General features: G+C 72.1%; 48 protein-coding genes (1 of these 48 cut by a window edge). 15 read left to right on the top strand and 33 right to left on the bottom strand.

The features are described 5' to 3' along the window. Together HW837_RS42715 and HW837_RS42720 are read left to right on the top strand one after the other, a co-directional pair. A protein-coding gene (locus HW837_RS42715) for a glycosyltransferase family 39 protein (RefSeq protein WP_093791867.1) crosses the window boundary here: on the top strand, positions 1-340 show its end. Its footprint begins 878 nt before the window's first position; 340 of the gene's 1,218 nt are visible here — the last part of the coding sequence; its start codon lies off the left edge, out of view; its stop codon occupies positions 338-340. A gap of 239 nt (positions 341-579) precedes the next feature. Beyond that, positions 580-1,605, top strand: a complete 1,026-nt coding sequence (locus HW837_RS42720; RefSeq protein ID WP_045556972.1) for a phosphatase PAP2 family protein — start codon at positions 580-582, stop codon at positions 1,603-1,605. 129 nt (positions 1,606-1,734) lie between these two features. On the opposite strand, the gene HW837_RS42725 is transcribed toward HW837_RS42720, so the two are convergent. After that, a complete protein-coding gene (locus tag HW837_RS42725; RefSeq protein ID WP_045556971.1) occupies positions 1,735-1,950 on the bottom strand; it encodes an I78 family peptidase inhibitor in 216 nt (71 codons plus the stop codon). Between the two features lie 385 nt (positions 1,951-2,335). Between HW837_RS42725 and ctaD the strand changes: the two genes are divergently transcribed. Continuing rightward, positions 2,336-4,066 carry an aa3-type cytochrome oxidase subunit I gene (gene ctaD / locus HW837_RS42730; RefSeq protein WP_193381915.1) on the top strand — a complete coding sequence of 577 codons (1,731 nt, stop codon included), beginning with the start codon at positions 2,336-2,338 and terminating at the stop codon, positions 4,064-4,066. Positions 4,067-4,105: 39 nt separating this feature from the next. On the opposite strand, the gene HW837_RS42735 is transcribed toward ctaD, so the two are convergent. From HW837_RS42735 to HW837_RS42750, 4 genes are all read right to left on the bottom strand, one after another. Next, complete coding sequence (locus HW837_RS42735; RefSeq protein WP_107073701.1) at positions 4,106-4,942, bottom strand: hypothetical protein; 837 nt, start codon at positions 4,940-4,942, stop codon at positions 4,106-4,108. After that, a complete protein-coding gene (locus tag HW837_RS42740) occupies positions 4,942-6,204 on the bottom strand; it encodes a glycosyltransferase family 4 protein (RefSeq protein ID WP_045556969.1) in 1,263 nt (420 codons plus the stop codon). The genes HW837_RS42735 and HW837_RS42740 overlap by 1 nt, the downstream gene beginning before the upstream one ends. Positions 6,205-6,391: 187 nt before the next feature. Continuing rightward, positions 6,392-7,684, bottom strand: coding sequence for an ABC transporter substrate-binding protein (locus tag HW837_RS42745; protein WP_045556968.1), 1,293 nt, complete (start codon positions 7,682-7,684; stop codon positions 6,392-6,394). Next, positions 7,659-8,237 carry an MTB12 C-terminal domain-containing protein gene (locus tag HW837_RS42750; RefSeq protein WP_193381916.1) on the bottom strand — a complete coding sequence of 193 codons (579 nt, stop codon included), beginning with the start codon at positions 8,235-8,237 and terminating at the stop codon, positions 7,659-7,661. The genes HW837_RS42745 and HW837_RS42750 overlap by 26 nt, the downstream gene beginning before the upstream one ends. Before the next feature lie 133 nt (positions 8,238-8,370). Between HW837_RS42750 and HW837_RS42755 the strand changes: the two genes are divergently transcribed. The 3 genes from HW837_RS42755 to HW837_RS42765 are packed head-to-tail and all read left to right on the top strand — an operon-like array spanning position 8,371 to position 12,463. Further along, positions 8,371-8,865 carry a hypothetical protein gene (locus tag HW837_RS42755; RefSeq protein ID WP_093791907.1) on the top strand — a complete coding sequence of 165 codons (495 nt, stop codon included), beginning with the start codon at positions 8,371-8,373 and terminating at the stop codon, positions 8,863-8,865. Next, positions 8,865-11,804 carry an ABC transporter permease subunit gene (locus tag HW837_RS42760; RefSeq protein WP_193381917.1) on the top strand — a complete coding sequence of 980 codons (2,940 nt, stop codon included), beginning with the start codon at positions 8,865-8,867 and terminating at the stop codon, positions 11,802-11,804. The genes HW837_RS42755 and HW837_RS42760 overlap by 1 nt, the downstream gene beginning before the upstream one ends. After that, the gene (locus HW837_RS42765; protein ID WP_045556966.1) at positions 11,801-12,463 is read left to right on the top strand and encodes an ATP-binding cassette domain-containing protein; all 663 of its coding nucleotides are present in this window, start codon (positions 11,801-11,803) and stop codon (positions 12,461-12,463) included. Before HW837_RS42760 ends, HW837_RS42765 begins: the two co-directional genes overlap by 4 nt. A 19-nt stretch (positions 12,464-12,482) precedes the next feature. Here the strand turns inward: HW837_RS42765 and HW837_RS42770 are convergent, their stop codons facing one another. Further along, a complete protein-coding gene (locus tag HW837_RS42770; RefSeq protein WP_193381918.1) occupies positions 12,483-13,154 on the bottom strand; it encodes a LysM peptidoglycan-binding domain-containing protein in 672 nt (223 codons plus the stop codon). Positions 13,155-13,689: 535 nt separating this feature from the next. Here HW837_RS42770 and HW837_RS42775 point away from each other — a divergent pair. Both HW837_RS42775 and HW837_RS42780 read left to right on the top strand, forming a co-directional pair. After that, positions 13,690-14,460: a hypothetical protein gene (locus HW837_RS42775; protein WP_060885271.1), complete on the top strand. Its 771-nt coding sequence runs from the start codon at positions 13,690-13,692 to the stop codon at positions 14,458-14,460. 226 nt (positions 14,461-14,686) lie between these two features. Continuing rightward, complete coding sequence (locus HW837_RS42780; protein WP_193381919.1) at positions 14,687-15,055, top strand: hypothetical protein; 369 nt, start codon at positions 14,687-14,689, stop codon at positions 15,053-15,055. 86 nt (positions 15,056-15,141) lie between these two features. Here HW837_RS42780 and der read toward each other — a convergent pair whose 3' ends face one another. The 5 genes from der to aroH form a co-directional block, all read right to left on the bottom strand. Beyond that, positions 15,142-16,602 (bottom strand): ribosome biogenesis GTPase Der, encoded by a 1,461-nt coding sequence (gene der, locus HW837_RS42785; protein WP_045556962.1) that lies wholly within the window; start codon positions 16,600-16,602, stop codon positions 15,142-15,144. A gap of 108 nt (positions 16,603-16,710) precedes the next feature. After that, on the bottom strand, positions 16,711-17,460 hold the full coding sequence (locus HW837_RS42790) for a lysophospholipid acyltransferase family protein (RefSeq protein WP_086784648.1): 750 nt from the start codon (positions 17,458-17,460) through the stop codon (positions 16,711-16,713). After that, positions 17,418-18,095, bottom strand: a complete 678-nt coding sequence (gene cmk, locus HW837_RS42795) for a (d)CMP kinase (RefSeq protein WP_193381920.1) — start codon at positions 18,093-18,095, stop codon at positions 17,418-17,420. The genes HW837_RS42790 and cmk overlap by 43 nt, the downstream gene beginning before the upstream one ends. Positions 18,096-18,231: 136 nt before the next feature. Next, on the bottom strand, positions 18,232-19,317 hold the full coding sequence (locus HW837_RS42800; RefSeq protein ID WP_045556959.1) for a prephenate dehydrogenase: 1,086 nt from the start codon (positions 19,315-19,317) through the stop codon (positions 18,232-18,234). Next, on the bottom strand, positions 19,314-19,676 hold the full coding sequence (gene aroH / locus HW837_RS42805) for a chorismate mutase (RefSeq protein ID WP_045556958.1): 363 nt from the start codon (positions 19,674-19,676) through the stop codon (positions 19,314-19,316). The genes HW837_RS42800 and aroH overlap by 4 nt, the downstream gene beginning before the upstream one ends. A 170-nt stretch (positions 19,677-19,846) precedes the next feature. On the opposite strand from aroH, the gene HW837_RS42810 reads away from it, so the two are divergent. Continuing rightward, on the top strand, positions 19,847-20,284 hold the full coding sequence (locus HW837_RS42810; protein ID WP_193381921.1) for a Rieske (2Fe-2S) protein: 438 nt from the start codon (positions 19,847-19,849) through the stop codon (positions 20,282-20,284). Positions 20,285-20,306: 22 nt separating this feature from the next. Beyond that, positions 20,307-21,125, top strand: a complete 819-nt coding sequence (locus HW837_RS42815) for a nucleotidyltransferase domain-containing protein (protein WP_045556956.1) — start codon at positions 20,307-20,309, stop codon at positions 21,123-21,125. Here the strand turns inward: HW837_RS42815 and HW837_RS42820 are convergent. The 12 genes from HW837_RS42820 to HW837_RS42875 all read right to left on the bottom strand — a co-directional run bounded on the left by HW837_RS42820 (position 21,042) and on the right by HW837_RS42875 (position 35,262). After that, positions 21,042-21,803 (bottom strand): nucleotidyltransferase domain-containing protein, encoded by a 762-nt coding sequence (locus HW837_RS42820; RefSeq protein ID WP_045557334.1) that lies wholly within the window; start codon positions 21,801-21,803, stop codon positions 21,042-21,044. The genes HW837_RS42815 and HW837_RS42820 overlap by 84 nt on opposite strands. A gap of 15 nt (positions 21,804-21,818) precedes the next feature. Beyond that, entirely contained in the window at positions 21,819-22,841 is a 1,023-nt protein-coding gene (locus HW837_RS42825; RefSeq protein ID WP_193381922.1) for an ADP-ribosylglycohydrolase family protein, read from the bottom strand. After that, on the bottom strand, positions 22,841-23,566 hold the full coding sequence (locus HW837_RS42830) for an NUDIX hydrolase (RefSeq protein WP_045557333.1): 726 nt from the start codon (positions 23,564-23,566) through the stop codon (positions 22,841-22,843). The genes HW837_RS42825 and HW837_RS42830 overlap by 1 nt, the downstream gene beginning before the upstream one ends. A 316-nt stretch (positions 23,567-23,882) precedes the next feature. Beyond that, the gene (locus HW837_RS42835; RefSeq protein ID WP_045556954.1) at positions 23,883-25,058 is read right to left on the bottom strand and encodes a pseudouridine synthase; all 1,176 of its coding nucleotides are present in this window, start codon (positions 25,056-25,058) and stop codon (positions 23,883-23,885) included. Then, positions 25,058-25,747 carry an SMC-Scp complex subunit ScpB gene (scpB, locus tag HW837_RS42840; RefSeq protein WP_045556953.1) on the bottom strand — a complete coding sequence of 230 codons (690 nt, stop codon included), beginning with the start codon at positions 25,745-25,747 and terminating at the stop codon, positions 25,058-25,060. Before scpB ends, HW837_RS42835 begins: the two co-directional genes overlap by 1 nt. Continuing rightward, positions 25,744-26,712 (bottom strand): segregation and condensation protein A, encoded by a 969-nt coding sequence (locus tag HW837_RS42845; RefSeq protein ID WP_045556952.1) that lies wholly within the window; start codon positions 26,710-26,712, stop codon positions 25,744-25,746. Before HW837_RS42845 ends, scpB begins: the two co-directional genes overlap by 4 nt. Positions 26,713-27,084: 372 nt before the next feature. Then, positions 27,085-27,663, bottom strand: coding sequence for a hypothetical protein (locus tag HW837_RS42850; protein ID WP_078853381.1), 579 nt, complete (start codon positions 27,661-27,663; stop codon positions 27,085-27,087). After that, positions 27,648-28,775 (bottom strand): ParA family protein, encoded by a 1,128-nt coding sequence (locus HW837_RS42855; RefSeq protein WP_078853380.1) that lies wholly within the window; start codon positions 28,773-28,775, stop codon positions 27,648-27,650. Before HW837_RS42855 ends, HW837_RS42850 begins: the two co-directional genes overlap by 16 nt. A 448-nt stretch (positions 28,776-29,223) precedes the next feature. Next, the gene (gene ald / locus HW837_RS42860) at positions 29,224-30,348 is read right to left on the bottom strand and encodes an alanine dehydrogenase (protein ID WP_045556949.1); all 1,125 of its coding nucleotides are present in this window, start codon (positions 30,346-30,348) and stop codon (positions 29,224-29,226) included. Positions 30,349-30,513: 165 nt separating this feature from the next. Next, positions 30,514-32,604, bottom strand: a complete 2,091-nt coding sequence (locus HW837_RS42865; protein WP_045556948.1) for a tetratricopeptide repeat protein — start codon at positions 32,602-32,604, stop codon at positions 30,514-30,516. Between the two features lie 276 nt (positions 32,605-32,880). After that, entirely contained in the window at positions 32,881-33,507 is a 627-nt protein-coding gene (locus tag HW837_RS42870) for an NUDIX domain-containing protein (protein ID WP_045556947.1), read from the bottom strand. A 96-nt stretch (positions 33,508-33,603) separates the two neighbouring features. Next, entirely contained in the window at positions 33,604-35,262 is a 1,659-nt protein-coding gene (locus HW837_RS42875) for a CTP synthase (protein ID WP_045556946.1), read from the bottom strand. 566 nt (positions 35,263-35,828) lie between these two features. Here HW837_RS42875 and HW837_RS42880 point away from each other — a divergent pair. From HW837_RS42880 to HW837_RS42890, 3 genes are all read left to right on the top strand, one after another. After that, the gene (locus HW837_RS42880; protein ID WP_045556945.1) at positions 35,829-37,631 is read left to right on the top strand and encodes a glycoside hydrolase family 15 protein; all 1,803 of its coding nucleotides are present in this window, start codon (positions 35,829-35,831) and stop codon (positions 37,629-37,631) included. A gap of 189 nt (positions 37,632-37,820) precedes the next feature. Next, positions 37,821-39,203, top strand: coding sequence for an FAD-binding oxidoreductase (locus HW837_RS42885; RefSeq protein WP_193381923.1), 1,383 nt, complete (start codon positions 37,821-37,823; stop codon positions 39,201-39,203). A 21-nt stretch (positions 39,204-39,224) separates the two neighbouring features. Further along, positions 39,225-40,874, top strand: a complete 1,650-nt coding sequence (locus HW837_RS42890) for a PucR family transcriptional regulator (protein WP_193382479.1) — start codon at positions 39,225-39,227, stop codon at positions 40,872-40,874. A gap of 26 nt (positions 40,875-40,900) precedes the next feature. Here HW837_RS42890 and HW837_RS42895 read toward each other — a convergent pair whose 3' ends face one another. From HW837_RS42895 to HW837_RS42915, 5 genes are all read right to left on the bottom strand, one after another. Next, positions 40,901-42,037: a glycosyltransferase family 4 protein gene (locus HW837_RS42895; RefSeq protein ID WP_193382222.1), complete on the bottom strand. Its 1,137-nt coding sequence runs from the start codon at positions 42,035-42,037 to the stop codon at positions 40,901-40,903. 201 nt (positions 42,038-42,238) lie between these two features. Continuing rightward, positions 42,239-43,957 carry a DNA repair protein RecN gene (gene recN / locus HW837_RS42900; protein ID WP_045556941.1) on the bottom strand — a complete coding sequence of 573 codons (1,719 nt, stop codon included), beginning with the start codon at positions 43,955-43,957 and terminating at the stop codon, positions 42,239-42,241. 99 nt (positions 43,958-44,056) lie between these two features. Next, complete coding sequence (locus tag HW837_RS42905; protein WP_045556940.1) at positions 44,057-44,962, bottom strand: NAD kinase; 906 nt, start codon at positions 44,960-44,962, stop codon at positions 44,057-44,059. Then, a complete protein-coding gene (locus HW837_RS42910; RefSeq protein ID WP_045556939.1) occupies positions 44,959-45,774 on the bottom strand; it encodes a TlyA family RNA methyltransferase in 816 nt (271 codons plus the stop codon). Before HW837_RS42910 ends, HW837_RS42905 begins: the two co-directional genes overlap by 4 nt. Positions 45,775-45,781: 7 nt before the next feature. After that, entirely contained in the window at positions 45,782-46,141 is a 360-nt protein-coding gene (locus tag HW837_RS42915; protein WP_193382221.1) for a hypothetical protein, read from the bottom strand. A gap of 42 nt (positions 46,142-46,183) precedes the next feature. Here HW837_RS42915 and HW837_RS42920 point away from each other — a divergent pair, with 42 nt between their 5' ends. Continuing rightward, positions 46,184-46,531: an SCP2 sterol-binding domain-containing protein gene (locus tag HW837_RS42920; protein WP_045556938.1), complete on the top strand. Its 348-nt coding sequence runs from the start codon at positions 46,184-46,186 to the stop codon at positions 46,529-46,531. On the opposite strand, the gene HW837_RS42925 is transcribed toward HW837_RS42920, so the two are convergent. From HW837_RS42925 to HW837_RS42940, 4 genes are all read right to left on the bottom strand, one after another. Then, positions 46,515-47,468, bottom strand: coding sequence for an ABC transporter ATP-binding protein (locus HW837_RS42925; protein ID WP_193382220.1), 954 nt, complete (start codon positions 47,466-47,468; stop codon positions 46,515-46,517). The genes HW837_RS42920 and HW837_RS42925 overlap by 17 nt on opposite strands. Then, the gene (locus HW837_RS42930; protein ID WP_045556936.1) at positions 47,465-48,547 is read right to left on the bottom strand and encodes a FecCD family ABC transporter permease; all 1,083 of its coding nucleotides are present in this window, start codon (positions 48,545-48,547) and stop codon (positions 47,465-47,467) included. The genes HW837_RS42925 and HW837_RS42930 overlap by 4 nt, the downstream gene beginning before the upstream one ends. Continuing rightward, positions 48,544-49,587 (bottom strand): FecCD family ABC transporter permease, encoded by a 1,044-nt coding sequence (locus tag HW837_RS42935; RefSeq protein WP_045556935.1) that lies wholly within the window; start codon positions 49,585-49,587, stop codon positions 48,544-48,546. The genes HW837_RS42930 and HW837_RS42935 overlap by 4 nt, the downstream gene beginning before the upstream one ends. Positions 49,588-49,676: 89 nt before the next feature. Continuing rightward, a complete protein-coding gene (locus HW837_RS42940; protein WP_193382219.1) occupies positions 49,677-50,705 on the bottom strand; it encodes an HAD hydrolase-like protein in 1,029 nt (342 codons plus the stop codon). Between the two features lie 127 nt (positions 50,706-50,832). Between HW837_RS42940 and HW837_RS42945 the strand changes: the two genes are divergently transcribed. Next, on the top strand, positions 50,833-52,125 hold the full coding sequence (locus tag HW837_RS42945) for a DUF1015 family protein (protein WP_093791858.1): 1,293 nt from the start codon (positions 50,833-50,835) through the stop codon (positions 52,123-52,125). 104 nt (positions 52,126-52,229) lie between these two features. Here HW837_RS42945 and HW837_RS42950 read toward each other — a convergent pair whose 3' ends face one another. Beyond that, a complete protein-coding gene (locus tag HW837_RS42950) occupies positions 52,230-53,138 on the bottom strand; it encodes a tetratricopeptide repeat protein (protein WP_196790159.1) in 909 nt (302 codons plus the stop codon). Between the last annotated feature and the right edge of the window lie 610 nt (positions 53,139-53,748).

The following is a 53,748-nucleotide window of genomic DNA, read 5'->3' on the forward strand; positions in this document are numbered from 1 at the left end:
CGTCGCCGACAAGTTCACGTCGTTCCCCTCGGCCCTGGCGGGTGTCGGGCTGATCATCGGAGTGGCGTTGATCATTTGGCTGTACGCGGTCTGTGTACGCCAGGGACAGCCACTCCCGCTGCTGGTCTATGCGGGGGTCGTCACCGCGCTGGCGCTGTGCGCGTCGAGCTACTTCGGCTCCAAGCCCCGGCTGCTGATGCCGGCCTTCCCGCTGCTGCTGCCGCTCGCGCGCGCTCTCGCCGGCGCGCGTACGTCCAGGTCAGCGGCGATTCTCGGCGGTGTCGCGGCGGTGTCGGCCCTCTACGGGGCGTTCTGGCTGAATGGTTCCGGTCCGCCGTGACCGGGCCGCGACGGACAGCGAGCAGTCGGGTAATTCCGCACGTGCAATCGGTGAACGAATTCAAAAGGGCCGCAAAACGACCGCTCGACATTAGGCCATGGAATTGAAGGCCGAGTGGCGCAACGATTCGTCATTCAGCAGAAATAAACATCATTCTGAGAGGAATCCCACATCACGGCGTCATCACAAAGCCGGTGATTCACGCCGCGTACGAGCTCACTCGCTGTAACGTCGATTGAGTGCGTACCGAACTAAAGCCGACCCGTCTGGACCGGGTCTTCTCCAGGCTGGACCGTGAGCCGGAACGGCCGGCCCACATCGATGTACCGGTGATGACCCGCCACCGGGTGGTGCTGTTCGCCTCCACCCTGGCCTTCTACGTCGCCATCGTGTGGGCCGTCGTCATCACGTCCTGGCTGGTCCGGCTCGACTGGCAGATCATGTTCTTCCGGCCGTACCAGCAGTGGCAGCAGATCCACGCCTTCCTGGACTACTACGTCGTCCTCGGCCAGCGCGGCCCCACCGCCGTGATGGTCGCCGCCTGGCTGGGCTGGCGCTCCTGGAGACAGCACACGCTGCGGCCGATGCTCGCGCTCGGCGTCTCGCTGCTGCTGCTGAACATCACCGTCGGCGCCGCGAAGCTCGGCATGGGCCGGCTCGGTCCGCACTACGCCACCGAGATCGGCTCCAACGAGATGTGGCTGGGCGGCGACATATTTCCTTCGGGACACACCGCCAACGCCGTGGTGACCTGGGGGATCCTGGCCTATCTGGCGTCGACGCCGAGGGCCAGGCGCTGGCTGTCCGCGCTGTCCGCCGTGATCTCGCTCGGCGTCGGCCTCACCACGGTCTATCTGGGCACGCACTGGTTGAGCGACGTCCTGCTGGGCTGGGCCGCCGGTCTGCTGATCATGCTGGCGCTGCCCTGGTTCGAGCCGATGATCGCCCGCGCGGAGGTCTGGCTCTTCTCCGTACGGGACGCCTGGCGCGACCGTCGTACGGCGCCCGTCCCGGTGTCCGCGCCGGCGCCCGCCGTGGGCACGGCCCCGCTGCGGACACCCGCCGAGGAGCCCGCGAGCGCCCGGGAGACCGGCATCGCGGCCCGCGCCACCCACCCCCCGATCGTGCCGCTGCATCTGTCCCCCGGCCCGCATCTGACCAGGTCGGAGCGGACCCCGGTGACGCCGCTCGGCACCCGTAGGCCGCCCCACGCCGACCGGGTGGCCCGTAACGCGCCCTCCGCACGACCGGTCGCGGGCGGCTGACATCCGACCGGCCGGCGGCTGACACGAGACAGCGGGGCCCGGTACGCACAGCCCATGCCCCGCACGGCGAAGGCCCGGCTCCCGAGGGAGCCGGGCCTTCGCCCGTCATGGACCGACGGCGTTCGGTTCTCAGCCCTTCCAGGCGCGCCTCACCCGGCCGTCCTCGACCTCCAGATTCAGCCGGCCGAAGCGGTACTCCATGGTGATGATCGCGCCCGGCGGCAGCTTTCTGACAGTGGACCAGCCGCGTTCGGCGGCGCGACGCTCGGCCTGCGGCGCCTCCAGACCGACGTAGGCGTCGGGGTCGTCCCGGGGCTCTTCGGAAGGGGTGGGAAAGGGTGCCATGACCGCCACGGTAGGCGGCCGGGGGCCCCGCTGTCGCCCCGCAGTCACGCTTCTGTCACAGAACCACGACACCCGTTTCGGCCCAACGCAGTCACACGTACGAGCGGTTCCTTACGCCTTCCGCGTGCTGCCGAACGTAATTCCCGACCGCTTCGACACCATCACGAATAGCCCGTCGGAAAGCATGTCCGGGGCCGTGTGTGTCCGGTGCATGTCCAGCCTTTTCCCACCGATTCCCGGACGGTTCCCGGAAGTCCCCAGCTCATGGGAAATACACGGTTCCCCCACACTTCCCCCGTACGCCCCCTGTCGGAGCGGACCGGGGCACGCGCATCATGGCGTGCGTGCATCACGGGCCCAGGACGCGGCAGCGAAGGGGCGAGCGATGGGGACCGAGACCGTACAGGCGCCGACCCGGCCCGCGGGGGCGAGGACACCCGGGCGGCTGGTGGTCGACTGGCTGACCACGACCGACCACAAGAAGATCGGCCATCTGTATCTGGTCACGTCCTTCCTGTTCTTCCTGGCCGCCGGCCTGATGGCGCTGGTGATGCGCGCCGAGCTGGCCCGGCCGGGCACCCAGATCGTGGACCACGAGCAGTTCAACCAGTTGTTCACCCTGCACGGCACGATCATGCTGCTGCTCTTCGCGACACCGACCTTCGCCGGGTTCGCCAACGAGATCATGCCGCTGCAGATCGGCGCGCCCGATGTCGCCTTCCCCCGGCTGAACATGCTGTCGTACTGGCTGTTCCTGTTCGGCGGGCTGATCGTGCTGGGCTCGCTGCTGGTGCCCTCGGGGCCCGCCGACTTCGGGTGGTTCGCCTACGCGCCGCTGAACAACGCGGAACGGTCGCCGGGGATCGGGGCCGACATGTGGATCATGGGGCTGGCGCTGTCCGGGTTCGGCACGATCCTCGGCGCGGTGAACTTCCTGACCACGATCATCGGGATGCGCGGCCCCGGTATGACGATGTTCCGGATGCCGATCTTCACCTGGAACACGCTGTTCACGTCGATCCTGATCCTGATGGCGTTCCCGGTGCTCGCCGCGGCGCTGCTGGTCCTGGAGGCGGACCGGCGCTTCGGCTCACAGGTCTTCGACGCGGCCAACGGCGGCGCGCTGCTGTGGCAGCACCTGTTCTGGTTCTTCGGGCACCCGGAGGTCTACATCATCGCCCTGCCCTTCTTCGGGATCATCACGGAGATCATCCCCGTCTTCAGCCGCAAGCCGATCTTCGGCTATCTGACGCTGGTCGGGGCCACGATGGCGATCACCGGGCTGTCGATCGTGGTGTGGGCGCACCACATGTTCGCGACGGGCGCGGTGCTGCTGCCGTTCTTCTCGTTCATGAGCTTCCTGATCGCCGTGCCGACCGGGGTGAAGTTCTTCAACTGGACGGGGACGATGCTGAAGGGCTCGCTGTCGTTCGAGACACCGATGCTGTGGGCGACCGGCTTCCTGGTGTCGTTCCTCTTCGGCGGGCTCACCGGGGTCATCCTGGCCTCGCCGCCGATGGACTTCCACGTCACCGACTCCTACTTCGTGGTCGCCCACTTCCACTACGTCGTCTTCGGCACGGTCGTCTTCGCCACCTTCGCGGGGTTCTTCTTCTGGTGGCCCAAGTTCACCGGGAAGATGCTCGACGAACGGCTCGGCAAGATCCAGTTCTGGACGCTCTTCGTCGGCTTCCACACCACGTTCCTGGTGCAGCACTGGCTGGGCGCCGAGGGCATGCCCCGGCGGTACGCGGACTATCTGGCCGCCGACGGTTTCACGGCCCTCAACACGGTCTCGACGATCGGCTCCTTCCTGCTGGGCCTGTCCACGCTGCCGTTCCTCTACAACGTCTGGAAGACCTCCCGGTACGGCGTGCGGGTCGACGTCGACGACCCGTGGGGCTTCGGCCGGTCGCTGGAGTGGGCGACCTCGTGTCCGCCGCCACGCCACAACTTCGTGACGCTGCCCCGGGTGCACTCGGAGGCCCCCGCCTTCGACCTGCACCATCCGAGGTTCGCGGCGATCACCCCGCCGCAGACGCGCAGGGGCCAGGAGCGGACACCGCACCCCCGGTTCGGTCAGGAACGGCCGACAGGCGGCCCCGAAGGATCCTGATGGTCCCGGACTCCGGGGCGCCCGCCGAGGGTGTCCGGTTCAGTCGACGGCGACGACCGTGACGGAGAGGTCGTTGTGGGCCGTGTAGTACGGCTCGCCCTCCACCGGGCCGTGCGCCGACTCGGCGCGGGACCTGGGGTAGACGAAGACCGGGTGCTTGTCGACGACGTCGTCGAGCAGCCGGGCGACCCGCACCTTCGGTCCGTCCTCGCCCCCGGGCCGCAGCCACAGGTCCCAGTGGCCGGGCCGCAGTGCGCCGTAGGCCACGGTGAAGCGGACCTCGCCCGTGTCGCCGTGCGCCGTGAGGTCGGTCCGTACGGCGGTCAGCACCCCGTTCTGGTCGGTGAGTTCGGCGTACGCCCCGGTCGTGGGCTCGGCGCCGTACAGCCGGGCGGTCACCTCCAGCCGGCCCTCGCCGATGTGCAGTTCACCGGCCTCGGCGTGCGGGGAGCGCTCCCAGCTGCGGATGGTGAGGTTGCCGTGCTTGGTGCCGTACGGGATGCGGACGGCGATCCGCTCGGACGAGGCGGCGGGGGCGCGGTCGACGAGGGAGCGCAGGTCGTTGACGCCCGGGGACAGGCGGCGCGGCTCGTCCTCGGCCGTCTGGAGGTAGACGTCCCAGAAGCCCTCGGGGACGTCCGCGCTGCTCGGCAGCGCGGCCCTCAGCACACCGTCACCGGCCGGGGTGAGCGGCAGGCGCACCTCCCCCTCGCCGTCGCGGAGGACGAGCAGCAGATGGGCCGGGCCGGTCTCGCCGCGGTCGGGGACCTGGAAGGTCAGGCCGCCCGCGAAGTCGGCGACGCAGTCGGCGCGGGGGGTCGTGGCCCTGTCCTCCTGGTCGTCGCGGTGCGTGGACTGCTGGGGAGCCAGCGTCATCATGCGGTGCGCCCCTTCTTGAGAACGGAACGTCCGGCATCCCGAACGGCGTACGCGCTGCCGAGCAGCGCGCCCCGGGTACGGTGCAGCGAACCGCGCATCCGGCCCACCGAGGAGGTGCCGCCGCGGGCGACGAGGTCGCCGAAGAGCGTCTCGTAACGCTCGGCGATGCGGGACGGGTCGAAGCGCTCGGAGTCCTTGAGCGCGGCCTGCGCCATCTGTCGGCGCCGGTCGTCGTCGTTGATGAGTTCCAGCAGACCGTCGGCGATGGCTTTGACGCTGCCGACCTTGACCAGGCGGCCGTCGACGCCGTCGTCGATGATCTCGCCGGGACCGTGCGGGCAGTTGGTGGAGACCACGGGGAGGCCACAGCGCATGGCCTCGACGATCGTCATGCCGAACGACTCCAGGCTGGAGGTGACGGCGGCGAGGGACCCCTTGGCCCACTCGGGCTCGATGGGGTTGGCGGGACCCATCAGATAGACGTGGTTGTAGAGGCCCAACCTGTCGACGAGGGCGCGGAGTTTGTCCTTCTGCTTGCCGCCGCCGTAGATCCTGAGGCGCCAGTCGGGCCGCTCCTCGCGCACCTTGTCGAAGGCCTTGATGAGCAGGTCGTACCGCTTGACGGGCGCGAGGCGCCCGGCGGCGACGACCCACTTGCCGGTGCCGTCCGCCGGGTCGACGGTGGGTGCGGGCACCGGGTTGGGCACGGCCTGGAGGCGGACGCCGGGCAACCGCATCTTCGAGCCGTACGCGCGCGCGTCGGCCTCGGTGGTCGTGGTGAGGGCGTCGAGCCTCGGGTAGACGCCGCGCAGCGTGGCGCGCAGGGCGGCGGAGTGGCTGTCGAGCGTGAGGTGTTCCTGGCCGACGCGGATCGGGCCGCGGCGGGTCTGGCGGGCCATGTGCACGTTGAGTCCGGGCCGGGTGCCGACCAGGACGTCGGCGTCGACCGAGGCGAGGTGCTCGGCGATGCGCCGGTCGGTCATGACGCTGTACTGCCCGTAGCGGCCCTCCGCGCGCGGGAAGACCTTGGCGGGCCGCTCCAGATCGGCGTGGCCCTTGTCGGCGCCGCCCTCCCGGATGTCGACGAGGCCGCGCAGCCGGACCCTCGGGTCGACGTCGAAGACCGGCTCGTCACGGTGGCGGAAGACGGAGACGATCTCCACGTCGTGCTGTTCGGCCAGGGTGTTCGCCAGGTTGTACGTCGTGCGGATCGTTCCCCCGATCCCGTACGCGTTGTGTATGAGGAAAGAAATGTGCATGCGTCCCCCGAGCCCCCTGTTTTCACTGATCACCGTCAATGTGATCAACCGTCAATGGCGCTGCTGGTCCAGCGCCATACGGTTAGACCGGGTGCCCCCGGGAATGGTTGGACATCATCATCAACTTGTTTGCGAACGGTTGCGTGATCGATAGCCGGACGAGGCAACCTGTTCGCCTCGAAACGCATCAGGGGCTGTAGGACAGTTGCGGAACGTCGAAGCAGGTGGCGTTCATGTCGCCCTGGCTGACCCACCCCTTCCCGTCCCGCCAACGGGCCACGGACACGCAGGTCCGGCGCGTCGTCGGGGGCTCGGCGAGCCGCTCGAAGCGAACGGGGAGGAGCAGTCCGTCGGCGCTGTAGGGCTCGTCGCGGTTCATGAAACGGTCGACGCAGGCGCGTGTGACGCCCTCCGTGTTTCCGGCGCACGAGCGCGCCGCGTCCGTGAACCACATCGCGGCCGCCCAGCCCTCCAACTGCCACTGGGAGTGCGTCTTCAGGCCCTTCGTCGCGTCCCGGAACTCCCGCACGGCCGGGTCGCCGACGTCCGCGTGATTGCGGCTGGAGCCGGTGGCCCACAGGGCGTTGCGGCAGCGCGGGGCGTCCGCGTACTCCTCGGCGACCGTGGAGGTCCAGTTCTGCACGTTGGTGACCTTGGCGGTGATGTCGGCACCCACGTCGTCCAGCGCCTGGCAGAGCCGGGCGTTGCCGTGGCCGTCGATGGCGTCGAAGACCAGGTCGGCGCCCTGCTCCTTGATGTCGGCGGCGGCCGCGCGGAAGTTGGGCAGCGCGAAGTCGACCTGCTCGGTGACCACTTCGTATCCCTCGGCCCGCAGCCCCCGCACCACCAGGCGGGCGTACGCGGCGGACGCCGACTGGTTGTACGAGACCACGGCGGCGGTGCGGGCGCCGTGCTCGCGCTCGAAATAGCGGTAGACCTCGGTGCCGCCGTACTGCTTGCCGTCCCAACCGGTCGTGCCGTGCCGGGGGGCGAGGCTGCCGTAGACGCTGTACAGATACGGGTACGTGTCGTACGCGGGCCCGATGGGCTGGCCCCCGATGTCGGGCACGCGCGCGCGTGCGACCCGCGCGGCGCCCGCGTAGTCCAGGGCGGTGGTGGCGACCAGCGCCACCACTCCGTCCTCCTCGACCAGCCGGTGCACGCACTCGTTGTTGCCGACACCGCTGCCCCCGTCGTCGCACTCCCGCACCTCGACGCGACGGCCGTCGACGCCGCCGCGCGCGTTGAGCGCGGCGAAGTAGGCCTTCGCGCCGTCGCGCGGTCCGGTGAACGCCGTGCCGCCGACGGGGCTGGTGACGCTGGTGATGATCCCGACGCGCAGCGGCGCCCGGCTCGACGGGGCGGGCGGGGCGCTCCCCCGCTCGAAGTCGCTCTCCGGGAGCCGGCTGCCGCAGGCCGTGGCCAGCAGGAGCAGCAGGCCCGCGGCGGCCGTCTCAGCAGCCCGGGCCCGGTGTCGCATTGCCGCTCAGCGCGACCAGCCCGCACAGGGTCTTGACGGACACCTTCCAGGTGCCGTCCTGCTCGACGGCCGTGCCCGCCGCGTCGGGCAGTGCCGTGGCGCCCTCCAGCAGCAGGGTGTAGGTGACGTCGGCGCCGGTCGCCGAGGTGAACTCGATCTTCCGGACCTCCGCCTCGACCTGCCCGCCGCGCTCGTCACCGCTGAACGCCGCGAGGACGGGGCCCATCTCGTCGCCGTTCTCCAGCACGGCCTGTTTCTCCTTCGTGGAGGTGGCCGGGTCGAAGAACGCCTTCCAGTTCTTCTTGATCTCCTGCTCGGCCGCCGCCGTGTCCGCGGGCGCGCTCGCGGACACGGTCTCCTCGGCGGGTTCGCTCGTCGTCCGCTCCACGGAGGGGGTGGGCGGAGGGCTGTCGCCGCCGCCACCGCTGTCGTCGCTGCACGCCGCGAGGGCCGGGGCGAGGAGCAGGATCAGGGCGGCCGCCAGGGCCGTTCCCCGTCCCGCCGCCCCGGACCCGCGTCCGTTCGCCCGCCTGAGGTCGCTCCCGAGAACCATCTGGCTCACCACCGGGTGTCGGTCCGGGCGGCATGCGCCCGGTTCTTTCAGGGTCAGCTTGCAGAAGGCATAGTGCAAGCCATCGGCTGTGATGGACAGACACACGACGTGTGGGGAGTCCCGGATGCCCCGGATGCGGACAGCCCGACCGCGCACCGCGCACCCCGTCCTCTGGTCCGGCTGGGCGGGCTGGGCCGCGCTCGCCGGCGGCGCGGTGCTGTGCGTCGTCGGCTGGTACGGCGTCTCCGGCGAGCGCTTCGCCGCACGTCAGCTCCCCTATCTGGCCTCCTGCACAGTCCCTGGCGCCGCGCTGATCGTCGCGGGCGCGGTCCTCCTCGCCCACGGCCGGAACGCCCTGGCCGCCTCACGGGTCGAGGAGTTGTACGGCCTCCTGGTCGCCGCGGAACCCGACGACGACGCCTCCCCGCAGGCACCGGCCGGCCCCCTCGCCACCAGCGGCACCCTGCTGATGGTGCCCGGCGGCACCCTCTGGCACCGCGCCGACTGCCCGCTGGTGGCGGGGAAGGCGGAAGCGGTGCCGGCGGACTCCCGCGTGCTGACGAGTGGCGCGCTGCGACCGTGCCCGATCTGCGAGGCACCCTCCCGGGGCGACTCCGCGGAGGGCTGATGGCGTCGCTGACATACGACCTCACGCTGGCCGGGCTGTCGGTCGGCAGCGCGGCGGCCCTCACCGGGATCGGCCTGATCGTGACCTACCGGGCGACCGGCGTGCTCAACTTCGCGCACGGGGCGATCGCCGTGGTGTGCGCGTATCTGCTGCGCCAGTTCACCGTGGAGTGGGGATGGCCCCTCTGGCCGGGCGCGGTGGTGACCCTGCTGATCGTGGCGCCCTCGATCGGCCTGATCCTGGAACGGTTCGTCTTCCGCCCGCTCGCCGTGCTCGGCGGTGACCCGGCGCAGTCCCTCGTCGCCTCCATCGGCGTCTTCGTCCTCCTCGTCGGCGGGACCGCGCTGCTGTGGGGGCAGGGCGCGCGGGACGACGCCCCGACCCTGCTCGCCGCCGATCCGTGGGGCCAGCTCGCGGTGGCCCTCGCCGTCGCGGCGGCCGTCGGCGCGGTCACCCGCTGGACGCGCCTCGGCCGGGAGCTGCGCGCCGTCGTCGACGACCGCTCCCTCGCCGTGCTCGGCGGCATCGACGCGGACCGGGTCGCCGCCGCGGGCTGGGCGTTCGGCTCCTTCACCGCGGGTCTGACGGGGGTCCTGCTGGCCCCGTACGTACGCCTCGACCCGTACGGCATGCCGCTGCTGGTGATGGAGGTGGTGGCCGTGGCGGTCGCCGCCCGGATGCGGAACCTTCCGGTGGCCGTGCTGGTCGCGCTCGGTGTCGCGGTCGCGCAGAGCCAGCTGACCCGGTTCCATCCGGCGGGCTGGGCGGAGCCGCTGCTGCGGGCCGTGGGCGCCAACCTCTTCGTGGTCGCCCTCCTCGTGGCGGCCCTGGTCCTGCCGGGTGTGGGCGACCGCGACGCGCCGCCCCGCACGGCGACCGCGCGGGTCCGCACGCCCGTCGGCGCATGGATCGTGGCCCTGCTGCTGTTCCTGATCCCGCTGGGCTTCGCGGGCCAGGACCTGCACACGGCCGTCCAGGTGCCGGCCCTGGGGGTGGTCCTGCTCTCCCTGGTGGTGGTGACGGGCCGAGGCGGGCAGATCTCCCTGGGCCAGGCTGCCTACGCGGGCCTGGGCGCCCTGTTCACGGCCCTCCTGACAGCCGGGCGGTTCCCGTTCCTCCCCGGCCTTCCCTCACCGGCCGCCCTGCTGGTCGCCGTGCTCCTGGTGGCCCCGCTCGGCCTGCTCACCGGCTGGCCCGCGATCAGCCGCCACGGCCTGGCGCTGGCGCTGGCCACGTTCGCCGTGGGGGTCGGCGTGAGCCGCTTCGTCTTCGCCCAGCCGTACGCGACCTCGGGCCTCGACCTCTCCCGTCCCCCGGGCTTCGAGGGCGACCGCGCGTACTACGTCCTGGAGTTGGCCCTGCTCTGCCTGGCGCTCGTGGCCACCCACGCCCTGCGCCGGGGCCGCACGGGCAGGGCGCTCGCCGCCGTGCGCGACCACGAGCCGGGGGCATCGGCGGCGGGCGTGCGCGTCCCGTCGCTGAAACTCGCGGCGTTCGTCGCGGGCGCGGCCCTCGCCGCACTCGGCGGCGGCATGCTCGCGATGGGTGTGCGCGCCTTCGACCCGGCCGCCTACGACCCCGTCCGCAGCCTCCTGTGGTTCGCCGCGGTCGTCGTCCTCGGCGCGGACAGCTCCCTCGGCGCCCTCGCGGCGGCCGCCCTGCTGGTGGGCCTGGACGCGGGCACCGAGGGCGGCGTGGCCACCGCGGTCGTCGGCGCCCTGGCCGTCCTGATCGGCCGCCTCCCCGGCGGCCCGTACGAGGCGGTGCGGAGGGGATTCGCCCGACTGCGACCGGGGGTTCGTGGGGAGCTGACCCCGGCGGGGGTGCGCGCTCGGCGACGGGTGCGGTCGGGCGCGCCGGCCGAGATGGGGCGGAGGGGGCCGGTGAGGACGGGCGCCGCGGGAGTCGGGACGGGCAGGCACGCGACGTCGGGCAGCGGGGCCGCCGGAGCCGGCACGGGCACGCGCGAGAGGGCGCGGGGACGACAGGGGGCGAGCCCACCCGGTGGGGCACGAGCCGCGTGGCGCGGCGGGGAGCCGTCCAGGGCCCCGCACCAGCCACTCGGGCCCGACGCCGACGCCCAACGGCCCCCCGCGCCTCCCGCCGACACCGATGCCCGCACCACCGCCGACGAAGCCGTGGCCGACGCCTCGGCCGACACCGTCAGCGCCACCGGCACCAGGGACACCCGCACAGACGTCAGCACCAGCCGCCCGCCCGATAGCCGCGCCGGCGCCTCCACTCCTCGCCCCGCCCCCTCCCTCCGGGCCCGCGGCCTCCAGCTCCGCTACGGCGGGTTCGCCGCCCTCGACGGTGTCGACCTCGATGTCCTCCCGGGGCGGGTCAGCGCGGTCGTCGGGCCCAACGGTGCCGGGAAGAGCACCCTCTTCCACTGTCTCGCCGGAACGCTGCGGCCGGACAGCGGAAGCGTGCGGCTCGGCGAGCGGGACATCACCCGACTGCCCGCGCACGCCCGTACCCGGCTCGGCGTCGGGCGGACGTTCCAGCAGCTGGCCGTCTTCCCGTCGTTGAGCGTGGCGGACAACGTACGGGTCGGCGCCGAGCAGGGGCGGATCGCCGATCCCGGGGCCGCGGAGCGGGCGTTGCGGCTGTTCGGGCTGGACGGGGCGGTGAGCACGGCACCGGCGGCCGGGCTGCCGACCGGGACCCTGCGGAGGGTCGAGCTGGCGCGGGCGCTCGCCGGCAGCCCCCGCGTGCTGCTGCTCGACGAGCCGGCCGCCGGCCTCGACTCGCCCGAGGTGGCCGCCCTGGCCCGCGTCCTGCGCGCCCTCGCCGACGACGGCACGGCCCTGCTCGTCGTCGAGCACGACCTCGACCTCGTCGCGGAGCTCGCGGACGTCGTCCATGTCATGGCGGCGGGCCGCATCGTCACCTCCGGCCCGGCCGGCCACGTGCTCGCCCCGGAGGCCGGACGATGACCGTCATCTCCCTCCGCCGCGCCCGCGTCCGCTACGGCCCCCTGGAGGCCCTGCACGGCCTCACCCTCGCCGCCCCGGGCCCCGGTCTCACCGTGCTGCTGGGCCGCAACGGCTCCGGTCGTACGACCGCGCTGCGGGCCCTCGCCGGCACGGTCGCCCTCTTCGGGGGTGCCGTGGTGTGGGACGGGGCCGACATCACGGGGACACCCGCGTACGAGCGCGCGCGGCGGGGCCTGGTCCTCGTACCGGAACGACGGGCCGTCTTCGGCGCGCTCACCGTGCGCGAGAACCTCGAACTCGCCGGGGCCGCACTCTCCCGCGCCCTGGACGCCTATCCGGCGCTCGAACCCCTGCTCCCCCGCCGAGCGGGCACCCTCTCCGGCGGCGAGCAGCGCATGCTCGCCCTCTGCCGGGCCCTGTCGGACCGGGCGCGCGTGGTGCTCGTCGACGAACCCACCCAGGGCATGTCGCCCGCGGTCGCGGCCCGTACGTACGAGCTGCTGAGCGGCCTCGACGCCTGTGTGGTCCTCGCCGAGCAGCGCCTGCCGCCGGCGGTGAGCGAGGTACCGGGCGTCCTCGCGTACGAACTCCGGCGCGGGGCACTGGCGTTCGGCGGGGAGGCGACCGAACTCGCCCGACCGTCCGGCGGACAGGGCTGATCGGGTCGGGGCCCGGAGGTCAGAGGTCGAGCCGCTGCCCCGGGACGATCAGATTCGGGTCGCCGCCGATCACGTCCTTGTTGGCGGCGTAGACCTGCCGCCAGGTGGTGCCGTGCCGGACGGCGATACCGCTCAGGGAGTCGCCCTGCCGCACGGTGTAGTCGCCGCGCGAAGCGCTGCGGTCCGGGTGGCCGGTGGAGCGCGACGGTGCCTTCGGGGGCGCCGACTTGACGGACTTCCCGGCCCCGGTGGAGGTGGCCGAGCCGGTGGTGCCGGTGGAGGGCGCGGCGGGCGCGCCGCCGGACGCCCCGGCACGTCCGGAACAGACGGGCCACGCTCCCCAGCCCTGGGCGCGCTGGACCTTGGTGGCGATCGCGATCTGCTGGGCCTTGGAGGCCTTGTCGGCGGTGGCCGCGTAGGCGGTGCCGCCGTAGGCACGCCAGGTGGAGGCGGCGAACTGCAGGCCGCCGTAGTAGCCGTTGCCGGTGTTGATGTGCCAGTCGCCGCCGCTCTCGCACTTGGCGATGCGGTCCCACACTCCGCTGTCGGCCGCCGAGGCGCTGCCGGTGACGGCCAGGAGCCCGAGCGGGGCGAGCAGCGCCGCCCCGGCGAGAACCGCCGTCGTACGCGTCGTACGCGTCTTCCGGGCGCTGCCGCGCGTGGTATCGGCGTATTCAGCACATTCGGACATGAAGATCCCTCTCCACGGACCCGGGGTCCCCCCGAGCGGGGCGCTTCCCGCGCACGGACGCGGGTGTCGCGCTCCGCCCCGTCCGCCGGAGGTGGTGCTGCGCGCTGTCTGGCTCTGCGCGGCCGGCGGACGTACCCGAGCGGTGCTCGTTGCACACGGCCGGGAATGTAGGGAGGTTGACGGGTTGTCAGCAAGCAAGGGCTCGTCGTGCGAGGCCAGTTCACCGTTACCCGGAGTAGCAACCAATTCCGGCCACCCATTTCATTCCCTGATTTCCTGATATGTCGGCCGGTGACCTCGGCGGCCTGTGACCCACTTCACCGGATCAACTTCGCCGGACGCTCGGGAAGTTGGCGCGGAGTAACCGATTCCGCCCTGGGATTCACCCTGCGCTGCGGTTGGTTCGATTCCGTTCGTCCTCGGGCGTGACTCCGGCCACAGATCGCCCGTTGTCTTCTGCATGAGCCGGAACCTCCGCGCTCATGGGCCGGGCGCCACCCGGCACCGCCACGCACCGCATCCCGAGGAGCCACCCGTGCCGCGCATGCTCGAGGTCAGCGACGAGGTACGCGCCGAGATCGGCGACGAAGAAGCCGACCGGCTGCTCGCCGGAGAGAACGCCCCCGGCGGCTACGACTGCACGTCGTGCCGCACCCCCGGCGACTCCGAGCAGGAGCGCACCAGCACCGTCCTCTTCGTCGGCGACGAGACAGCCGTGCTCGCCTTCGCCCACGCCACCTGTCTGCCCTCCCAGGTCGTCCAGGTCACCGAGGAGCAGTTGCAGGGCGCCGCCCGTTCCATCGCCGGGGACAACCAGGCCCAGGCCGCGCCCGAGCAGGCCGTGCTCGGTGTCACCAGCGGACTGATCCTGCTCAGCGGCGAGTTGCACCCGGCGCTGGTCGTCGAGCCGACCGCCCCCATCGCGCGCCCGGGCACGACCGGCGCGGGCGACGACTTCCTGCCGCTGCTCATCGAGCAGGGCTTCATGCCGCTCCCCCAGATCGACTCCGTGCCCCCCGTGCTGCACGGCTGGTCCGTGCTGCTCGCCATGGGGCAGCTGCACGCCATCCTGCAGCCGGGCACCTCCGGTGGTTCGCCCGTCGCGTGGTGGCAGGCGCATCAGGCGCTCCAGGTCGCCGACGCGTGGCGGGCCGCCGCCAACAAGCACCAGCAGGTGCTGATGTTCGCGGCACCCGTGGGGTCGATCGGGCGGCAGCCGCGGGAGGACCTGCTGCGGGACGCGCTCGACAAGGCGGCGGCGAACGGGAAGTTGGTGGCGGCGACGCTGCCGCTGGCCGGGACCTGATCGCTCCGCTCGGCGAGCCGTGACGACCCGCCGTAGCAATGCGGCTGGTCAGTCGGCCGCGAGTCGTGCGGGGCTTCTCGCGCGGTTCCCCGCGCCCCTTCAGGGCGCTTCCCGGGCCGGAGGCTGAATGGTTGAGGGAGCGCATCCCTTCCGTCGTGAGGTCGTTGGCACAGACGTGCACGCATACGACGTTCCTCGCCGCCAGTCCTATCAGTCGATCCCGTCCATGCGGCCGACTCAGGATCCGTCGGGCGGGTCCTCGGCCACGCCCATCTACGACTCGCTCTACGCGGAGTGGGTCAGGACCTACCGGACCCTGCCGGGCGACCGGCACGGGGAGGAGGAGCTGGGCTTCACGGGTTTCGGAAGCCTGGCGCACGGCTCCGGCGGACAGCGCGCCACCGGGTCGTACACCTCCGGCTCGTACGGCGCCCGGCACGCGGCGGGACATCTCGCCACCCAGCGCGAGACCCAGCCCGGTCACACGACCTCGACGACGGCCGTGTGGCAGCCGGTGGGGCGGATCCCCACCGGGCACACGGGGATGCACCACATCCCGTCCCCGCTGCCCCCGGGTCCGCGCCGAGGTCTTTGAAGCGCGGAGGTCTTGAAGCGGAGCGCAGCACACGAGGAGGCGGCCACCCCGAAGTCCGGGTGGCCGCCTCCTCGTGTCGCTCGTGCCTACTTCTTCCTGCCGCGCTTCTCGCGCACCCGCACCGAGATGTGGATCGGGGTGCCCTCGAAGCCGAACTCCTCGCGCAGCCGGCGCTCGATGAAGCGGCGGTAGCCCGCCTCGATGAAGCCGGAGGCGAAGAGGACGAAGCGCGGGGGCTTGGTGCCGGCCTGGGTGCCGAAGAGGATGCGGGGCTGCTTGCCGCCCCGGATCGGGTGCGGGTGGGCGGCGACCAGTTCGCCGAGGAAGGCGTTCAGCCGGCCCGTCGGGACACGGGTCTCCCAGCCGGCCAGGGCCGTCTCGATCGCGGGGACCAGCTTCTCCATGTGCCGGCCGGTGCGGGCCGAGACATTGACCCGGGGCGCCCAGGCGACCTGACCGAACTCGGTCTCGATCTCCCGCTCCAGGTAGTAGCGGCGCTCCTCGTCGAGGGTGTCCCACTTGTTGTAGGCGATGACCATCGCGCGGCCCGCCTCGACGGCCATCGTCACGATGCGCTGGTCCTGCACGGAGATGGACTCGGAGGCGTCGATGAGGATGACCGCCACCTCCGCCTTCTCCACGGCGGCCGCGGTGCGCAGCGAGGCGTAGTAGTCGGCGCCCTGCTGGAGGTGGACGCGCTTGCGGATGCCGGCCGTGTCGACGAACTTCCAGACGACGCCGCCGAGTTCGATCAGCTCGTCGACCGGGTCACGGGTGGTGCCCGCGATCTCGTTGACGACGACGCGCTCCTCGTTCGCCACCTTGTTCAGGAGGGAGGACTTGCCGACGTTCGGGCGGCCGATCAGGGCGATGCGGCGCGGGCCGCCGACGGCCGTGCCGAAGCTCTGCTCGGGCGCCTCCGGCAGTGCCTCCAGGACGGCGTCCAGCATGTCGCCGGTGCCACGGCCGTGCAGCGAGGAGACCGGGTGCGGCTCGCCGATGCCGAGGGACCACAGCGCGGTCGCGTCGGCCTCGCCGCTGGGGCCGTCGACCTTGTTGGCGCACAGCACCACGGGCTTGTTGGCCTTGCGGAGCAGTCGTACGACGGCCTCGTCGGTGTCGGTGACGCCGACCTTGGCGTCGACGACGAACACGACGGCGTCGGCGGCCTCGATGGCGTACTCGGCCTGGGCGGCGACGGAGGCGTCGATGCCGAGGACGTCCTGCTCCCAGCCACCGGTGTCGACGACCTTGAAGCGGCGGCCCGCCCACTCGGCCTCGTAGGTGACGCGGTCACGGGTGACGCCGGGCTTGTCCTCGACGACCGCCTCGCGGCGGCCGATGATGCGGTTCACCAGAGTCGACTTGCCCACGTTCGGGCGGCCTACGACGGCGAGGACGGGCAGCGGGCCGTGGCCCGCCTCCTCGATCGCGCCCTCGACGTCCTCGACGTCGAAGCCCTCTTCCGCGGCGAGCTCCATGAACTCCGCGTACTCGGCGTCGCCAAGCTCTCCGTGCTCGTGCTCGGAGGGAAACTGGTCGTTCATGAAGTCCGTACCTCGTAGTTCATCGTGGTGATCGGTGGGGCACCCGGCCTGTCGACCGGCTGATCCACTACTCAGTGTCGCCCAGCGCCCGATCGGACGCCCGGCGTTTTACCGGCGGCCGGTGAGCCGCCGGGCGTTCTCCAGGTGGGCGCCGAGCTGCTTCTGGATGCGCACGGTCGCCTCGTCGAGTGCCTTGCGGGTCCGCCGGCCGGTGCCGTCGCCCGCCTCGAACGGGTCGCCGAAGACGACGTCGACGCGCGAGCGCAGCGGGGGCAGCCCCTTGATCAACCGTCCGCGCCGGTCGGTGCTTCCCAGTACGGCGACCGGGACGATCGGTGCTCCGCTGCGCACGGCGAAGTAGGAGAGCCCGGCGCGCAGCGAGGCGAAGTCGCCCTCGCCCCGGGTGCCCTCCGGGAAGATGCCCAGCACTCCGCCGTTGGCCAGGACGGCGAGGGCCTGGGTGATGGCGGTGCGGTCGGCGGTGGAACGGTCCACCTGCACATGGCCGACGGCGCGCATGAAGGGGCCGAGCGGACCGACGAACGCCTCCTTCTTGACCAGGAAGTGCGAGGGCCGGGGCGCCACACCGATGACCATCGGGCCGTCGACGAGGTGGGAGTGGTTGGCGGCGAGGATCACCGGGCCGGTCGTGGGGACCCGCCAGGCGCCCAGCACGCGCGGCTTCCACAGCCCGTACATCAGACCGACGCCGATACGCCGGCCCACCTCGGCGCCGAGCTCCGAAGGGGCCTCGACCGAGGTCGTCCCGGTCGGTGCCGTCCCGGTGGAGGTCGGCCGGTCCGCCGCTGCCTCGCTCACTTCCCCGCCCGCTTCTCCTCGACGAGGGTGACGACGCACTCGATGACCTGCTGGAGGGTGAGGTCGGAGGTGTCCACCTCGACCGCGTCGTCCGCCTTGGCGAGCGGGGAGGTCTTGCGGCTGGAGTCGGCCGCGTCCCGCTTGAGCAGCGCCTCGCGGGTCGCCTGCACGTCGGAGCCCTTCACCTCGCCGCTGCGGCGGGCGGCGCGGGCCTCCGGGGAGGCGGTGAGGAAGATCTTCAGGTCGGCGTCCGGCAGGACGGTCGTGCCGATGTCCCGGCCCTCGACGACGATGCCGTTCTCGGCGCCCGAGGCGATGGAGCGCTGCAGCTCGGTGATCCGGGCCCGCACCTCGGGGACGGCGCTCACGGCGCTGACCTTGGAGGTGACCTCCTGGGTGCGGATCGGGCTGGCGACGTCCGTGCCGTCGACGGTGATGGTCGGCCCGGACGGGTCGGTGCCCGAGACGATCTCCGGCTTGCCCGCCACGGCGGCGATCGCCGAGGGGTCCTCTATGTCGATGCCGTTGTTGACCATCCACCAGGTGATCGCCCGGTACTGGGCGCCGGTGTCCAGGTAGCTCAGCCCGAGCTGCGCGGCCACGGCCTTCGAGGTGCTCGACTTGCCCGTGCCGGAGGGGCCGTCGATGGCAACGATCACTGTGGCGCGTTCCACTGGGGAGCACCTTTCCTGGTCCGAGATGGTGGGGCGGGACGGAAGAGGCCCCGGACAAGGGTACTGGCTGTGCGTACCCCGTCCGGCCCTGCCCGGACGCACGCCCCCGGCCCCGCTCGTGCGGGGCCCCTGCCTCCTACTGCCGGATCGCCCAGCCCCGCTCCCGCAGTGCCCCCGTGAGCACCACCGCGGCCTTCGGCTCCACCATCAGCTGCACCAGGCCCGCCTGCTGCCCGGTCGCGTGTTCGATGCGGACGTCCTCGATGTTGACGCCGGCGGCGCCCGCGTCGGCGAAGATGCGGGCCAGCTGGCCCGGCTGGTCGTCGATCAGCACCGCCACCACCTCGTAGCTCCGCGGCGCGGACCCGTGCTTGCCGGGAACGCGGATCTGGCCGGCGTTGCCGCGGCGCAGGACGTCCTCGATACCGGTGACGCCCTCGCGGCGCTTGGCCTCGTCGGAGGCCTGGAGGGCGCGCAGGGCCTGGACGGTCTCGTCGAGGTCGGCGGAGACGTCGGCGAGGAGGTCGGCGACCGGGCCGGGGTTGGCGGAGAGGATGTCGATCCACATGCCGGGATCGGAGGCCGCGATCCGGGTCACGTCCCGGATGCCCTGCCCGCACAGCCGTACGGCCGACTCCTCGGCGTGCTCCAGCCGCGCGGCGACCAGGCTGGAGACGAGGTGCGGCATGTGCGAGACCAGGGCGACGGCCCGGTCGTGGGCGTCGGCGTCCATGACCACCGGGACGGCCCGGCAGTGAGAGACCAGCTCCAGGGCGAGGTTGAGGACCTCGGTGTCGGTGTCCCGGGTCGGGGTGAGCACCCAGGGGCGGCCCTCGAAGAGGTCGCCCGTGGCGGCCAGCGGCCCCGACTTCTCGCGCCCCGACATGGGGTGGGTGCCGATGTAGGAGGAGAGGTCGAGGCCCAGCGCCTCCAGCTCCCGGCGCGGGCCGCCCTTCACGGACGCCACGTCGAGGTAGCCGCGCGCGAGTCCCCGGCCCATGGCGTCGGCGAGGGTCGCGGCCACATGCGCGGGCGGGGCGGCGACGATCGCGAGGTCCACCGGGCCCTCGGGCGCCTCGTCGGTGCCGGCGCCGAGCGCGGCCGCCGTACGGGCCTGCTCGGGGTCGTGGTCGGTGAGGTGGACGATCACCCCGCGCTGCGCGAGAGCGAGGGCGGCGGAGGTGCCGATCAGCCCGGTGCCGATGACGAGTGCGGTTCTCACTGGGCGATGTCCTTGCGGAGCGCGGCCGCGGCACCCAGGTACACGTGGGCGATCTCGGAGCGCGGCAGGTCGGACTCGATGTGCGCGAGGATCCGTACGACCCGGGGCATGGCGCCCTCGATGTCCAGCTCCTGCGCACAGATCAGGGGGACGTCCACGATGCCGAGCTTGCGGGCCGCGGCGGCCGGGAAGTCGCTGTGCAGGTCGGGGGTGGCCGTGAACCAGATGCTGATCAGGTCGTCCGGACCGAGCCCGTTGCGTTCCAGGACCGCGGTGAGCAGTTCGCCCACCTGCTCGTCCATGTGCCCCGCCTCGTCCCGTTCGAGTTGGACGGCGCCCCGGACCGCTCGTACCGCCACGACTCTGCTCCTCGCTGATTCACCCGCCGACTCGTTGCACGACCAGCCTAGTCAGCCCGCCCCGGGCCGGTACGCGGCGCCCGCCTGCCGAGACGCCCGTGACGTACGGATCGCGCGTTTTGTGGCACTCTCTCCTGAGTTGGGTTCTTCCGCACGTTCGGAGTGACGACATGACGATGGGTTCGACGCGGCGCACGGTGCTCACGACCGGCGCGGCGGGCACGGCGGCGCTGCTGGTGGGGTGCGGCGGGGGCAATGGCGGCGATGGCGGCGACTCCCAGGAACAGACCTCGCCCGGGGACGCCGGCACGGGCGGCGCCGGTGAGGAGCTGGCCTCGACGGCCGACATCCCGGTGGGCGGCGGCAAGATCTTCGAGGAGCGGAAGGTCGTCGTGACGCAGCCGCAGGAGGGCGACTTCAAGGCCTTCTCGGCGGTCTGCACCCACCAGGGCTGCATCGTCAGCAGCGTCTCGGACGAGACGATCGACTGTGCCTGCCACGGCAGCCGGTTCACGATCACCGACGGCGCGGTGGTGCGCGGCCCGGCCACCCAGCCACTGCCCGCGGAGAAGATCGAGGTCGCGGGAAATTCGATTCGGCTGGCCTGAGGCACCACGTACGCTCCCGGGCATGCAGCCCCCGCACCCCCATCACACGCTGGTCCGCGACCACACGATCTACTCCTGTGTGATGGGGTCGCGGGCCTTCGGTCTGGCGACGGACGACAGCGACACGGACCGGCGCGGCGTCTTCCTGGCCCCCACCGAGCTGTTCTGGCGCTTCGAGAAGCCGCCGACCCATGTGGAGGGCCCGGCGGAGGAACAGTTCAGCTGGGAGCTGGAGCGCTTCTGCAATCTGGCCCTGCGCGCCAACCCGAACATCCTGGAGTGCCTGCACTCCCCCTCGGTGGAGCACGTCGACGCCACCGGCCGGGAACTGCTCGCGCTGCGCGGGGCGTTCCTCTCCCGGCAGGCCCACGAGACGTTCGCGCGCTACGCCCTCGGCCAGCGCAAGAAGCTCGACGCGGACGTCCGTACGCACGGCGCCCCGCGCTGGAAGCACGCCATGCATCTCCTGCGCCTCCTGATGAGCTGCCGCGATCTGCTGCGCACGGGCGCGCTCACCGTCGACGTGGGCGACCAGCGCGAGCCCCTGCTGGCGGTGAAGCGCGGCGAGGTGGCGTGGGCCCGGGTCGAGTCGTGGATGGCCCGGCTGGCGACGGAGGCCGAGGAGGCGGCGCACCGCAGCCCGCTGCCGCCGGAGCCGGACCGGGCCCGGGTCGAGGACTTCCTCGTCCGCACCCGGCACACGTCGGCCCTGCGCGCCCACCAGGACCTCGCGGCACCGTCGGATCGCGGGGCCGGCTCAGACCTTCGCGCCGTCGAGGCGGACCCGGACGACGAAGTCGTGCAGGGCGTCGTACGCGGAGGGGTTCTCCGGGAGCGCTGACAGCGCCTGCTCCCGCTCCAGCACCTCCTGGAGCCGCTCCACGTCCCGCGCGACGCGCTCCTGGTCGACCTCGGCCTTGCCGTGCTCCAGGGCCGCCTTCGCCGCGACGAGGTCCGGCAGATACCCGGGCGCCTCGTCCACCTGCGGCACCAGCGTGGGCAGATGGGCCTGCACCTCGCCGCTGCGCATGAGGTGGATACCGGTGAGCAGCACGCGGAACGTGTAGAGCAGCGGCTTGAGTTCACCGGTCTTCTCGAAGAGCCGCCACTGGGTGACACCGAACCCCCGGTAGTGGTGGGCGTGGTGGCGCGTGAGGACCCCGGGAGCGAGCGCGACCAGTTCGCGGTGCGCCTCACCGGTGTGCACGACGAGCGGCGAGAGCAGCTGCTCCAGCACATAGCCGTTGCGGCGCAGCATCAGCCGGGCGAACTTGCGCAGGTCGTGCGTGACGAGGTCCATCTCGACGCCGTCCCGGTCCCACATCCTCGACCGGGTCTCCTCCGGCTCGCGCAGCCCGACCAGTTCGGCCGCGGGCAGCACGTGCACTCCGCGCAGGTCCACGTCGGAGTCGCGCGACGGGAAGCCGTACAGGTGGGCGCCGGAGACGGTCGCGAACAGCAGGGGGTCGGGCTGTTCGGCGACCACCGGTGCCAGGTCGATGTCGAGGGCGTCGGTCAGGGCGTCGGTCATCCCTCAAGCGTCCCAGAGGGCTCCCAGCGAGACGAGGTCGCCCTGGTACTCGATCCGGTCGGCCCACTCGGCGGGCCAGGCGTCCGGCCCGTGGTAGGCGCCCGCGAAGGCACCCGTGAGGCAGGCGATGGAGTCGGAGTCGCCCGAGGTGCAGGCGGCGCGGCGCAGCGCGGTGACGGGCTCGTCGACGAAGAGCAGGAAGCACAGCAGCCCGGTGGCGAGGGCCTCCTCGGCGATCCAGCCCTCTCCCGTGGCCAGGCAGGGGTCCGTCTCGGGCGAGGGGAGCCGCAGGGCGCTCTGCACCCGGTCCAGGGCCTCCAGGCACTCGTCCCAGCCCCGGGCGATGTAGTGCTCGGGCGAGGGGTCCTGGCTGTAGGTCCACAGATCGCCGAGCCAGCGCGCGTGGTACCGGGAGCGGTTCTCGTACGCGTACGAGCGCAGCAGGCCGACCAGACCCATCGGTTCGGCGCCCTGGGCGAGCAGCCGTATCGCGTGGGCGGTGAGGTCGGATGCGGCGAGGGCGGTGGGGTGGCCGTGGGTGAGGGCGGCCTGCAACTGGGCGGCGCCCGCGCGCTGTTCCTCGCTCAGCGGGCCGATCAGGCCGAGCGGCGCGACCCGCATGTTGGCGCCGCAGCCCTTGGAGTGGATCTGGCTGGCGTACTGCCAGGGGTGGCGCTCGACCGCGAGGAGGTCGCAGGCGACCAGGCAGGTGTGGCCGGGGGCGCGGTTGTTCTCCGGGGAGCGGGACCACTCCACGAACTCCTTGCGGACGGCCCCCACCAGGGCCTCGGGGCTGAGCGACCCCCGGTCCATGGCGGCCCGCAGCCCGTGCCCCAGCGCCAGCGTCATCTGGGTGTCGTCGGTGACGATCGCGGGCTTCGGCAACCCCATCTTCCGCCAGGGGCCGCACTTGGCGAGGATCGAGGCGACGTCGCTGAACTCCGTCGGGAAGCCGAGGGCGTCGCCGAGGGCGAGTCCGATCAGTGAGCCGGTGGCGGAGCGCTTCGTACGGAGCGACATGGTCATCAGGGCCGTCCTTCTGTGGTGGGTCGCAGCAGCGGCGGGTGCAGGGCGGTGGCCCCACCCGCGCGGTACAGCGCGGCGGGCTTGCCGCGGCCGCCGGTCAGGCGGGCGGCACCGGGCACCTGTTCGACGAAGCCCGGCGTGGCCAGCACCTTGCGCCGGAAGTTGGGCCGGTCGAGCGGAGTGCCCCACACGGTCTCGTAGACCTGCTGGAGCTCGCCGAGGGTGAACTCGGGCGGGCAGAAGGAGGTGGCGAGACAGGTGTATTCGAGCTTGGCGCCGACGCGTTCGTGGGCGTCGGCGAGGATGCGGTCGTGGTCGAAGGCGAGCGGCCCGATGGCGTTGAAGCGCAGCCACTGGGCCTGCGCTGCGTCGCCTCCGCCGTGCGGGACGGGCGGGTCCGGCAGCAGCGCGGCGAACGCGACGGTGACGATCCGCATCCGGGGGTCTCTGCCGGGTTCGCTGTAGGTCCGCAGCTGTTCCAGGTGGAGTCCGGAGTCGTCCTTGAGGCCGGTCTCCTCCGCGAGTTCCCGCCAGGCGGCCTCCTCCGCGGACTCGTCCGGCAGCACGAACCCGCCGGGCAACGCCCAACGGCCCGCGTACGGCTCCTGGCCGCGCTCGACGAGCAGCACCTGGAGGGTGCCCGCGCGGACGGTGAAGACGGCCAGGTCGACGGTGACGGCGAAGGGTTCGAACGCGTACTTGTCGTAGCCCTCGGGTGAGGTCATGTCCATCGCCCCCTTAATGGTCACCATGACTAATAGTCATCACGACTATAAAACCGCGAGGGCCAGGGCCACAAGCCCTTTACGAGGAAAGGAACGCCAAGAACGTCGTCAAGCGCGGCGCCGGGAACGGCAAAGAGCCGGCCCCGACGGCAAACGGGACCGGCCCCTGCTCGCTCGCGCCGCACGGAGGCGGCACGGACCTGGCGTCCTGACGGACCCGGGCCCTAGGGGATGTTTCGAAAGTCCCGCACAGCACCCACGGCGCCCGGCACGCACCGGACGCCGCGGGCACCCCACAGGACTTCCGAAACACCCCCTAGAGGTCGACCTCCTGCATCAGCATGCCGACCTCGGTGTTCGACAGGCGGCGCAGCCAGCCCGACTTCTGGTCGCCGAGGGTGATCGGCCCGAAGGCGACGCGCACCAGCTTGTCGACCGGGAACCCGGCCTCGGCCAGCATCCGGCGCACGATGTGCTTGCGCCCCTCGTGCAGGGTCACCTCGACGAGGTAGTTCTTGCCGGTCTGCTCGACGACCCGGAAGTGGTCCGCGCGCGCGTACCCGTCCTCCAGCTGGATGCCGTCCTTGAGCTGCTTGCCCAGGTCACGCGGGATCGGGCCCACGATGTGCGCGAGATAGACCTTCTTCACGCCGTACTTGGGGTGGGTCAGCCGGTGCGCCAGCTCACCGTGGTTGGTGAGCAGGATGACACCCTCGGTCTCGGTGTCGAGCCGCCCGACGTGGAACAGCCGCGTCTCGCGGTTGGTCACATAGTCACCGAGGCACTGCCGGCCCTCGTTGTCCTCCATCGTGGAGACGACGCCGGCCGGCTTGTTCAGCGCGAAGAACTGGTACGACTGCGTCGCGACCGTCAGGCCGTCGACCCTGACCTCGTCCTTCTCCGGGTCGACCCGCTTGCCCTGCTCCAGCACGATCTCGCCGTTGACCTCGACCCGCGCCTGCTCGATCAGCTCCTCGCAGGCCCGCCGGGAGCCGTAGCCCGCGCGCGCGAGGATCTTCTGCAGCCGCTCGCCCTCCTGCTCGGCGCCCGGGAAGGTCTTGGGCAGCTTGACGTCCTTCTTGCCCGCGTAGCGCTCGCGGTTGCGCTCCTCGGCCCGCGCGTCGTACTCGCGCGAGGTCGCCGGGGCCCACCGCCCGCGCTGCTGCTGGGACTGCTTCGGACCGCCCTTGGACCCGCCGCGCGCCGAGGCGCCGCGCCCGGACTTGGGACCGTCCGGGGAGCCGCCGGGGCCAACGTCGTAACGGCGCTCCTCGGGGCGGGGCTTCTTCGGCCGGCCGCCCTGCTTGTCGTCGCGGTCGTTGCCCGCACCGCGGTAGTTGCCCCGGCCGCCGCCGCTCCCACCGCTCGCGCCACGGCCGCCGCCGCTCCCGCTCCCGCCGCGTCCACCACCGCTCCCGCCGCGGCCGCCGCTGTTGCCACCACGGCTCCCGCCGTTGTTTCCGCTGCTGTTCCTGCCGCTGCTGCTTCGCATCAAAGTTCCGTCTTGTCGTCTGTGTCCTCGGAATCCGGAGCGTCCGGATCGAACGACGGTACGGCTTCCTGGGTCTCGGCCTCGATCGCCTCCGCCTCCGGGAGGAAGGGCGCGAGTTCCGGGAGTTCGTCCAGACCGCGCAGGCCCATCCGCTCCAGGAAGTAGTTCGTCGTCCTGTACAGGATCGCACCTGTTTCGGGTTCCGCGCCCGCCTCCTCGACCAGACCCCGCTGGAGCAGGGTGCGCATCACTCCGTCGCAGTTGACCCCTCGTACGGCCGAGACCCTGCTGCGGCTCACCGGCTGCCGGTACGCGACCACCGCCAGCGTCTCCAGCGCGGCCTGGGTCAGCCGGGCCTGCTGCCCGTCGAGCACGAACCGTTCGACGGCGGCGGCGTACTCGGGCCGGGTGTAGAACCGCCAGCCCCCGGCGATCAGCCGCAGCTCGAAGCCGCGCCCCTGTGCCGCGTACTCGTCGGCCAGCTCCCGCAGCGCCTTGGAGATCTGCCGCTTCGGCCGCTCCAGGATCTTGCTCAGATGGTCCGCCGTCGCGGGTTCGTCCACGACCATGAGGACGGCCTCCAGGGCGGGCTTGAGGTCGAGACCGGCGACGCCGCTCGACCCCGCGGGCGCCCCGGTCGGATCCTCGGCCGTCCCCGCCCTCGCCCCCTCCCTCGTCTTCTCGCTCATGCCTTCGTCTCCTCCTTCGGCGGTTCGGGCGGCCGGTCGAACTCGTCCGTGACCACGGGCTCGGCGTCCCCGTCCCCGCCGGTCCAGCGCACGAGGAGCTCCCCGAGGGCGGTCTCCTGGTCCAGCGCCACGGCCTTCTCCCGGTAGAGCTCCAGCAGCGCGAGGAAGCGGGCGACGACGGTGAGGGTGTCGTCGGTGTCCTCGACGAGCACGCGGAAGGACGCCTCCCCCAGCTCCCGCAGCCGCGCGACCACGATCCCGGCCTGCTCCTGCACACTCACCAGGGGCGCGTGGATGTGGTCGACGTACACCTGCGGCTTCGGCTTCGGCTGCATCGCCTTCACGGCGAGCCTGGCGAATCCTTCCGCCCCGATGCTGATGACCACCTCGGGCAGCAGCTCGGCGTGGTGCGGCTCCAGCCCGACGGTCCGGGGGTAGCGGCGGGCCTCCTCGTCCAGGCGCCGGTTGAAGATGTCCGCGATCTGTTTGTACGCGCGGTACTGGAGCAACCGGGCGAACAGCAGGTCCCGGGCTTCGAGGAGCGCGAGGTCGGCCTCGTCCTCGACCTCGGCGGCGGGCAGCAGCCGCGCGGCCTTCAGATCCAGCAGCGTCGCGGCAACCACGAGGAACTCGGTCGTCTCGTCGAGGTCCCAGTCCGGTCCCATGGCCCGGATGTGCGCCATGAACTCGTCGGTGACCCTGGACAGCGCCACCTCGGTGACGTCCATCTTGTGCTTCGAGATCAGCTGGAGCAGCAGATCGAAGGGCCCCTCGAAGTTGGAGAGCCGGACCTTGAAGACACCGTCGGGGGTATCCTCCGGCTTTGATACAGGAGGTACGCGTCCCTCAGGGGGGAGTTCGGCCCCCTCGGTAACAGATGCGGCCACGCCCGGCCCCCGCCCCAGCGCACGCCGACGAACGGCGGCTGCGCTGGAGGGGGCGGCGGGAACATCAGACGAGGCCATAGCCCCCGCAGGCTACCGTTCCTGTGGACTGAGGAGGAGTGAGCTCACTCAGCCGCGCGCCCCGAACGGTCTTGGGCGAACTGGTCCCCGGCGTACTCGACCCTGGAGCAGCGACACGCATCCCGTGCGTGGTCCGATCCCAGGAGGCTGGTTCCCTGTGCGCTCCGGCAGTGGGCACGTGGCCGAAAGAGCAACGGGGAGGCCCCGAACCATCACTCCGGTGGAGGAGGGGCCCCGCACGCCCGCACCACGCTCAGCGGCCCAGATCGCCTGATCACCGTAGCCCGAACGGGCCAGGCCACCGCAAGCCTGGAAGCGGACTATCACACGATCGAGTCACACCACGCTCGTTCTGGCAAGCGCTCAGCTATCCTACCGCCCCCGCAGCCGTCGTACGAGGATGCTCGCGTCCCCACGGGACTCCAGATCCGCCAGCACCACGGCGACGGCCTCGCGCACGATCCGCCCCCGGTCGACGGCCAGCCCGTGCTCCCCGCGCAGCACCAGCCGCGCGTGTTCGAGGTCCATGAGCTCCTCGGCGGAGACGTACACGGTGATCTTCTCGTCGTGCCGCTCCCGCCCGCTGGGCCGGCGCCCGGAGGCCCGCCCCTTCTTGCGGGGCGCGGCGGCGGCTGAACCTTCCTGCGGCTTCGGCAGGCGCCCGGCCGCGGCGGCCCGCTCGGCACCGGCGGCGGCGGAGCGGCTGCGCGGCTGCTCACCGTCGGACTCGGCGTCCGCGGCCACATGCTCGGACCCCTCGCCGTCACCGCCCCGCACGGGCACGGACGGTGGGGCGTCCTCCGCGCCGGCGGCCCCGTCGCTGTCCCCGGCGGGAGCGGGCACACGGACCTCTCCGTTGGCCCCCCGCCGGGGAGTGGACGGCTGCAGCGCCATTCCCCCTGTCGTACGGAAGAGTTCGTCGGCCCCCGGCAGACTCACTCGGCGTGACACCGGGCGAGCACCTCCCTGGCGAGCTGGCGGTAGGCGGCGGCGCCGACGGAGTTGGAGGCGTACGTGGTGATCGGCTCACCGGCGACCGTGGTCTCCGGGAAGCGGACCGTGCGCCCGATGACCGTGTGGTAGACGTGGTCGTCGAACGCCTCGACGACGCGCGCGAGGACCTCACGGCTGTGCACGGTGCGCGAGTCGTACATCGTGGCGAGGATGCCGTCGAGCTCCAGGTCGGGGTTGAGCCGCTCCTGGACCTTCTCGATGGTTTCCGTCAGCAGCGCCACCCCGCGCAGTGCGAAGAACTCGCACTCCAGCGGCACTATCACCTTGTGGGCGGCCGTGAGGGCGTTCACGGTGAGGAGACCGAGCGAGGGCTGACAGTCGATCACGATGTAGTCGTAGTCGGCCAGCAGCGGCTTGAGCGCCCGCTGCAGCGTGGACTCGCGCGCGACCTCGGAGACCAACTGGACCTCGGCCGCCGACAGGTCGATGTTGCTCGGCAGCAGGTCCATGTTGGGGACCGCGGTCTTCAGCAGGACCTCGTCGGCCGACATGCCCCGCTCCATGAGCAGGTTGTAGACCGTGAGGTCGAGCTCCATCGGGTTCACCCCGAGGCCGACCGAGAGGGCGCCCTGCGGGTCGAAGTCGACGAGCAGGACCCGGCGGCCGTACTCCGCGAGCGCGGCACCCAGGTTGATGGTCGACGTCGTCTTGCCGACGCCGCCCTTCTGGTTGCACATCGCGATGATCGTCGCGGGACCGTGGTCGGTCAGCGGGCCCGGGATCGGGAAGTAGGGCAGCGGGCGACCGGTGGGACCGATGCGCTCGCGGCGCTGACGGGCCGCGTCGGGCGCGAGCGTGGCCGCGTACTCCGGATCGGGCTCGTACTCGGCGTCGGGGTCGTAGAAGTGCCCGTCGGGCAGCTCGTCGTAGTCGGCGAAGTGGTTGTGGACCCCGCCACTTCCGTCGCCGGCCATGGCGTTCACGTGTTGGCCATCCATGCTCTGGAGTGCTGTCGGAGTTGCCTGCGGACTCTGGTGGGCTGCGAAGGTGCGGACAGCGACCGAGCCGACAGCCGCGAACCCCGTGGGACCCGAGACCGGCGCAGGCATTCCTGGTTGACCACCCCCGGGAGTAAATGTCGACTCATTCACAAGTCGTCTTACCTCCTTGGTGACCAGGAAACTTCTAGATAGGTCAGCGTGGCACCATGCCGACGGTTGGCGACTCTATGGCGTGTCGGCGGTCCGCAGCAACACAATCCGCCGGACCCGGCCCGATGTGTCGGCAATGAAACATGCGGCTGTCAAGGGCGTAGGGCCGTCGCACGGCAGGTTTCACCGGTGCGCGAAACAACCGAACGGTTACGTTCGTGGCCAGTTGCGCGAGTGTCGCAAAGTGACCATACACACATCCGGCCGGACCTTGTGGGGCAAGATCCGGCCGGGACGACGCTGTTGACGACCTGTGTTGACGTATCGCCTTTTACCGAAAGGTGACTTGAAGCAGCCGGTCAGCGGGCCGTCGACGCACCGCGGACGGGGTCCCCGCGTCGGCGGATCAGCCGAGCAGTGACGCCAGCTCGACGTGCTCCAGGCCGTGCGCCTCGGCCACCTCGCGGTAAACGACCCTGCCGTCATGGGTGTTGAGCCCCCTGGCCAGCGCCGGGTCACGGCGCGCGGCCTCGGCCCAGCCGTGGTCGGCGAGTTCCACGATGTACGGGAGCGTGGCGTTGGTCAGCGCGTAGGTGGAGGTGTTGGGCACCGCGCCGGGCATGTTGGCGACGCAGTAGAAGACCGACTCGTGGACCGGGAAGGTCGGCTCGGCGTGGGTGGTGGGCCGGGAGTCCTCGAAGCAGCCGCCCTGGTCGATCGCGATGTCGACAAGGACACTTCCCGGCTTCATCCGCGACACCAGCTCGTTGGTGACCAGCTTCGGGGCCTTGGCTCCCGGGATGAGGACGGCGCCGATGACGAGGTCGGCCTCCAGGCAGGCCTTCTCCAGCTCGAAGGCGTTGGAGACGACGGTCTGGATCTTGGTGCCGAAGACCTTGTCGGCCTCCTTGAGCTTGTTGATGTCCTTGTCGAGCAGGGTCACGTGGAAGCCCATGCCGATGGCGATCTGCGCGGCGTTCCAGCCCGACACACCACCGCCGATGACGACGGCCCGCCCGGCCAGCACCCCCGGCACACCGCCGGGCAGCACGCCGCGCCCGCCGTTGGCCCGCATCAGGTGGTACGCGCCGACCTGGGGGGCGAGCCGGCCCGCGACCTCGGACATCGGCGCGAGCAGGGGGAGCGCGCGGTTCGGCAGCTCGACGGTCTCGTACGCGATCGCGGTCGTGCCCGACTCGACGAGGGCGTCCGTGCACTCCTTGGAGGCGGCCAGGTGCAGGTAGGTGAAGAGCGTCTGGTCCTTGCGGAGGCGGTGGTACTCCTCGGCGATGGGCTCCTTGACCTTGAGCAGCAGGTCGGCCGCGGCCCACACCTCGTCGGCCGTGGCCAGGATCTCGGCGCCGGCGGCGACGTACTCGACGTCCGGGATCGACGAGCCGACTCCGGCGCCCTGCTCGATGACGACCTGGTGCCCGTGGCGCACGAGCTCGTGCACGCCGGCGGGGGTGATCGCCACCCGGAACTCGTTGTTCTTGACCTCGCGGGGGATGCCGACCTTCACGTCGATCACGGTCCTTGGCTCGGAGGGGTGTGGGGCTCGCACGCACAGGCGGAAGATGCCCACGCAATGCAGGACATACCCGTACGCATCTGAGCGCACCGGGAGACACCGCAGGAGAACCGGCGGCGCAGCCAGTCTAATGAAGGTGTCCCCGCTGTCTAGCCTTTCAATGCATCAATCTTTCGCGGATGCACTACGGATTTCGTAGGCGTTAGCACCCTGTTCCGGCTCGATCTCGCCGGTTTCGGGGTCCTGGGCCTCGTCGCCGAGCAGCCGCTCGGCGGCCGCCCGGTGCAGCCGGGCCGCCGCGGGGTCGCCGAGCCGCTCCAGGGTGTCGGCGATCCGCAGCTGGATCGCGGCCTGCAGCCGGACGTCGTCGGCGCGCCGCGCCCACTCCGCGGCCTCCTGGCAGGTCCGCAGCGCCTCCTCGGGCCGCCCGGCGTACTCCTGGACCCGCGCCATCTCGCTCAACACCCTTGCCTGGCCGCCCACATCGCCGAGCCGGCGGTGGCCGGTGAGCGCCGAGCTCCAGTTGCGCAGCGCCTCGCCGTACCGGCCCGCGTAGGTGTGCGCGGCGGCGATCCGGCCGTACAGCCGGGTGGCGTCCTCGCGCTCGTCCCGGGCCAGCCGCTGGGCCAGCGCCCTGCCGTACCAGTCGGCGGCCCGCTCGTAGTCCTCCAGCTCCTGATGGGCGGCGCCCACGGATTCCATCGCGCGGCCGGTGGCGTACGGGTCGTTCGCCCGCCGTCCGGCGTCGAGCGCGGCCCGGTAGCGGGCCAGCGCCGCCGTCGTACGGCCGGTCCTGGCGTCCAGGTCGCCCAGGTTCAGCAGGGCGGCCGCCTGCTCGCGGGGCAGTTCGCGGCGCTCGGCGACATCGAGGACGAGCCCGTGCAGGTCGTACAGGTCCGGGGCGGCGGCCTGCGTGCCGAAGTGCGCCACCAGGGCTCTGACCAGCTGCGACATCAGGCGGCGGGCGAGGGTGTCCAGCTCGCCGTCGGCGACCGCGAGCCGGGCCGCGGCCAGCAGCGCGGGCCGGCGCACGCGCAGCCACTCCTCGGCGGCCCGGGGGGTCGGGAACCGCAGTTCCTTGGGCATCGCGAGGAGCTTCTCGCGGGCCAGCGGGCTGTCGGTCTCGGTGATGGCCCGGCAGGACTGCAGCAGCCGCACCGTCCGCTCCAGCATGCGCGCCCGGGCCAGCTGCAGTTCCCCCGGCCGCGCCTGGCTCTCCACGAGGGACCGCAGGAGCGGCTGGAGGCAACCGGGGACCTCGTACTGCGGCAGCGGCGAGTCGACCTCGTGCAGGAAGCCCAGGGCCACGAAGTCGTCCAGTGCGTCCCGGGCCGTGCCGACCGAGCAGCCGGCGAGGCCGGAGGCGATGTGCGGGTCGATGAGGCCGGCGGGGGCCAGGGCGAGCAACGGCAGTATCCGGGCGGCGGTGGTCGGCAGCGAGGCGTACGACAGCTTGAAGACCTTGGTGAGCGGCGGGCTGTCGTCCCCGTCGGCGCGCAGCTGTTTGGCAAGGTCGGCGACGGCGACGGAGGGCCGGGCGGCCAGCCAGCCCCCGGCGAGCCGCAGCGCGGCGGGCTGGGCCCCGCACACCTCGGCGAGCCCCTCGGCGGAGCGCGGGTCCACGGTGATGCGCACCGAGCCGCTGAAGCGTTCCAGCAGCTCCACGGCGGACTTGGTGTCCAGCCCGCCCAGGGTGCAGGGGCGGACGTCGGAGATACCCGTCAGCGGCCCGCCGGAGACCGCGACGACCAGGGAGTCCGGAGTGTCCGGCAGCAGCGCGTCGACCTGCTCGGCGTCGGCCGCGTCGTCCAGCAGGAGCACCACCCGGCGGTCGGCCAGCGCAGCGCGCAGCGCCTCGCTGAGGTCGTCCTCGTCGGCACCGGCCGGCGCCGGGAGTCCGAGCCCCCCGAGCAGATCCCGCGCCGCGCGCTCGATCGGGATCCGGGTGCCGTCGGGTTCGGTGAGCCGGGTCCGCAGCAGCCCATCGGGGTAACCGTCGGTAACTTGCCGGACGAGTTCCTCGGCGAGCGCGGTGCGGCCGAAGCCGGGCCGGCCGGCGATGAGCAGCACGCGCGCGTGGGGCGCCTTGCGGCCCGCCAGGGTGTTGAGCCCGGCACGGTCGATGTCGGCCCGCAGTTCCTTCAACTCTCGCGTACGGCCCAGGAACTGACTCTCCGTGAGGGCGGCCTCGACAGCCGGGGGCCGCCCCGTTCCGGACACCCGGGCATCCCCGAGATCCACCGCCTGATCCGCCACGGGCCACACTCCCGTCCCACCGCACGCGCAAGCCCGCCGGGACTCCGGTTCGGGCGTTTCCCGAGCCTAGTTCACGCTCTGCGACGATCAGGGCGGAGCGGGGCGGTGAGATCGCTCGATCGGATCAGCAGATCGTACGACTGGTGCGGTGAGGGTGACGAGAAGAAGAGCCGCGCCCCAGATGCTTTCAGGGGCGCGGGGAACTGCGCGACAAGCCACGACGGACCCGCAGCTCACCCACGACCCGCGGCCCAGACGTGATCCGAACGACAGGCCCTAGCTCTCGAACGGCCGCGCGGGCCAAGCCGCCTCAGCGGGGCGCAACCCCTCGACGCCGCCGTTCGCGCGCGCGGCCACCAGCGAAAGCACCCCCACCACAAGGCAGTTGTTGTGCAGTTCCCCGGCGAGCACCCCCCGCACCAGCTCGTCCAGCGGCACCCGGGCCAACTCCATGTCGGCCTCCTCGTCCTCCACGTCGAACCGCCGGCCCTCGGCCTCGGAGAGGTCCCGGGCCAGGAAGATCCGCACGGCCTCGTCGCAGCCGCCGGGCGTGGTGTAGACGTCGGTGAGGACCCGCCACTCCTCCGCCTTGACGTGCGCCTCCTCGTACAGCTCGCGCTGGGCCGCGTGCAGCGGGTTCTCGCCGGGCACGTCGAGCAGCCCGGCCGGGATCTCCCACAGCTTCTCGCGGACCGGGTGCCGGTACTGCCGGATGACGAGGACGCGGTCCTGGTCGTCGACGGCGAGGACGGCGACGGACCCGGGGTGCACCTGGTAGTCGCGGCGGACGACCGACCCGTCGGGCATCACCACGTCGTCCGTGCGCACGGAGGTCTTCTTGCCGACGAACGGGGTCTCGCTCGCCCGGACCTCCCACTCCTCGGCGGTGTCCTTGATCGTCATGTCGACTCGTCCTCCCACACATGCGAAAAGAAACCGGGGCACACGTCCCGAAAGACGCGCACCCCGGTCACCGTACAGCTCTCGCGCCGCTCGGCTTTACTTGCCGGTCTTCCGCTCCACGGCGGCCTTCACCAGCCCCGCGAACAGCGGGTGCGGGCGGGTCGGACGGGAGCGCAGCTCGGGGTGCGCCTGGGTCGCGACCAGGTAGGGGTGGACCTCGCGCGGGTACTCGACGTACTCGACGAGCTTGCCGTCGGGCGAGGTCCCGGTGAACTGCAGACCGGCCTTCTTCTCCAGTTCCGCGCGGTAGGCGTTGTTCACCTCGTAGCGGTGGCGGTGGCGCTCCTCGACGTACTCCTTGCCGTCGTACACCTCGCGCACGATCGACCCCTCGGCGAGCTTGGCCGGGTACATGCCCAGCCGCATCGTGCCGCCCATGTCGCCCTCACCGGCGACGATGTCCAGCTGCTCGGCCATGGTGGAGATGACCGGGTGCGCGGTGCCGGAGTCGAACTCGGTGGAGTTGGCGTCCGGGATGTCGGCCAGGTTGCGCGCGGCCTCGATCACGATGCACTGCAGCCCCAGGCAGAGGCCGAGCAGCGGGATCCGGTTCTCGCGGGCGTAGCGGATGGCGCCGACCTTGCCGGAGACGCCCCGGTCGCCGAAGCCGCCGGGGATGCAGATGGCGTCGACGTCGGCGAGCTGGGCCGCGGCGCCGGCCGGGGTCTTGCAGTCGTCCGAGGTGACCCACTTGATCTTCACCCGGGCCTTGTTGGCGAAGCCGCCCGCGCGCAGTGCCTCGGTGACCGAGAGGTAGGCGTCGGGCAGGTCGATGTACTTGCCGACCAGCGCCAGGTTGATCTCGTGGAGCGGGTTGTGGACGCGGTCGAGCAGGTCGTCCCAGGTCGTCCAGTCCACGTCGCGGAACGGCAGGTCCAGCTTGCGGACGACATAGGCGTCCAGGCCCTCGCCGTGCACGGTCTTCGGGATGTCGTAGATCGAGCGGGCGTCGGGACACGCGACCACGGCGGCCTCGTCGACGTCGCACATCAGGGAGATCTTGCGCTTGATCGCGGCGGGAACTTCACGATCACAGCGCAGAACGATCGCATCTGGCTGAATACCGATGTTGCGCAGGGCCGCAACCGAGTGCTGCGTCGGCTTCGTCTTCAGCTCCCCCGAGGGACCGATGTACGGCAGGAGCGAGATGTGGACGACGAAGACGTTGTCACGGCCGACCTCGTGACGGACCTGGCGGACGGTCTCCAGGAACGGCAGCGACTCGATGTCGCCGACGGTGCCGCCGACCTCGGTGATGACGACGTCGACCTCGTCGGAGGCCATGCGGCGGATGCGGTGCTTGATCTCGTTGGTGATGTGCGGGATGACCTGGACGGTGTCGCCCAGGTACTCGCCGCGCCGCTCCTTGGCGATGACCGTGTTGTAGACCTGGCCTGTAGTGACATTGGCGGAGCCGTCCAAGTCACGGTCGAGGAAGCGCTCGTAGTGTCCGATGTCCAGGTCGGTCTCGGCTCCGTCGTTGGTGACGAACACCTCGCCGTGCTGGAAGGGGTTCATCGTGCCGGGGTCGACATTCAAGTAGGGGTCGAGCTTCTGCATCACGACGCGCAGGCCGCGGGCCTTGAGCAGCATGCCGAGGCTGGAGGCGGTCAGACCCTTGCCGAGAGAGGAGGCGACACCCCCGGTGACGAAGATGTGCTTGGTCGTCGAGTTTCGAAAAGCAGCGGGCGGCATGGCCAAGAGGGGGCTCCCGTGGTCGCGGTTCGGTGTGCGGGTCGGCCGCCGCCCGAGCTCATCCGTCGGGGGTGCCTTCGCTGCGGTTCGGGGGTCCCTCTTGCGTCGGGGCGCCCACCGGTCCACGGGCTACCAGGGTATCAGCGACGGGACACGATCGCTTCCGGCCACGCTCCGCGCACGGGCCGACACGGACCTCGTACGATCGTCGGGGCATCCCGGTCGGTCTTCACCATTAGCTCACCCGTTCGGCTCACCCGTGTTGCCTGGAGCGGCACGCGGAGCCCTCCGGTGCGTCGTATCCTCTTCGGACACTCGCTGCCGAGCGCGGCCGGCGCGACGGCACCACCCCCGCCCGTCTCCGGTAATCATGAGAGCTCGTCAGTGCGTTGAGCAACGATCGCCTCATTTGCGTTGAGGATCGTTGAGCGACATCGCATGACACCGTCCCTTGGATCACTCTGGAAACATGGTTCCTTTGTCGATCCCTTGGGTCCCCTGACCGCACACCGCACAGCGACCGCCCCTCGGGGGGCGACGACGTGGCCGTTCGACTGGAGTTGCACGTGGCCGGGCGCATCGAAGACTACGCACTCATCGGAGACATGCAGACCGCCGCGCTGGTCTGCCGGGACGGCACGGTCGATTGGCTGTGCCTGCCCCGCTTCGACTCCCACGCCGTCTTCGCCGGACTGCTCGGCACCGAGGAGCACGGGTTCTGGAGACTGGGTCCCGCGCACGCGGCCGACGCCGAGCCGCCCACGGCCTCCCGCCGCCGGTACCGCGGCGACTCGCTGATCCTGGAATCCGAGTGGGACACCCCGCGCGGCACGGTCCGTGTGACGGACTTCATGCCGCCGCGTGACGGCGCCCCGCAGCTGATCCGGATCGTGGAGGGCGTCAGCGGCCGGGTGCCGATGCGCTCGGCGCTGCGCATGCGGTTCTCGTACGGCCGGGTGGTGCCCTGGGTGCACAAGCACGAGGGACGCACGGTGGCCGTCGCCGGGCCGGACTCGGTGTGGTTCGACACCGAGTGCGAGACCTACGGCAAGGCGCTGACCACCTACGCCGACTTCACCGTGACGCCGGGCGACCGGATCGCGTTCACGATCTCCTGGGAGCCCTCGCACAAGCAGCCCCCGCCGCTGCCGGAGCCCGAGCCCTCGCTCGTCGCCACGGAGGAGTTCTGGCGTGACTGGGTGGACCAGTGCACGTACCACGGCCCGTACCGCGAGGCCGTGGTCCGCTCGCTGATCACGCTGAAGGCCCTGACGTACGCCCCGACCGGCGGCATCGTCGCCGCGCCGACCACCTCCCTGCCGGAGCACGTCGGCGGCGTCCGCAACTGGGACTACCGCTACACCTGGCTGCGCGACGCGGCCATCACCCTCTCCTCGCTGCTGCGCACCGGCTACCGCGACGAGGCCCGCGCCTGGCGCGAGTGGCTGCTGCGCGCCGTGGCCGGCGACCCGGAGAACCTGCAGATCATGTACGGCATCGCCGGTGAGCGGGAGCTGGGCGAGGCCGAGCTGGAGTGGCTGCCCGGGTACGAGAACTCCGCGCCGGTCCGGGTCGGCAACGGCGCCGCCCACCAGCTCCAGCTGGACGTGTACGGCGAGGTCACCGAGGCCCTGCACCTGGCCCACATGACGGGCCTGGCCCGCAACGACTACGCCTCCCTCCTCCAGCTGAAGCTGATCCGCTACCTGGAGGACCACTGGGACGAGCCGGACGAGGGCATCTGGGAGGTGCGCGGTCCGCGCCGCCACTTCGTGCACTCCAAGGTCATGGCCTGGGTCGCGGTGGACCGCACGATCAAGCTCATCGAGTCCGGTGACGCGGACGGCCCGCTGGAGAAGTGGCGCGAGCTGCGCGACGACATCCACCGGGACGTGTGCGAGAAGGGCTACGACAAGGAGCGCAACACCTTCACCCAGTCGTACGGCTCCAAGGAGCTGGACGCCTCGCTGCTCCTCATCCCCCAGATGGGCTTCCTGCCGCCGGACGACAAGCGGGTCATCGGCACCATCGAGGCGATCCAGCGCGAGCTGTCGACCCCGGACGGCTTCATCCTGCGCTACCCGACCTCCGGCGAGGAGGAGGGCGTGGACGGGCTGCCGGGCGACGAGGGCGCGTTCCTCGCCTGCTCGTTCTGGATGGCGGACGACCTGGCGATGATCGGCCGGGTCGACGAGGCCCGCAAGCTCTTCGAGAAGCTGCTCTCCCTGCGCAACGACCTCGGCCTCCTCGCCGAGGAATGGGACCCGGTGCTCAAGCGCCAGGTCGGCAACTTCCCGCAGGCGTTCAGCCACGTCCCCCTCATCGACACGGCCCTGCGGCTGACCGCCTCGGGGGCGTACGGCGGCTGACCGCGCGCCCTCCGGTCCGGCGCGCACGGCGGCGGACCGGGGCGCGCACAGGCGCACACGGCAAGCGCTTGCGCTCGCTGGTACGGGTGGGCGCGGGCGGCACCTCGTCACCGCCGAGCAGGCCCGATCCGCCTTGCCCGCCTAGCCTGGAAGGAGCCCTGTCCCCTGACCGAAAGGGGGCGGCTCACCATGGCACCCTTTTCGAAGGCGCGGGCGGCGCTCGCCGCACTGCGCGCTGATCTGGTGGGCGACGTGTTCGCGCCGGACGACCCGGGGTACGACGACGCCCGCACGGTGTTCAACGCCATGATCGACCGGCGCCCGGCCGTGATCGCGCAGTGCGCCGACGAGACCGATGTCGTCCGCTCGGTCTGCTTCGCCCGCGACCTCGACCTGAAGATCGCGGTGCGCGGCGGCGGCCACAGCGTGGCCGGAATGGCGCTGAACGACAACGGGCTCGTCATCGACCTCCGCCGTATGCACGAGGTCACGGTCGACCCCGCGTCCAGAACCGCACGGGTAGGCGGCGGCGCCACCATGAGCCACCTCGACCGCGCCACCGAGCCCCACCGCCTGGCCACCACCGGAGGCCGCGCGTCGACCACTGGGGTCGGCGGCTTCGTCCTCGGCGGCGGCAGCGGCTGGCTGGACCGCACCTTCGGGCTCGCCGTCGACAACCTGCTCGGCGTCGAACTGGTGACCGCCGACGGACACGCCGTCCACGCGGACACCGAGGAGCACCCGGACCTGTTCTGGGCCCTGCACGGCGGCGGCGGGAACTTCGGCGTGGCCACCGCGCTCACCCTCCGGCTGCACGAACTGCCCGCCTTCGCCGTCGCCCTGCTGCTCTACCGCCCGGAACACGGCCCGGAGGTGATCCGCGTGTACCGCGAGGTCGTCGAGACCGGACCGCGCGAGGCGAGCGGCGGCGTCCTCTATCTCACCGCCCCGCCCGAGGAGTTCGTCCCCGAGCACCAGGTGGGCAGGCTCACCTGCGCCGTCCTGCTGACGTACGCGGGCACCGAGGACGACATGCGCAAGGTCGCCCAGCCGCTCCTGGCGATGCCGCACGAGGCCGAGCTCGTCGGCGCGATGCCGTACGCGGACGTGCAGTGCATGATCGACGACCCGCCGGGCATGCGGAACTACTGGTCGGCGGAGTATCTGACCGGCCTGCCGGACGAGTTGGTGGACGTGCTCGCCACCCGCGCCTGGTCGATGCCCGTGCCGACCGGCACCCAGCACGTGCTCTTCCCGCTCGGCGGCGCGATACCGGAGGGCCCCGCCCACTACCCGGTCCCCTACCGGGACTCACCCTGGGTCGTCCACCCCTTCGGCGTCTGGGAGGACCCCGAGGACGACGACCGGTGCAAGCGCTGGGTACGGGACGTGCGCGCCGACGTACGGCCGTGGAGCACCGGCGACGTCTACCTCAACTTCGTCGGCGACGAGGGCGCCGACCGGGTCGTCGCCGGTCTCGGCGTCGACAACTACCGGCGGCTGACGGCGGTGAAGACCGCGTACGACCCCGACAACGTCTTCCGCTTCAACCACAACATCCCGCCGGCCTGACGAGCGGGTACCGTCCGCTGCATGGACACCCGTCAAGGCCGCGAACCAGGTGAGGGCCGCGAGGCACAGGGCGGCATCACCGTGCGGCGGGCGCTGGAGCTGCCCGGACTGCGCGGCGGGCTGCCGGAGGTCCTCGCGGGCGCCGACCGGCTGCACCGCACCGTGCGCTGGGTGCACGCGGGCGAGGTCCCCAACATCGCCTCGCTCCTCAAGGGCGGCGAGCTGCTGCTGACCACCGGGTACGGGCTCGGCACCCGCCCCGCCGACCAGCGCGCGTTCGTCCGGACCCTCGCCGAGCGCGGTATCTCGGCCCTGGTCGTCGAACTGGGCCCGCGGTTCACCCGGCTCCCCCCGGCCCTCGTCGAGACGGCGCGCTCGGCGGGGCTCCCGCTCGTCCAACTGCACCGCGAGGTGGCCTTCGTGACGGTCACCGAGGAGATCCACACCGAGATCGTCAACGGCCACTACGCGCTCCTGCAGCAGGCCGAGGAGGTCCACCGCCGCTGCACCGAGGCCCTGCTCGGCGGCGGCGGAGTGCCGCAGGTCCTCGGCATCCTGGCCGACTTCAGCGGCAACCCGGTCTTCCTGGAGACCCCCGACGGACAGCTGCTGTACGCCGCCGGGACCGGTCCGGCGGACACCGATCCGCTCCAGGTGTGGGAGGGGCTGCGCGACCGGCACCAGGACGAGCCGCCCGCCGGGACGACCCTCGTCGACGTACCCGGCGGCGGTCCCGGCACCGGCTCGGTACGGGCCCGTCTGGTCCTCCTGCCCGTCGTGGCCCCCTCGGCGCCCGTCCACCGGATGGCGGCCGAGCGCGCGGCCGGCATCCTCGCCGTCGTCCTGATGCAGGCCCGGCAGGAGGAGGAGCTGGCCGCACGGGGACGCGGCGACTTCCTCACCGACCTCGCCGAGGGCCGGGTCCGGGCCGAGGACGCGCCCGCGCAGGCCCGCGTCCTCGGCTTCAAGCCGGGCGCCGGCCCGCTGCTGCCGGTCGTGATGCGGCTCGCCGACGGCCTCTCCCCCGGCGGGGGCTGGGCCGTCCTGGCCCGCGCGGTGGCCGAGGAGCTGGCCTCCGTGGGCGTACCCGTGCTGCTCGGCGTACGCCCCGTGGAGGGCCGCGTACCGCTGCTGCTGGGCCTGCGCGCGGAGTCGGAGCGGCCGGCGGTGGCCGACAGGGTCTCGGCGGCGCTCCGGGCCGGCGCGGAGCGCGCCGGGACGCAGCGGCCGGGCGGCCGGCCGCCCGTGGTGGTCGTCGGCGTGCCCGGCGGCTGGGCAGCCGCCTCGGCGGGCCTCAGGCACGCGGCGGAGACGGCGACGGCCGCGCAGGGACTGGCCGACCGACCCTGGTACGACGCCCGGCGCCTCGACATCGACCTGCTGCTGTGGCGACTGCGCGACCACCCCGACCTGGCCGCCTTCGTGGACCGCGCGATCGGCCCTCTGCGCGACCACGACGAGCGGTCCAGGCCGCCGCTGCTGCCGACTCTGGAGACCTATCTCGCGCACGCCGGCCGCAAGGCGGAGACCGCCCGCGAACTGCACCTCAACCGCCAGACCCTCTACAACCGTCTCGCCCGCATCGGCGAACTGCTCGGCACCGATCTGGACGACCCCCAGGCGGTGCTGGCCCTGAGCCTGGCCCTGCGGGCACGCCGACACGTCGGCTGAGGCCGGACGCCGGCCCGGCCGTCAGGTCAGGTCAGGGGCCTGAGCTGCGTCAACTCGTCGTAGACACTGAGCACCTGGGCCACCGTCTCGTCCTCGGTCGGCCAGGTGGCCGCCTGCCGGGCACCCCGCTCCCGCAGCACCTCGCGGTGGGCGGGGTCCCCGAGGAGGCGCAGGACGGCTCCGGCGAGCGCCCCGGCGTCGCCGTACGGGACGAGTTCGGCGCCGTCGCCGACCAGGTCGGGCAGCGATCCGACGGCGGCGGCGACGAGCGGCACGCGCGCGTGCAGCGCCTCCTGCGCGAGGACCGAGCGGGCCTCGGGACCGCCGGGCAGCAGCGCGAGGTCGGCGGCCGCGATCAGTTCGCAGACGTCGTCGCGCCGCCCGACGAGCCGTACGGGCAGCTCCTCGTCCTCGATGCGCCGCTGCAGCACCGCCCTCGACGGCCCCTCACCCGCCACGACCAGCAGCGGGGCAGGGTCGAGGTCGCGCCACTGCCGGGCGGCGTCGAGCAGGGTCTCGTGCCCCCAGTGGCGGTCGAGCGGGCCGACGGCCATGAGCAACGGGCGTTCCGTGGCGCCCAGTTCGGCCCTGACCTTGGACGCGGGCCGCTCCGGGTCCTCGCCGGGGACGGCCCGGCGCGACACGGGCAGCGCGACGGCGGCCAGCCGGGCGTCGCGCGCACCCCGGCTGCGGGCCCGGTCGACGAGGTCGGAGGAGGTGCCGAGGACCACGGCCGCCGCCTTGGCGACCCGCCGCTCCAGCAGCCGCAGCAGATGCGCCCGCGCCCCCTCGGCGTGCGAGCGCGAGTGCAGGGTGACGACGAGCGGGGTGGTGCGCCGGCCGAGCGCGAGGGTGGCGCGGAAGCCGGCGTGCAGGCCGTGCGCGTGCACCAGGTCGGCGTCCGCGCAGGCACTGCGCAGACTGGCCACCGACGCCGGGTCGCTGCTGCGGGGCACATGGACGTGGTGGGCGCCGACACCGGTGAAGTCGTACAGACCGTCCGTCTCACCGGGGGCGCAGACGGTGACCCGCACGCCCCTGGCGACCAGCCCCGAGGCCAGCGATCGCACATGCGCGCTACTCACCGCGCTGCCGCCGCCGAGCACTTGCACGGTCCGCAGCGGCGACTGGCCGTGTGGTGAGTGGCTGCTCACGTGGCTCACGTGGCCGTGGCTCCTGGTTCGGGGTCGGACATACCTGACCAAGGATGCCAGGCCGCAAGGGTGTTCCGGGACAGCCGAACGGGGCAGCGGCCGGAAGGGCGGGCAACCCCGGACCCAGGCTCACCCACACGAGTGAACTCCCGCACGAGGTTGCCCCTCCACGCGACTCACGTCCCGCCGCGTGTCGGCGCGAAACGGCCCCTACGCGTCCGCGCGGGCCGCAGCCAGCAGTTCCTCCGCGTGCGCCCGTGCCGTCTCCGAGTCCTCCTGACCGGCGAGCATGCGCGACAGCTCACGCACCCGGTCCTCGCCCTCCAGGACCTTCACACCGGACCGGGTCACCGTGCCGTCGTTGGTCTTCTCCACCAGCAGCTGCCGGTCGGCGAACGCCGCCACCTGGGGCAGATGCGTGACCACCACGACCTGTGCCGATCTGGCGAGACGGGCGAGCCGCCGACCGATCTCGACCGCGGCCTTCCCGCCGACACCGGCGTCGACCTCGTCGAAGAGATACGTCGGCACCGGGTCCGTCCCCGCGAACACCACCTCGACGGCCAGCATCACCCGCGACAGCTCACCCCCGGACGCGCCCTTGGCGATGGGCCTCGGCGGCGCTCCCGGGTGCGGCGCGAGCAGCAGCTCGACCTCGTCCGCGCCGGAGGGCCCGTACGCGACCGTACGTCCGCCCACCTCGACACCGTCCGGGTCGTCGTTCTGCCGGATCTCGAACGACACGCGCGCGTGCGGCATGGCGAGGGAGGCCAGCTCGGCGGTGACGGCGGCGGCGAACCGCTCGGCGGCCTCCGCGCGGGCGTCCGTCAGGGCCTGCGCCAGGCCGCCCAGCTCGGCCCGCAGCGCGTCCCGCTCGGCGGTCAGCTCGTCGATGCGTTCGTCGTCGCCGTCGAGCTCGGTGAGCCGCTGGGCGCCCTCCTCGGCCCACGACAGCACCGCGGCGATGTCCTGGCCGTACTTCCGCGTCAAGGCCGTCAGCGCGGCCCGCCGCTCCTCCACGGCCGCCAGCCGCAGCGGGTCGGCGTCCAGGTCGTCGGCGTATCCCGCCAGCTCCCCGGCCACGTCGCCCAGCAGGATCCCGACCTCACCGATCCGCTCGGCGAGCACGGCGAGCGCCGGGTCGTGCGACCGCACGGCCTCCAGCGCGCGGTGCGCGCCCGCGACGAGCGTCGAGGCGTCCACGCCCTCCGGGTCCTCCGGATTGCCCGCGAGCGCCGCGTGCGCGGCGCTCGCCGCGGAGGCCAGCGCCTCCGCGTGCCCGAGCCGCTCGGCCTCCTCGGCCAGCTCCACGTCCTCACCGGCCCGCGGCTCGACTCCGGCGATCTCGTCCAGGCCGTACCGCAGCATGTCGGCTTCCTGGGCCCGTTCCCGCGCACGGGTGACGATCTCGTCCAGTTCACCGGCCACGGCCCGCAGCCGCCGGTACGCCTCGCCGTACTTGGTCAGCGGTACGGCCACCGCGTCGCCCGCGTACCGGTCGAGCGCCGCCCGCTGCCGGGACAGCTTCAGCAGCCCCTGCTGGTCGGTCTGCCCGTGCACGGCGACGAGTTCGTCGGCCAGCTCGGCCAGCATCCCCACCGGGACCGAACGCCCGCCGAGGTGGGCCCGGGACCGTCCCTCGGCGGAAACGGTGCGGCTGATCAGCAGCGCCCCGTCGTCGAGTTCGGCCCCGGCCTCCTCGGCCCGGACCACCGCCGACGCGCCCTCGGGCACGGCGATCCGGCCCTCCACGACGGCGTTCTTCGCACCGATCCGCACGAGCGCCGGGTCAGCCCGCCCGCCGAGCAGCAGGCCGAGGCTGGTGACGACCATGGTCTTGCCGGCACCCGTCTCACCCGTCACGGCGGTGAAGCCAGGCGACAACTCGACGACAGCGTCGTCGATGACTCCGAGCGACCGTATCCGCATCTCCTCCAACACGGACACGACCTTACGAGGTCGAGGAGGCGGACCGCGACGCCCCCCGTCCCCAATGTCACCCCGGAGAGCTACAGCGCGCCCAAGCCGCTAGTGCCGAGCCCCCCGCCACCCGGAAACGGGCAACGCGAACTTGGCCACCAGCCGGTCGGTGAACGAAGCGTGGTGCAGCCGAGCCAGTCGCACCGGCACCGCCCCCCGCCGCACCTCCACCCGCGCCCCCGGCGGCAGCTCGACGGTCCGCCGCCCGTCGCACCACAGCACCCCCGGCGGAATGTGCGGCAGCACCTCCACCGCGAGCACCGAATTCGGCGACGTCACCAGCGGCTTGGCGAACAGCGCGTGCGCGGAGATCGGCACCATCAGCAGCGCCTCGACCTCCGGCCACACCACCGGCCCGCCCGCCGAGAACGCGTACGCCGTCGACCCGGTCGGCGTCGACAGTACGATCCCGTCGCACCCGAACCCGGTCACCGGCCGCCCGTCGATCTCCAGGACGACTTCCAACAGCTTCTCGGCGCCGGCCTTCTGCACGGCCGCCTCGTTCAACGCCCAGTCCGTGTGGACGATGTTCCCGTTCTGATGAACGACGACGTCGACGGTCATCCGCTCCTCGACCTCGTAGGACCTGGTCACCACCCGGTCGACGACCTTGTCGAGGTCGTCCCGCTCGGCCTCCGCGAGGAAGCCGACGCTGCCGAGGTTGACGCCGAGCATCGGCACCCCGGACGCGCGGGCGAACTCTGCGCCGCGCAGCAGCGTGCCGTCACCGCCGAGGACGATCAGCAGCTCGCACCCGTCGAGGCACTGCGGGGTGGCCTCCTTGACGAGTTCCACCTCCTCCGGCAGCGGGATGTCCTCGGCCTCGTACTCCAGGACGCGCACGACGATGCCGTGGTGCACCAGCCCCTTGACGACGAGTTCGGCACTGCGGATCGCCGCCGGCCGCCCGGTGTGGGTGAGCAGGAAGACAGTTCGAGATCGGTCCTGAGTCACCGCGGCCCCTCCGCCACTGCTCGGTCGACGTCGGCCGGGTCCAGCGCGGGAGCCCCGGCACGCAGCCACAGAAAGTATTCGACATTCCCCGAGGGACCGGGCAGCGGACTGGCCGTCACACCCTTCACCCCGAGCCCCAGCTCCCCGGCCCGCCGGGCCACCCCGCGCACCGCCTCGGCGCGCAGCTCCGGACTCCTCACGACTCCCCCACTGCCCAGCCGCTCCTTACCCACCTCGAACTGCGGCTTGACCATCATCACCAGATCGGCGTCCGGCTTCACGCACCGCACCAGGGCGGGCAGTACCAGGCCGAGCGGGATGAAGGACAGATCCCCCACGACAAGATCCACAGGCTCCCCATCGATCGCTTCGAGCGTCAACTCGCGTACGTTCGTACGGTCCTTGACGGTGACGCGTTCATCGCTCTGGAGAGTCCAGGCGAGTTGTCCGTATCCGACGTCCACGGCGACGACCTGCGCGGCTCCGGCCCGCAGCAGTACGTCGGTGAACCCGCCGGTGGAGGCTCCGGCGTCCAGCGCGCGGCGGCCCTCGACCACCAGCCCCAGCGGGACGAAGACCTCCAGGGCTCCGGCGAGCTTGTGGCCGCCCCGGGACACGTACTCGGGGTCGCCGTCGTCACTCACGACCACGATCGCGGCCGCGGTCTCCACCTGTGTGGCGGACTTGGTCGCGACGGTCTTGCCGACGGTGACCCGGCCGGCGGCGATCAGCTGGCTCGCGTGCTCACGCGAGCGCGCGAGCTTCCGCCGGACCAGTTCGGCGTCCAGACGGCGGCGTGCGACTCCTGCCACGGTGGGTTCAGCTCCTGCTTTCGTACGGCGATCGATGGGTGCGACCCGAAGGGTCTCGTTGAGGGGCGGCGGTCGGGTGACGGGTGGGAGCCGGAGGTCCCGGGCGGGCGTCCAGCGCGGTGAGCGCGTCGCGCAGCCCCCGGTGTACATCCTCGTACACCTCCACATGGCCGTCGGTGGCGAGGGGGTCGGCGTCGGCCAGCCGGTCGAGGGCGAGGTCGACCTCGGGGTGGCCGGTGGCGGTGCGGGGCACGTCCAGCGGGGCCGGGGCGGCGGGGTCGTACTCGGGTTCGAGTGCGGCCTCGGCCGCCGGCTCCGGAACCGCCGCGTCCGTCTCCGTCACGACCTCGGGCAAAGAGTCGCTCATGCCCAGACGCTACCGCGAAGCTCTGGGGTACCGTCGATCGCGATGGCAACGATCGATGAGTGCCGCGCCGCGCTCGAAAAGCTCTCGGACACCATGGCAGGCGCCGACGGACAGGTGCGCGAGGCGACGACCCTCGACCGTTCGGTGAGCTGCCACATCACGGACCTCGACATCACCTTCGTGGGCCGGATGCGGGACGGCCGGATCGAGGTGCGCGACACCCTCCAGGGGCCACCCGCCGAGAAGGCCCAGATCCGGCTCGCGATGACGGGCGACGACCTGGTGGCCCTCGTCGACGGCGACCTGAACTTCGCCAAGGCCTGGGGCTCGGGCCGGGTGAAGCTGGAGGCGGGCTTCCGTGACCTGCTCCAGCTCAGGAAGCTTCTGTAGCTCCCACCTTCGTGGCCTTCTCGGTCTCCGCGGCTTTCTCGGTCTCCCCGGCCTTCTCGGGCCTCGCCGTCCCGGTCCTGGCCCGGCGCGCCGCCGGCACCACCAGCGGCGTGCCCGTCTCCGGGTCGTCGATGACCTGGCAGCGCAGCCCGAACACCTCCTCGACCAGCTCGGCCGTGACGATCTCGGACGGGGCGCCCTGGGCGATCACCGAGCCGCCGCGCAGGGCGATGAGATGGGTGGCGTAGCGGGCGGCGTGGTTGAGGTCGTGCAGCACGGCGACCAGCGTGCGGCCCTGCTGCTCGTGGAGTTCGGCGCACAGGTCGAGCACGTCGATCTGGTGCTGGATGTCGAGGAAGGTGGTCGGCTCGTCGAGCAGCAGCAGCGGGGTCTGCTGGGCGAGCGCCATCGCGATCCAGACCCGCTGGCGCTGGCCCCCGGACAGCTCGTCGACGTACCGGTCGGCCAGCTCGGCCACCCCGGTCGACTCCATGGACTCCCGCACGATCCGCTCGTCCTCGGCCGACCACTGCCGCAGCAGCCCCTGGTGCGGGTACCGGCCGCGGCCCACGAGGTCGCCGACGGTGATCCCGTCCGGCGCGATCGACGACTGCGGCAGCAGCCCGAGCGTCCGGGCGACCTTCTTCGCGGGCATCGACTGGATGACCTGCCCGTCGAGCAGCACGCGCCCCTGGGACGGCTTCAGCATCCGGGAGAGGGCACGCAGCAGTGTGGACTTGCCGCAGGCGTTGGGGCCGACGATCACGGTGAAGGAGTTGTCGGGAATCTCCACCGACAGCTGCTCGGCGATGACCCGCTGGTCGTAGGCGAGGGTGACGTTCTCGGCGGACAGGCGGTTCACGGTGCTCCCTTGGTCTTTCGCGTGCGCCGACGCGTTGTCGTTCCCGTAGGCCGACGCGCTGTCGTTGTCGTTCATATCCGCCCGGCCTTGCGCTCGGTGACCAGCAGCCACAGCAGGTAGACGCCGCCGAGTACGCCGGTGACCACGCCGACCGGCAGCTGGTCGGCCCCGAAGGCCCGCTGCGAGGCCCAGTCGGCGACGATCAGCAGGGTCGCCCCCATGCACATCGCGGGCACCAGGTTCGGGCCCGGGGAGCGGGTCAGCCGCTTGGCGAGCTGGGGCGCGGTGAGGGCGACGAAACTGACCGGCCCTGCGGCGGCGGTGGCCCCCGCGGTGAGCAGCACGGCCGACACCATCAGCAGCAGCCGTACGCGCTCGACGCGCACTCCGAGGGCGTACGACACGTCGTCGCCCATCTCCGTCATCCGCAGCCCGCGCGCGTTGCCGAGCACCAGCGGGACAAGGAGTGCGCACATGATCAGCAGCGGCCGGACCTGCTCCCAGTCACGGCCGTTGAGGGAGCCGGTCATCCACACGACCGCGCGGGCCGCGTCGACGAGGTCGGCCTTGGTGATCAGATAGCCGTTGACCGCCGTGACGATCGCGGAGACACCGATGCCGACCAGTACGAGCCGGTAGCCGTGCACGCCCCGCTTCCACGCCAGCACGTAGATCGCGAAACCCGTGACCAGACCGCCGACGAGCGCCCCGAGGGCCACCTGGTCGGCGCTGCCCGAGAACAGCACGATGACGACCAGCGCGCCGGCGGTGGCGCCCTGCGAGAGGCCGAGCACGTCCGGACTGCCCAGCGGATTGCGGGAGATGGACTGGAACAGCGCCCCGCCGAGCCCGAGCGAGGCCCCGACGAGCAGCCCGACCAGGACTCTGGGCAGCCGCAGCTCGTTGACGATGAACTCCTGGCCCGCGTTCCCGTCGCCGAGCAGCGTCCGCAGGACGTCGCCGGCCGGGATCGGGAAGTCGCCGGTGCCGATCAGTACGACGCTCGCGGTGAGCGCCGCCACCAGCAGCAGGACGACGACGGTGAACGCCCGTACGTCCAGCCGGACGGACAGTCCGCCGGGCGTGCGCAGCGCACGGACGCGCCCGGCGCGCTCGCCGCTGTCGTGTGTCTCCCTCGTGGCCTGCGTCTTCACAGCTGGGCCGTCCTCCGCCGTCGTACGAGAAAGATGAAGACCGGACCGCCCAGGATCGCGGTGACGATGCCGACCTGAAGCTCCGCGGGCCGCGCCACCATGCGACCGATCACGTCGGCGCCGAGCAGCAGCACGGGCGACAGGACGGTCGCGTACGGCAGGATCCAGCGCAGGTCGGGCCCGGTGAAGGAGCGCACCACGTGCGGGACCATCAGCCCGACGAAGACGATCGGCCCGCAGGCGGCGGTCGCGGCCCCGCACAGCACTGTGGCGGCGGCCATGGAGAGCGCGCGGGTGCGGTTGAGGTCGGCGCCGAGCGCGCGGGCGGTGTCGTCGCCCATGGCCATCGCGTTCAGCGGGCGGGCGAGCAGCAGCGCGACGACCGTGCCGACGGCCAGGAAGGGCAGCACCTGGGTGATGGTCCCGTCGGTCGCCGAGGCCAGCGAACCGACCGTCCAGAAGCGCATCTTGGAGAGCGCCGCGTCGTCCATGATCATCACGGCCTGGAGGTAGCCGTACAGCGCCGCGCTGATCGCCGTGCCCGCGAGCGCGAGCCGTACCGGCGTCGCGCCCCGGCTGCCACCGAGGAACCAGACCAGCGCCCCGACCGCGGCGGCACCCGCGAACGCGAACCACACATAGCCGCTGAGCGAGGTGACGCCGAAGTAGGTGATGGCGGTGACCACGGCCGCGGACGCGCCCGCGTTGATGCCGAGCAGGCCCGGGTCGGCCAGCGGGTTCCGGGTGAGGGCCTGAAGGACGGCACCGGCCAACCCGAGCGCGGCTCCCGCGAGCAGTCCGAGGAGCGTGCGCGAGATCCGCTCCCCGACCACGGCGTCGCCGTACGTCCCCGTGTCCTCGAACAGACCGTGCCAGACCTGCTCGAACGAGAGTTCTTTCGCACCGATCGCGATGCTCGCCAGGGCGACAAGGCCGAGGAGCACGAGGGCCACGAGAAGCCCGGCGGCACGTGCCGCCCGGCGGTTCGGGGGCGCGGGGGCGGTGTCCGCGCTCGGTTCAGGAGGACTGTCGACCAACACCCGGTTAGGTTAGCCTATCCTCCTTTTTCGGCTCGATCGCGTCCGCGAACACCGCCCGGCCGCACGGAGACGGGTGCCCACTCAGCCCGTCACAACCCCAGCCTGGCCAGCGCCTTCGCCCCGTCCAGCTCGCACGATCCCGCACCGGCCGCCGTCCAGGCCGCCGCGCACAGCGCCCGCAGCCCGTCCAGGGCCTCGCCCTCGCCGTCGAGTTCCAGCCGATCCGGCCCCGCCGTGGCCGTCCAGCCGCCGCAGCGGAAACCCGCGCCCGCCTCGACGACCTCCGGCTGCCCGGTCAGCATGCCCCGCAGATCGGCGTCGACATACGTGGGCCGGTGCTGCGGGGGCGCGGCCAGCAACTGCGCGCCGTCGGTCACGCCGGTCAGCACCAGCAGCGAGTCGACCTCGCCGTTGAACGCCCCCTCGATGTCCGTGTCCAGCCGGTCCCCGACCACCAACGGCCGCTCGGCACCGGTCCGCAGGATCGTCTCGCGGTGCATCGGCGGCAGGGGCTTGCCCGCCACCTGCGGCTCGGCGCCGGTCGCGATGCGGACGACCTGCACCGCCGCCCCGTTGCCCGGTGCGATCCCGCGCGCGCTCGGGATCGTCAGATCGGTGTTGGACGCGAACCACGGCACCCCGCGCGCGATGGCGTAGCAGGCCTCCGCGAACCGCCCCCAGGGCAGGTCGAGGCCGCCGAACCCCTGCACCACCGCCGCCGGATCGTCGTCCGCCGACTCGACCGGCTCAAGGCCCCGCTCCCGCAGCGCCACCCGCAGGCCCTCACCACCGATGACCAGCACCCGCGCCCCGGCGGGCAACTGCTCACTGATCAGCCGAGCCACGGCCTGCGCCGAGGTGATGACGTCACCGGCCTCGGTCGGTATCCCGAGGGCCGTCAGATGCGCGGCCACCGTGTCGGGCGTCCGCAGCGCGTTGTTGGTCACGTACGCCAGGTGCATCCCACCGGCGCGCGCCGTACTCAGGGACTCCACGGCGTACGCGATCGCACTCCCTCCCGCGTACACCACACCGTCCAGATCGAGCAGAGCCGTGTCGTACGCCTCGCTCAGGGCCTGCCCACTGCCGTCGGGCCGCGTCCTGACTGCCTGGCTCATCGTGCTCCGCTCCTCGCTCGCTCCGACGGTCTCCCGACCGGCCGGGTCGGACGCCCGTCGGTCAACAATCGGTCAGGTCACTTTCCCCGATCATCCCTCACGCCACCGACACCCATACGATGCATCAATGAACTACGCAGGTCCCGCGGAGGAGAACCCGGCGCGCAGCGGCCTCGAACTGACCCCGTTCCGGGGGCTTCGCTACGACCCCGACCGGGTCGGCAGCCTGGCCGCCGTGACATCACCGCCGTACGACGTCGTCGTACGGCCGGACGGTCTGCTCCACCTCGAATCCGCCGATCCGCACAACATCGTCCGCCTGATACTCCCCCAGGCCGGTACGCCCGCCGCCCGTGACGAACAGGCCGCCGACACACTGCGCCGCTGGCTCGCCGACGGCGTCCTGGCCGCCGACGCCGAGCCCGGTCTCTACGTCTACGAGCAGGCGGACGGCAGCATCCTCCAACGCGGTCTCATAGGCGCCCTGCGCCTCTCCGAGCCCTCCGCGGGCGTGGTACTGCCCCACGAGGACGTCATCCCCCATGTCATCGCCGACCGCGCGGCCCTGATGCGCGCCACCGGCACCAACATGGAGCCTCTGCTCCTCACCTACCGGGGGGACGGCGCGACGACCGGGGCGACAGCCGTGGTCGAGCGCACCACGGCAGGCGCCCCGCTCCTCGCCACGACCACGGAGGACGGCTTCAGCCATCGCCTCTGGGCGGTCACCGATCCCGCCGACCTCACCGAGATCCGGTCGGACCTCGCCCGCCACCAGGCCCTGATAGCCGACGGCCACCACCGCTGGGCGACCTACCTCCGGCTCCGCACGGAACACCCGTCCCCCAGCCCCTGGGACTACGGCCTGGTCCTGCTGGTGGACACCGCCCGCTACCCCCTGCGTGTGCGCGCGATCCACCGCCTCCTCCATCAACTCCCGCTCAGCGACGCCCTCACCGCCCTGGACGGCCTGTTCCGCGTACGCCGACTCGACGGGGAGCTCCCGGAGGCCCTCGACGCCCTGGCGGACACGTCCGCCGCCGGCAACGCCTTCGTCCTCGCGGGCGACGGCGCCTTCCACCTCGTCGACCGCCCGGACCCGGACCTCCTCGCCCGCACGATCCCCGCCGACCGCCCGTCGGCCTGGCGCACGCTGGACGCGACGGTCCTGCACGCCACGCTCCTCGACCACGTCTGGCGCATCCCCGAGGACTCCCCGGCGCATGTCGCCTACATCCACGACACGGCCGCCACGGTCGAGAAGGCCGAGCGCGACGGTGGTACGGCCGTCCTCATGCACCCGGTCCGCGAGGAGGTCGTACGCGACCTGGCCCGCCAGGGCGTCACCATGCCCCGCAAGTCCACGTCGTTCGGCCCCAAGCCGGCGTCGGGGCTGGTCCTGCGCGCACTGGAGTTCTGAACCGCCGCCCTCCGCAGGCCGGGACCCTGGTCCCCGATGGCCAGACATACGAAAGGGCGGGATCCCCTGTACGGGATCCCGCCCTTCACCGTCTCTCCCGGACGTCAGTCCTTGTCGTCGACGCCGAGGTCGTCGTCGTCATCGTCTACGCCGAGGTCTTCATCGTCGACGTCGAGGTCGAGGTCCTCGACGGCCTCGACGGCCGTGGCCGGCGCGTCCTGCAGCGCCCCGGCATCCTCGGCTTCCTCGGCACCGCTCCGCTCGACGTCATCCGCGACGCCGCCCTTGTGCTCGATTCCGGCCTCGTCCTCGGCCTCGGCCTCGTCCTCGTCCTCGACGAGAACGTCCACGAACTCGACGCCGTCCATCTCCGCGAGCCGGTCCGACGCGTCCGTGCTGCCGTCCTTGTCGGCCTCGACGGCCTTGGCGAACCACTCGCGCGCCTCGTCCTCACGCCCTGCCGCGAGCAACGCGTCGGCGTAGGCGTACCGCAGGCGCGCGGTCCACGGCTGTACGGAGTTGGAGGCCAGCTCCGGGCTCTGCAGCGTCACGATGGCCGCGTCGAGCTGGTCCATGTCACGCCGGGCGCCGGCCGCGACGAGCCGCATCTCGACCTGCCCGGCCTTGTCCAGCTTGTGCACCTCGGGCGCCCCGGCCATGTCGAGCGCCTTCTCGGGCCGCCCGAGACCACGCTCGCAGTCCGCCATGACGGGCCACAGCTCGACGTTGCCGGTCATCCGCCGGGCCGCACGGAACTCCGCGAGGGCCTCGCTGTACTTCTGGTTCGCGTACGCCGCGAAGCCGGCCGCCTCCCGCACGGCCGCGACACGCGACGCCAGCCGCAGCGCCACCCGGGAGTAGCCGTACGCGCCCTCGGGGTCCTCGTCGATGAGCCGCGCGACCATCACCAGGTTCTTGGCGACGTCGTCCGCGAGCGTCTTCGGCAGGCTCTGCAGCTCCTGCCGTACGTCCTTGTCGATCTCCTCGCCGGTGACGTCCTCCGGGATCGGCAGCCGCTTGATCGGCTCACGGTCCCGGTCACGCTCGTCGCGGAAGCGCCCGCCGCCACGACGGTCGTCGCCGCCGCGCCGGTCGTCCCGGCCGCGGAAGCCACCGGGCCGACCCCCACGGTCGTCCCGACGGGGACCACGGCCCCGGTCGTCCCGGCCGCGATCGTCACGCCCGCGGAAACCACCGCCACGCTCACCACCACGGCTGTCGTCACGACGGAACCCGCCGCCGCGCTGCTCGCCACGGTTGTCGTCACGGCGGAAGCCACCACGGTCGTCGTCGCGACGGAACGCGGGACGGTCACCCTCACGACGCTCAGGACGAGCGGGGCGGTCGTCACGACGCTCGTCACGACGGAAGTCGTCGCGCCGGTCATCGCGGCGGAAGGGCGGACGGTCCCCGTCCCGGCGGTCATCGCGCCGGAAGTCGTCGCGACGGTCGTCACGGCGGAAGGGCGGACGCCCACCCCGGTCGTCCCCGCGTCGCTCGTCACGGCCACGGTCGTCGCGACCGCGGAACCCGCCGCCGCGCTGCTCGCCACGGTTGTCGTCACGGCGGAAGCCACCACGGTCGTCGTCGCGACGGAACGCGGGACGGTCACCCTCACGACGC

The sequence above is a fragment of the Streptomyces caniscabiei genome (genome assembly GCF_014930365.1).
Taxonomy (GTDB): domain Bacteria; phylum Actinomycetota; class Actinomycetes; order Streptomycetales; family Streptomycetaceae; genus Streptomyces; species Streptomyces caniscabiei.

Bases quoted from the DNA above. Each gene is read 5' to 3' on its own strand.
- HW837_RS42920 (WP_045556938.1), top strand. From the start codon at position 46,184: ATGGCAACGATCGATGAGTGCCGCGCCGCGCTCGAAAAGCTCTCGGAC.
- HW837_RS42885 (WP_193381923.1), top strand. From the start codon at position 37,821: ATGGCACCCTTTTCGAAGGCGCGGGCGGCGCTCGCCGCACTGCGCGCT.
- HW837_RS42890 (WP_193382479.1), top strand. From the start codon at position 39,225: ATGGACACCCGTCAAGGCCGCGAACCAGGTGAGGGCCGCGAGGCACAG.
- HW837_RS42915 (WP_193382221.1), bottom strand. From the start codon at position 46,141: ATGAGCGACTCTTTGCCCGAGGTCGTGACGGAGACGGACGCGGCGGTT.
- HW837_RS42815 (WP_045556956.1), top strand. From the start codon at position 20,307: ATGCAGCCCCCGCACCCCCATCACACGCTGGTCCGCGACCACACGATC.
- HW837_RS42945 (WP_093791858.1), top strand. From the start codon at position 50,833: ATGAACTACGCAGGTCCCGCGGAGGAGAACCCGGCGCGCAGCGGCCTC.
- HW837_RS42740 (WP_045556969.1), bottom strand. From the start codon at position 6,204: ATGCACATTTCTTTCCTCATACACAACGCGTACGGGATCGGGGGAACG.
- ctaD (WP_193381915.1), top strand. From the start codon at position 2,336: ATGGGGACCGAGACCGTACAGGCGCCGACCCGGCCCGCGGGGGCGAGG.
- HW837_RS42755 (WP_093791907.1), top strand. From the start codon at position 8,371: ATGCGGACAGCCCGACCGCGCACCGCGCACCCCGTCCTCTGGTCCGGC.
- HW837_RS42760 (WP_193381917.1), top strand. From the start codon at position 8,865: ATGGCGTCGCTGACATACGACCTCACGCTGGCCGGGCTGTCGGTCGGC.
- HW837_RS42940 (WP_193382219.1), bottom strand. From the start codon at position 50,705: ATGAGCCAGGCAGTCAGGACGCGGCCCGACGGCAGTGGGCAGGCCCTG.
- HW837_RS42770 (WP_193381918.1), bottom strand. From the start codon at position 13,154: ATGTCCGAATGTGCTGAATACGCCGATACCACGCGCGGCAGCGCCCGG.
- HW837_RS42845 (WP_045556952.1), bottom strand. From the start codon at position 26,712: ATGGCCTCGTCTGATGTTCCCGCCGCCCCCTCCAGCGCAGCCGCCGTT.
- scpB (WP_045556953.1), bottom strand. From the start codon at position 25,747: ATGAGCGAGAAGACGAGGGAGGGGGCGAGGGCGGGGACGGCCGAGGAT.
- HW837_RS42875 (WP_045556946.1), bottom strand. From the start codon at position 35,262: ATGCCGCCCGCTGCTTTTCGAAACTCGACGACCAAGCACATCTTCGTC.
- HW837_RS42780 (WP_193381919.1), top strand. From the start codon at position 14,687: ATGCGGCCGACTCAGGATCCGTCGGGCGGGTCCTCGGCCACGCCCATC.
- HW837_RS42835 (WP_045556954.1), bottom strand. From the start codon at position 25,058: ATGCGAAGCAGCAGCGGCAGGAACAGCAGCGGAAACAACGGCGGGAGC.
- HW837_RS42725 (WP_045556971.1), bottom strand. From the start codon at position 1,950: ATGGCACCCTTTCCCACCCCTTCCGAAGAGCCCCGGGACGACCCCGAC.
- HW837_RS42830 (WP_045557333.1), bottom strand. From the start codon at position 23,566: ATGACCTCACCCGAGGGCTACGACAAGTACGCGTTCGAACCCTTCGCC.
- HW837_RS42735 (WP_107073701.1), bottom strand. From the start codon at position 4,942: ATGACGCTGGCTCCCCAGCAGTCCACGCACCGCGACGACCAGGAGGAC.
- der (WP_045556962.1), bottom strand. From the start codon at position 16,602: ATGAACGACCAGTTTCCCTCCGAGCACGAGCACGGAGAGCTTGGCGAC.
- HW837_RS42855 (WP_078853380.1), bottom strand. From the start codon at position 28,775: ATGCCTGCGCCGGTCTCGGGTCCCACGGGGTTCGCGGCTGTCGGCTCG.
- HW837_RS42745 (WP_045556968.1), bottom strand. From the start codon at position 7,684: ATGCGACACCGGGCCCGGGCTGCTGAGACGGCCGCCGCGGGCCTGCTG.
- HW837_RS42825 (WP_193381922.1), bottom strand. From the start codon at position 22,841: ATGACCATGTCGCTCCGTACGAAGCGCTCCGCCACCGGCTCACTGATC.
- HW837_RS42870 (WP_045556947.1), bottom strand. From the start codon at position 33,507: ATGACGATCAAGGACACCGCCGAGGAGTGGGAGGTCCGGGCGAGCGAG.
- HW837_RS42765 (WP_045556966.1), top strand. From the start codon at position 11,801: ATGACCGTCATCTCCCTCCGCCGCGCCCGCGTCCGCTACGGCCCCCTG.
- HW837_RS42810 (WP_193381921.1), top strand. From the start codon at position 19,847: ATGACGATGGGTTCGACGCGGCGCACGGTGCTCACGACCGGCGCGGCG.
- HW837_RS42925 (WP_193382220.1), bottom strand. From the start codon at position 47,468: ATGAACGACAACGACAGCGCGTCGGCCTACGGGAACGACAACGCGTCG.
- recN (WP_045556941.1), bottom strand. From the start codon at position 43,957: ATGCGGATACGGTCGCTCGGAGTCATCGACGACGCTGTCGTCGAGTTG.
- HW837_RS42750 (WP_193381916.1), bottom strand. From the start codon at position 8,237: ATGGTTCTCGGGAGCGACCTCAGGCGGGCGAACGGACGCGGGTCCGGG.